The sequence below is a fragment of the Nonomuraea sp. NPDC003727 genome, from assembly GCF_053586935.1.
The window spans coordinates 471,004-525,538 of record NZ_JBSFNE010000004.1 but is presented as its reverse complement, the minus strand read 5'-3'; the positions used below and the strand labels follow the sequence as shown (position 1 = coordinate 525,538).

Here is a 54,535-nt window from a genome sequence, read left to right as displayed (position 1 = left end):
AGCCCGGCGCCGAGCGGGTCACCTGGATCGAGGGCACGGCCGACGTGCTTCCCGAGCGCGCGTTCGACGTCGCGGTCATGACCAGCCACGTGGCGCAGGTCTTCGTCGACGACGAGGAGTGGAAGCGCGTCCTCGCCGCGCTCGAACGGTCGCTGGTGCCAGGTGGCCGGCTGGTGTTCGACTCGCGGGATCCCCGCAATCTCGCCTGGGAACGGTGGAACCCGACCGACTCGCGCCAGCTGGTGCGCCTGCCGGACGGTGCCGAGGCCGAGACCTGGGTGGAGGTGACCGACGTCCAGGACGGCAGGGTCAGTTTTACCTACCACTACGCCTTCTCGAACGGGGAGACGCTGCTCAGCACTTCGACGCTGCGCTTCCGTACCGAGGAGGAACTGCGCGCCTCCCTGGCGGAGGCCGGATTCCGGGTGGAGCGGATTCACGGCGGGTGGCACCGGCAGCCGGTCGGGGAAGGGGACGGAGAGTTCCTCATCATCGCGCGGACCTGAGAGCGGACCTCAGAGCGGACCTCAGAGCGGACCTCAGAGCGGATCTGAGAGCGGGCCCGGCGACGGAATAGGGCGAGGGCGGCGCCGTGTTGCCGCGTCCATGGTTACGTCCATGGTTATCGGACTCATCGGCAGCGGATCCATCGGCGGCACGCTGGCCAGGCTGGCCGTCGCGGCAGGCCACGAAGTGGTCCTCAGCAACTCGCGCGGCCCCGAGACCCTCGCCGACCTCGTCGAGGAGCTCGGGCCACGGGCGCGGGCCGGCACGGCGGAGGAGGCGGCGCGTGCGGGTGACGTGGTCGTGGTGACGATCCCGTTCGGCAGCTATCGCGAGGTGCCGCCCATCGACACCATCGTGATCGACACCAACAACTACTATCCGGCCAGGGACGGCCACGTCGCCGAGCTCGACTCCGGCGAGACGACGAGCAGCGAGCTGCTGGCCGCGCACCTGAAGGACGCCAGGGTGGTGAAGGCGTTCAACAGCATCTACTACCGCGACCTGGCCACGCAGGGCCTGCCTGAGGGCACGCCGGGCAGGCGCGCGCTGCCGATCGCGGGTGACGACGAGGCGGCCAAGCGGGTGGTGGCCGAGCTGACGGACGCGTTCGGGTTCGACGTGGTCGACGCCGGGCCGCTGGCGGAGGGCCGCAGGTTCGAGCCGGACACGCCGCCCTACAACCGGCGGCTCACCCGGGACGAGCTGCGGCAGGCCCTGGGCAGGGACCGCTAGCGTTGCGGCCGATCTCTCCCGCGTCGCTGGTCGAGGAACTGGCCGAGCGCGTAGCACGGCACCCGCGCGGCGCGTGGGTACGGGTGCTGGTCGACGGCGCGCCGTCGGCGCGGCCCGATCTGCTGGCCGACGACCTGGTCGAGCCGCTGCGGGTGCGCGGGCGCGCGGTGCGACGGGTGTCGGCCGGAGACTTCCTGCGGGCGGCCTCCCTGCGCCTGGAGTACGGCAGGACCGACCCCGACGCCTTCTACGACGACTGGCTGGACGAGGGCGGCCTGCGCAGGGAGGTGCTCGACCCGCTCTCCCCCGGCGGCACCGGCCGGATCGTCCCGTCGCTGTGGAACAGCGTGACCGACCGCGCCACCCGCGCGCCGTACGAGACGCTGCCGGAGGGCGGGGTGCTGCTGCTGGACGGCACGCTGCTGCTCGGGCGGGGCCTGCCGGCCGAGCTGACCGTGCACCTGTGGCTGTCGCGGGCGGCCCTGACCCGGCGCACCGAACCCGGAGACGCCTGGCGGCTGCCGGCCTACGAGCGTTACGAGCGCGAGGTGGCCCCCGCGGAGTCGGCCGACGTGGCGGTCAAGACCGACGATCCACGCCATCCCGTGCTGCTCAGGTGAGCCGGCCCCGGCCGCCCGTGCCGTTCAGGCGCGCCGATCACCGCCGTCCCGTGCTGCTGCCCCGGCCGCCCGTCCTGCCCGGGTGAGCCGATCCCCGTCGTCCCCTGGCGCTCAGGTGAGCCGCCACACCCGTAGCGTGTCGTCGCCTCCGGCGCTGACCACGACCGTCCTTCCGCCGACGTCGGCAGTCGCGAGGCCGAAGACGTTGTGGTCGTGGTCCTTGAACGGCCTGCCCGCGTCCTTGCCGGTCGCCAGGTCGTGCACCCTGGCGGAGCCGTCGTTGCCGCCCGAGACGACCAGCGTCCGGCCCGCCACCTCGGCCACGGCGATCGAGTAGACCCATCCCGAGTGCCCCCGGTACGGCAGGCGCCGCTCGCCGCCCGCCGGCTCGTCCACCCACACCTCCTGGTCTCCGCCGCCTGACAGCACGACCGGCCCGCCGTCGAGCGTGGCGGTCGCGATCGCCGAGACGTATCCCGAGTGGGTGGTCACGTTCGCCCCCTCGCCGCCGTCGAGGCTCCAACGTTTGACCTCGCCGTCCTGTCCTCCGGTGTAGAAGGTGCCGTCGTCGGTCGCGGCGAGGGAGAAGACGGCACCGTCATGGGCGCCGCGTCGCGTCTGGCCGACCTGCTTGCGGGTGGCCAGGTCCCACACGCGTACGTTGCCGTCGCCGCCTCCGGTGATCACCACGGTGCGGTCTCCGTGGCGTGCCACCGCCAGGGAGAACACCGGCTCGTTCTGGTCGATGGGCTTGCCGAGCGGTCCGCGACGGGCCAGGTCCCAGACCCTGACGGTGCCGTCGTCGCCGCCGGAGACGGCGATCGGCGTGCCGTCCAGGTCGGTGACGGCGACCTCGCGCACCCCGTTGGTGTGGCCGGTGAACGTGGCCATGAGTTTGCGCCCGGTCAGGTCCCACAGCCGGACGGTGCGGTCCTGGGAGCCGGAGACCGCGACCGGCCTGCCGTCCACGGTGGTGGTGGCGACGGTCTCCACGTCGTCGGTGTGGCCGCGCAGGGTGCCGAGCGCCGTGCCGACCGCCTTCCCGGACCACGGCGACAGGGCCGGAGCCGGGGTCGGCGGGGTGGGTGACGAGGTCCGGGCGGAGGCCGGCGGGGTGTGGGTGGCCGGCGCGGGGGCGCCGGTGGAGGCCAGAGGGCCGACGGTGGGACGGGGCGTGCCGGTGCCCAGCCATGCGGGCACGACGACCGCCGCTCCGGTGACGAGGGCCGCGCAGCCGGCGGCGACCACGCCGTAGGCGACCTTCCTCCTGGTCCTGCCCGGAACCGTGTCCAGCGCACGTCCCTGGAGAGCGCGGGAACCCGGAGCGGGCCCGGTCACCCCGGGCGCGGGCGTCGCGGGTCCGCCGTCAGCCCCGGGCGGGGCGGGCACGGGTCCGAACGGCACAGCTCCGGCGGACACGGGACCGACGGGCGCCGGACCGGTCGGCACAGACCCCGCAGGCACGGGACCGGCAGACACGTGACCGAAAGGCGCAGCCTCAGCAGGCATGGGACCAACGGGCGCCGGACCGGTCGGCACAGACCCCGCAGGCACAGGACTGGGCGAGGGTCCGGTGGACAGCCCCGCAGGCGGCGGGCCGGCGGAAGTGGGACCGGCGGGTGCGGGCGCGGCTGGTGCGGGGCGGTGGGCGATGAGGGACAGCATCGCCTGGGAGGCGGTGGGGCGCGCAGCGGGATCCTTGGCCAGGCACTGCGCCAGCAACCGCCGCAGGTCGGCGGGGATGGCCGACAGGTCAGGCTCGGCCGTCAGGATGCGGTGCAGCACGGCGGGAATGCTGTCGTGGCCGAAGGCGGGCCGTCCGGTGGCGGCGAACACCATGGTCGCCGCCCAGCTGAAGACGTCCGAGGCGGCGCCCACCCGCTGCCCGCCGATCTGCTCGGGCGACATGTAGGTGGGCGTGCCGACGACGCCGCTGGTCGTGGTGCCCACGGTGTCGAGCGCCCTGGAGATGCCGAAGTCGATGACTCGCGGGCCGTCCGGTCCGAGCAGCACGTTGGCCGGTTTGAAGTCGCGGTGGACGATGCCCGCCTGGTGGATGGCGGCCAGCGCGGTCGCGGTGCCGACCGCGATCCGGTGCAGCGCCGCGCCGGAGCGGGGGCCTTCCCGTTCGACGCTCTTCTGCAAGGAGACGCCGTCGATGTACTCGCTCACCACGTAGAGGGAGCCGTCGCTCTCGCCCGCGTCGAGGACCCGCGCGGTGCAGAACTCGGCCACCTGCCTGGCCAGCTCGATCTCGCGCAGGAAGCGGGCCCGCACGTCGGGGCGGTCGGCGTGGCGGGCGTGCAGCAGTTTGACCGCGATCCGCGCCCCGTCGGGTCCTTCGGCGAGGTAGACCGCGCCCTGGCCTCCCTCGCCCAGCCGGTCGAGCAGCCTGTACGGCCCGAGCCGTACGGGATCTCCTGGCTTGAGCATCGTGCCCCTGTCCGTCTGTCGTGCGGGCCTTCCGGGCGAACATCATGCCAAGGCGGCGGCGACGGCGCGTGCGACGGCCGGGTCCGACAGGTATTCCTCCACGTCGTGGGCGCGTTGGAGGGGGTTGTCGACCGCGCGTTCGTCGACCTGTCCCTTCCAGTCGTCGTCCAGGGGGCAGCCGATGCACACCGGGTCGGACGGGCACCAGACGTTGAGCCACGCGCCGATCTTCGGCGGGCGCGCTGGCCCGCCCGCCAGGAGGTGGCGGTGCACGGCGTCGAGGCCCAGCGGGCTGCCCGCGGTCACCAGCAGCGGCACTTCCACGCCTGGCGGCAGCGAGGCCATGAGGTCCATCGCCACAACGCTGCCGAGGCCATGCGCCACCATGACGAGGGCGCCGGAGCGCGGCAGGGTGCGCATGACGGCGTCGAGCACGCGGTGCCGTACCGGGGGGTCGTCGAGGTAGGCGGCGACGTCGCGGAAGACGCGCGCGATGAGGAGCCGGTCGAGGTTGGTGGCGGAGGCGAGCCAGGACAGCGCGCCGTCCAGGCCGGTGAGCAGCCCTTCGCGCCGCGAGTCGGACGGCATGCCCGCCATCATGGCCGCCTCGCCGACGAGTTGCTCGTACAGCAGCCGCGCGGTCGGCGAGGTGGGCGCCGCGCACCCGGCGGAGGGCTCGGGGCCGGCCGGGACGAGCCGGTCGGCGTAGGAGGGCAGCCACACGTCGCCAGGGTCGAGGGTGGGCAGGTCGGCGAGGGTGAGTCCCTTGTTCAGCCCGGCCGTCCACTGCCTGCGCAGCGCCACGGGGCCGGCGTGGTCGCGATGCTCGCCGGGACCGCCGGGCAGGAACAGAAGGCGCCTGCCGCCGCCGAAGGCGGTGGGGCGGGCGGCGAGAGCGGTGGCGGGCGCCCTGAGGGGTTGGACGGCGGGCGGCCGGGCGACCGGTACGGCAGGCGTCCCGAGCCCCGCGGCGGGCCCCATCTCGGCGAGCAGGGCCCGTACCCCCGCGGTGACCTCGCGCCCCGCCAGGTGGGCGAGGATGACACTCACCCGCACCCCCGAGCCCCGCACCCCGGAGCCCCGCACCCCCGAGCCCCGCACCCCCGAGCCCGGCACCCCCGAGCCCCGCAGCCCGGAGCCCGGCACCCCCGAGCCCCGCACCTCCGCATCCGTCTCCGCGCCCGGGCTCGGTGGGTCGTCGGCCGGACCGTGGTGCAGCGCGACGACCTCCCACTGGTCGTTGAACACCGGCGAGCCCGAGCCACCGGGCCCGCCGGTGGTGTAGAGCAGCCGTTGCGCGGTCTGCTCCCGCAGCCGGCTGTGCCGGACGGAGATCTCCGTCGCCCGGCCCGGCGGATGGCCGGGCGGATGGCCGGCCATGTTCACCGGCTCCCCTGCGACGATCTTCCCCTGCCGGGCGACGAGCGGGTTCCAGCCGAGGAGCGCGCCCGCCTCGCTGCCGTCGGCGGCGGCCTTCACCAGGACGAGCGTGTAGCCGAGCCGCTCGTCGGTGAGGAAGCAGCCGTCCGGGTCGAACCTGAACCTGACGGGTGTCCCTGGCCGGTCGCCGGCGCCTTCCTCGCCGAAGAACTCCGCGACCGCGCCGCCCGCCGCGGCGGGCGAGGGCAGGACATGGCTGGTGGTGAGCAGCAGTCTGGGCGAGACCATGAACCCCGTGCCCAGCGGCGTTTCCCTTCCCGGCGGGCCGGCCGAGATCCGGGCCACGGCGGCGACGGCCCGCGCTCCCCTGGACAGGAAGCCCGCGGGCGGGTGGTCGGCGGCGGCGGCGATGATGCGCTCGTACAGCGGCGCGCCTTTGGCCACGCCTTCGCCGACGAGTCTCTCGATGGTCGCGACGGGCACCTGTCCCGTGGCCACTAGACGTTCCGCCCTGGCCGCGAGCTGGTCGACGTCGTCCCTGATACGGGCGATGGGGTTCATGCGCCCACGGTGCGCCGGTGCGGTGGCCTCCGCATGAGTAGGTCCATACTCAGCCGGAATCTCCCGGGCCGGCCCGCGGTTTGCGGGGACATGAGCGACTACGGACGACCTCTCCAGTTCGGCTACTTCCTCGTGCCCGACGCCGGCGACCCGGTGATCGAGCACGCCAGGCTCGCCGACCGGCTGGGCCTCGACCTGATCGGCGTCCAGGACCACCCGTACCAGCGCAGGTATCTCGACACCTGGACGCTGCTCAGCGTGATCGCCGCCGTGACCGAACGGGTGACCGTCTTCCCCGACGTGGCGAACCTGCCGCTGCGGCAGCCGGCCGTGCTGGCCAAGTCGGCCGCCAGCCTCGACCTGCTCAGCGGGGGGCGGGTGGAGCTCGGGCTGGGGGCGGGCGGTTTCTGGGACGCCATCGAGGCGTACGGCGGGCCGCGCCGTACCAAGGGGGCGGCGATCGACGCGCTCGGCGAGGCGATCTCGGTGATCAGGCAGATCTGGAGCGGCGAGCGCAACCGGCGCTTCGAGGGCGAGCACTACCGTCTGCGCGGCGCGCAGGCCGGACCCTCGCCTGCGCACGGGATCGGCATCTGGCTGGGCGTGGGCGGCCCGAAGGGGCTCGCGCTGGCGGGCCGGGCGGCCGACGGCTGGCTGCCGTCCTCGCCGTGGGCGCCGCCCGAGCGGCTGCCCGAGCTGCACGCCAGGATCGACGAGGCGGCGGTCGAGGCGGGCAGGAAGCCGTCCGACCTGCGGCGGGTCTACAACATCAACGGCGCCATCGGGCCGGACAGGCCCGCGAGCCAGTGGGTGGCCGAGCTGACCGACCTGTCCGTCGGGTTCGGCATGGACTCGTTCGTGTTCTGGGCGGAGGGCGACCAGGAGCGGCAGCTCCACCTGTTCGCCGAGGAGGTGGTCCCAGAGGTTCGCAGACAGGTAGCACTGGAACGCGAAGCGTGACGGGTCCAGTATGGAGAGATGATCCCCAGTCACTGGTACAACATCGTTCCCGACCTGCCCGCTCCTCCGCCGCCGCCGCTGCATCCCGGCACGATGCGGCCGGTGGGGCCGGAGGATCTGGCGCCGTTGTTCCCGATGGACCTGATCGCCCAGGAAGTGAGCACCGACAGGTTCGTCGAGATCCCGCAGGAGGTGCTCGACGTCTACCGCCTGTGGCGGCCGACACCGCTGATGCGGGCCCACCGCCTGGAGGAGGCGCTCGGCACGCCCGCCCGCATCTACTACAAGTACGAGGGCGTCTCGCCCGCCGGCTCGCACAAGCCCAACACCGCGGTGCCGCAGGCCTACTACAACGCCAAGCAGGGCGTCCGCCGCCTCACCACCGAGACCGGCGCCGGCCAGTGGGGATCGTCGCTGGCCTTCGCCTGCGCCCAGTTCGGGCTGGAGTGCGAGGTCTGGATGGTGCGTGCGTCCTACGACCAGAAGCCGTACCGCCGCTCGCTGATGCGCGTGTACGGCGCGACCGTCCACGCCAGCCCCTCGCCGCTGACCGGCGCGGGCAGCAAGGTGCTGGCCGACGATCCCGACTCGCCCGGCAGCCTGGGCATCGCGATCAGCGAGGCGGTCGAGGTGGCCGGGGCCGCCGACGACACCCGTTACGCGCTGGGGTCGGTGCTCAACCACGTGCTGCTGCACCAGACCGTGATCGGTGAGGAGGCGCTGAAGCAGCTTCCCGAGATGCCCGACGTCGTCATCGGCTGCACCGGCGGCGGATCCAACTTCGCGGGGCTGATCTTCCCGTTCCTGCGGGAGAAGCTGGCCGGCAACATCTCGCCGGTGCTGCGGGCGGTCGAGCCCGAGGCGTGCCCGTCCTTCACCCGCGGGGTCTACGCCTACGACTTCGGCGACACGGCGGGGTTCACGCCGCTGCTGAAGATGCACACGCTCGGCCACGACTTCGTGCCCGACCCGATCCACGCCGGCGGGCTGCGCTACCACGGCATGTCGCCGCTGCTGTCGCACATGTACGAGCTGGGGCTCTTCGAGGCGGTGCCCGTCTCGCAGACCGACTGCTTCGCGGCCGGGGTGCGGTTCGCCAGGACCGAGGGCATCGTGCCCGCGCCCGAGCCGACGCACGCGCTGGCCGAGACGATCGCCGAGGCGCTGCGCTGCAAGGAGAGCGGGCAGGAGAAGGTCATCCTGACCGCGCTGTGCGGGCACGGCCACTTCGACCTGGCCGCCTACGACCGCTATCTGGCGGGCGAGATGGAGGACTTCGCGCTGCCCGAGGAGCGGATCGCCCGGTCGCTGTCGGGCCTGCCCGTCACGTGACCGGCTTCTCCTTGGCGGAGGGGAAGCGCTGAGCGGTGCGGTGAAGCCGGTCCTGGCCATCGCGTCGTCGCCGGGCGAGCGGCGTAACGTGGGTGGATGGATGTCGATGTGATCGTGCTGGGCCTGGGTCCCGGTGGCGAGGACGCGGCGGAGCGGCTGGCCGACGCCGGCCTGGAGGTCGCCGGTGTCGAGGCGAACCTGGTCGGTGGTGAGTGCCCGTACTGGGGTTGCATCCCCTCCAAGATGATGGTCACCGCGGCCAACGAGGTCGCCCAGGGCGGCCTGGCGCCCGACTGGGCCCCGGTCGCCCGCCGCATCCGCGACGAGGCGACCGACGACTGGAACGACAAGGTCGCCGCCGACCGCTTCACCGGCAAGGGCGGCCTGCTGGTCAGGGGCCACGGCCGCATCACGGGGCCGGACGAGGTCACCGTGGGCGAGCAGGTCATCAGGGCGCGGCGGGGCATCGTGATCGCCACCGGGTCGCGGCCGGCCGTCCCTCCGATCAAGGGTCTGGACGGCACGCCGTACTGGACGAACCACGAGGCGATCGAGACGGAGACGGTGCCGGAGTCGCTCGTCGTGCTGGGCGGCGGCGCCATCGGCGCCGAGCTGGCGCAGGTGTTCTCCAGGTTCGGCGCGGAGGTGACGGTGCTGGAGGGCCTGGACCGGCTGCTGTCCATGGAGGAGCCCGAGGCGAGCGCGCTGGTGGAGAAGGTGTTCACCGACGAGGGCATCGGGGTGCGCACGGGGGTGAAGGTCGACGAGGTCGCCTACGCGGACGGCAGGTTCACGCTGGCGGGGGTGACGGCCGAACGGCTGCTGGTCGCCACGGGCCGCAGGGTCGACCTCGCCGCGCTCGGCGTCGGCGCGATCGGGCTGGACGAGAGCGCGCGGGCGATCCCCGTGGACGAGCGGATGCGCGCCGCCGAGCGGGTGTGGGCGCTGGGCGACGTGGTCGGCAAGGGCGCGTTCACGCACATGTCGATGTACCACGCCGACATCATCGTCAGGCAGATCCTGGGCGAGCCGGTGTACGAGGCGGAGTACCACGCGGTGCCGAGGGTGACGTTCACCGATCCCGAGGTGGGCGCCGTCGGGCTGACCGAGGCCCAGGCCCGGCAGCGGGGGCTGGACGTCAGGGTGTCCCTCACGGACCTGGCGGGCTCGACACGCGGCTGGATCGCGCGGGCGGAGGGGTTCGTCAAGCTGGTCGCCGCCGACGGGGTCCTGGTCGGCGCGACGAGCGCCGGTCCGTGCGGCGGCGAGATGCTGTCCATGCTGACGCTGGCCGTGCACGCCAGGATCCCGGTCGAACGGCTCAGCCAGATGATCTACGCGTACCCGACCTTCCATCGGGCGGTGTCGGCCGCTCTTCCCGCGCTTCTCCGCTGACCAGCGGGATCGCCCAGCGGGTGCCGGGGTCGGCGTCGATGACGAGGGCCCTGGCCAGCGCGGTGAGGGGCACGGCGAGGATGGCGCCGAGCGGGCCGAGCACGACCGACCACACCAGCAGCGACAGCAGCGTGAGCGTGGTCGACAGACCCGCCGACTCCCCCGCGTACTTGGGCTGGATCACCGACTGGATGACGAAGTTGACCACGGTGTAGACGACGATCACCCAGACCATCGTGACCCAGCCCGAGTCGAGCAGGGCCAGCAGCGCGGGCGGAAGCAGCCCGAGGAAGAACCCGACGTTGGGGATGTAGTTGGTGATGAAGGAGAGCATCCCCCACAGCACGGGCAGCGGTACCCCGAGCAGCCACAGCGCGCCCGCGTCGAGCACCGCCACGATGAAGCCGAAGACGGTGCAGACCACCAGGTAGCGGCAGGTGCTCCTGGCGAAGTCGGTCAGCGCGCGCACGAGGTCGGGTTTGGTGCTCTGCAGCCGGCGGACGGCGGCCTGGATGTGGCCCGCGTCCATGCTCATGCCGTACGCCAGCAGGATGATCACGATGAAGGCGGAGGCGACGTCGAGCAGGCCGCTCAGGAAGCCCTGCACCAGCGGGACGAGCTTGCCGGGATCCAGCGCCTTGACGGCGGCGCTGATCTGCTGGGGGGTGATCCCGAGGCCGGCCAACCATTGCGTGACCGAGGCGGCCAGCTGGTGGTACTCGTCGGCGTACTGGGGAAGCAGGCCGGCCAGCCGTGCGATCGAGACGACCAGGGCACCCACGAACGCCAGCAGCACCAGCAGCACGACCGTCAGCGGCACGGTCACCAGCACCCACGAGGACGCGCCGCGCCGCTTCAGCCAGGCGCGCAGCGGGCTGACGGCGATCGTCAGCGTGAGCGCGAGGAAGGCCGGGGCCATGATCGCGCTCGCGCGCCTGAGCCCGGCAAGGATGACCACCGCGGCCGCGAGGCCGATGAGGATCCGCAGTCCACGCGACATCATGGGTCACACTATCGCGACCGTCGGTGACGAAGGCAGGCAACCGCGCCGGTCAGCGCGTTGTACGGGATCGCCGCGGTCGCTGCCCGTGGCGCCAGAGGGGGGACCGGACATCGGGTACGCGGCGTACGCGGCGTACGCGGTGTACCCGATGTCCTGCCTCAGCGAGCGTTGGGACGCTTGCCGTGGTTGGCCGCCTTCTTCTTGCGGGCCTTGGTCTTGCGGGCGCGCTTCGCCATCGCCTACCTCCTCATGTGATGATCCCAACCTCTCGCGAAGGCGGCGGCCCGGACAAGGCCTTCGCCAGATTCCACTCCCCATGTTTCAACATAGATGTGTCATAATTTGGTGGAATCTGTTGGAAGGAGGGCACATGCTCGCACCACAGCGGCAACAGGCGATCCTGGAGCGCGTCCGTCGCAGCGGCGGAGTCCGGGTGGCCGACCTCGTCCGCGAGCTCGGCGTCTCCGACATGACCATTCGCCGGGACCTGGAGGCGCTCGCCGAGCGGGGCCTGCTCGAGAAGGTGCACGGCGGGGCCACGATCAACGGCCCCGGCTCGACGGAAGAGCCGGGCTTCGCCGCCAAGTCGATGCGTCAGCAGCCGGAGAAGGACGCGATCGCCCGCAGGGCGGCCACGCTCGTCCGCCCCGGCACCGCCGTCGCCCTGTCGGCCGGCACCACCACCTGGACGCTGGCCCACCACCTGGTCGACGTGCCGGACCTCACCGTCATCACCAACTCCATCCCCGTCGCCGACGTCTTCCACCGCAGCCCGCGCGCCGACCGCACGGTGGTGCTCACCGGCGGCGTCCGCACGCCGTCCGACGCCCTGGTCGGCCCGGTCGCCGTCGCGGCCATCAGGCGGCTCCACGTCGACACGCTGTTCCTGGGCGTGCACGGCATGAGCACCAAGGCCGGTTTCACCACCCCCAACCTGCTGGAGTCGGAGACCGACAGGGAACTGGTCGCCTCGGCACATCGCCTGGTGGTCCCGGCCGACCACACCAAGTGGGGCACGGTCGGCATCAGCACGATCGCGGAGCTGTCGGAGGCCGACGTCGTCATCAGCGACGCGGCCCTGCCGGACGAGGCGCGCGCGGAGCTGGCCGAGCGGGCGGGAGAACTGATCATCGCGGAGGACATCAAGTGAAGCGCACCATCGCGCACATGGCCGACGGCCGAGAGTTGATCTACTTCGACCGGCGCGACGACGCCGACCGGAGCGCGATCGACGAGCGCGAGCTGCCGCCCAGGCCCGCGGCCTCCGAACTGCGCTACGACCCGCTCACCGAGGAGTGGGTGGCGATGGCGGGTCACCGGCAGACCCGCACCTTCCTGCCGCCGGCCGACGAGTGCCCGCTGTGCCCGACCAGGCCCGGCAAGCCGACCGAGATCCCGGCCGCCGACTACGACGTCGCCGTCTTCGAGAACCGCTTTCCCAGCTTCTCCACCAACCTGGGCACCTACACCGCCCCCGGCGGGCTGAGCGAGGTGCGGCCGGGGGTCGGGCGCTGCGAGGTCGTCTGCTTCACCTCCGACCACGACTCCTCCTTCTCGGCGCTGTCCGACGAGCAGGTGGAGCTGGTGATGGAGGCCTGGGCCGACCGCACGGCCGAGCTGTCGGCGATCCCGGGCGTGGAGCAGGTGTTCTGCTTCGAGAACAGGGGCGCCGAGATCGGCATCACGCTGGCGCACCCGCACGGCCAGATCTACGCCTACCCCTACGTCACCCCGCGCACCCGCCTGCACCTGGCGGCCGCGGCCAAGCGGCCGAACCTGTTCGCCGACGTGCTGGCCGCCGAGCGGGCGGGCGAGCGTGTGGTGGCCGCCAACGAGCTGTGGACCGCGTTCGTGCCGGCCGCCGCCCGCTACCCGTTCGAGGTGCACCTCTACCCGCACCGCCAGGTTCCGGACCTGGCGGCGCTCACCCAGGAGGAGCGCGCCGCCTTCGGCCCCGTCTACACCCGCGTGCTGAAGGCGCTCGACGGGCTGTTCGGGGTGGTCATGCCGTACGTGGCCGCCTGGCACCAGGCCCCCGTACGGCACGGCCGCGACCTGGCCTACCTGCACATGGAGCTGTTCAGCATCCGCAGGGCGCCGGAGAAGCTGAAGTACCTGGCGGGCTCGGAGTCGGCGATGGGCGCCTTCGTCAACGACGTTCTGCCCGAGGACGCGGCGCGGCTGCTTCGATCACAAGTAGATCACTAATTAATGTCCGCTTGAGGTCGCATTACGGGGGATTTACTACTAATATCCCGATTCGTCGGCTTTCACAGCCGTCACATGCCTAATCCTGGGCGCGTTGCCCGGAGCCGGGGACCCATCGAGAACCTGGGGTGAATCCACGCGTGTGGTAGGGCTTCTCCCGCCCGAACCCGTCAGCTAACCCGGCCGGCAGACGGAGAGGATCGTTCGTGGCGTCCCCCACGTCCCGTTTCGCATGCGGTGCTGTCGCCGCGCTGTCCCTCGTGATCGGTTCCGCGACCGCGGTCTCGGCTGCCCCCAAGCCGTCCGAACCGCAGTTGCGGACCGAGCTGAAGAAGCTCAACACCCGGGTCGACAAGCTGATCCGGACCTACAACGCCAAGCGCGTCTCGCTGGCCAAGGCCCAGAAGGACGCGAAAGCGGCCGGGAAACAGCTCGCGGCGGCCGAGCAGACGCTGGTCACGGCCGAGAAGGAGGCCTCGAGGATCACCGAGCTGCGCTACCAGGCCAGCACCCCTGACCTGCCGACGCTGCTGTTCACCCCCGACCTCAACACCGCCGCCCTGCTCGAGCAGATGAGCGCCGAGCAGGACGCGGTCGTCAAGAACGTCGCCGCGGCGCGCGACACCAAGAAGCAGGCCGCCGACGCGGCCACCGCGCTCGCCGACCGGATCAGGACCGAGACCGAGCAGGTCGCCGGCGACCGGAAGGCCGCCGAGGGCATGATCAAGGACATCGAGAAGAAGCTGCAGGCCCTCGTGCCGACCGGTCCTGGCCGCAAGGCCGACGGCAGCTGGGCGCCCGAGCTTCCCGCCGGGTCGGACAACATCACCCCGCGCACCCGGCTCATGCGCGACACCATCAAGAAGACGTTCGCGCTGCCGTTCGAGGTGGGCTGCTACCGGTCGGGCAGCAGCGGGGAACACCCCCTCGGAAGGGCCTGCGACTTCATGATGAGCTCGGGCGGCTCCATGCCCGCGGCCGTCAACCGGACGCTGGGCGACCAGATCGCGGCGTGGGCGGTGAAGAACCAGACCCGCCTGGGCGTCAAGTACGTGATCTGGCGGCAGCGGATCAACAGCGGCAGCGGCTGGCGGCCGATGTCCGACCGCGGCAGCATCACCGAGAACCACTACGACCACGTCCACGTCTCGATGAACTGAAAGCAGGCGATGGCGAGCCGCCTGGACCGATACGCCTCCGCCGCCCCCGCCGCCGTCCTCGGCGGCGGGGGCGTTCACGGGTCAGGCGAGGTCGAACCGGTCGAGTTCCATGACCTTGGTCCAGGCCGCGACGAAGTCGGTCACGAACTTGTCGCGGGCGTCCTGGCTGGCGTAGACCTCCGCGAGGGCCCGTAGCTGGGAGTTGGAGCCGAAGATGAGGTCGACCGCGGTGGCGGTCCACTTCACCTCATCGGTGACCACGTCGCGGATCTCGTACAGATGCTCCTCGGAGTCCGATGCCTTCCACCGGGTGCCCGGGGAGAGCAGGTTGGTGAAGAAGTCGGCGGTGAGCACACCGGGCCGGTCGGTGAGGACGCCGTGCCGGGTACCGCCGACGTTGGCTCCGAGGGAACGCAGGCCGCCGATGAGGACGGTCATCTCGGGCGGAGTCAGGTTGAGCATGTAGGCACGATCGACGAGCAGCACCTCCGGTTGCGTCTTCTCGTCGGAACGCAGGTAGTTGCGGAACCCGTCGGCCCGCGGCTCCAGGACCCGGAAGGACTCGACGTCGGTCTGCTCCTGAGTGGCGTCGGTACGGCCTGGGCGGAACGGCACCGTCACCGCCACGCCGGCCTCGCCCGCTGCCCTCTCGACGGCGGCCGAGCCGGCCAGCACGATCAGGTCGGCGAGCGAGATCTTCGCGCCGCCGGCCTCGTTGAACTCGCGCCGGATGCCCTCGAGGGTGTCCAGGACCGTCGTGAGCTGCTCGGGCTGGTTGACCTCCCAGCTGCGCTGCGGCTCGAGACGGAGCCGGGCGCCGTTTGCGCCGCCGCGCTTGTCGGTGGACCGGAAGCTCGCTGCGGCGGCCCAGGCGGTGGAGACCAGTTGAGCGGTCGTGAGGCCGGACTCCAGGATCTTCGCCTTGAGGGAGGCGACGTCGGCGTCGCCCACGAGTTCGTGGTCGACCGCCGGCACCGGATCCTGCCACAGCTGGGGCTCGGCGACCCACGGTCCGAGGAAGCGGCTGACCGGACCCATGTCGCGGTGCAGCAGCTTGTACCAGGCCTTGGCGAAGGCCGACGCGAGCTCGTCGGGGTTCTCCAGGAAGTGGAGGGAGATCTTCTGGTACGTCGGGTCGACGCGCAGCGACAGGTCGGTCGTGAGCATCGTCGGCTTGTGCTTCCTCGACGGGTCGTGAGCGTCCGGGATGAACGCCTCGGCGTCCTTCGCGACCCACTGCTTCGCGCCGCCGGGGCTCGTGGTGAGCTCCCACTCGTGGCCGAAGAGGATCTCGAAGTAACGGTTGCTCCACTGCGTCGGCCGGTCGGACCACGTCACCTCGAGACCGCTGGTGATCGTGTCACCGCCCTTGCCGGTGCCGTAGCTGCTCAGCCAGCCCAGGCCCTGCGCCTCCAGCGGCGCGCCCTCGGGCTCCGGCCCCACATGGTCGTCCGCGACGCCGGCGCCGTGGGTCTTGCCGAACGTGTGGCCGCCGGCGATGAGAGCGACGGTCTCCTCGTCGTTCATCGCCATCCGTGCGAAGGTCTCGCGGATGAAATGCGCCGCCGCGGCCGGGTCCGCGTTGCCGTGGGGACCCTCCGGGTTGACGTAGATGAGACCCATCTCGGTCGCGCCGAAGATCGGCACCATCTCGGTGTCGGTGGCGTAGCGCTCGTCACCGAGCCAGGCGTCCTCCGGACCCCAGAAGATCTCCTCCGGCTCCCAGACGTCCTCGCGGCCGAAACCGAAGCCGAAGGTCTGGAAACCCATCGACTCCAGGGCGACGTTGCCGGCGAGCACAAGCAGGTCGGCCCACGAGATCTTCTGGCCGTACTTCTGTTTGACCGGCCACAGCAGCCGGCGGGCCTTGTCGAGGTTGGCGTTGTCGGGCCAGCTGTTGAGCGGCGCGAAACGCTGGGCGCCGTCGCCGGCCCCGCCGCGACCGTCGTGGATGCGGTAGGTGCCCGCGGCGTGCCAGCTCATCCGGATCATGAGACCGCCGTAGTGGCCGAAGTCGGCCGGCCACCAGTCCTGCGAGGTGGTGAGCACCTCGATGATGTCCCGCTTGAGGGCCTCGACGTCGAGCTTGCCGAACTCCTTGGCGTAGCTGAAGCCCTCTGCCAGTGGGCTGCTCTTGGACGAGTGCGCGCGCAACACCGAGAGGTCGAGCTGGTTGGGCCACCAGTCCCGGTTCGTGCGCGGACGACCGCCGGTCCTCGGGGTCGGCGAGGGGATCGCCGGATTCTCGCTCTCGCTGCCACGCGCGGTCGCGGAGTCTTGGGCGACCGAGTAGCCGGCCGCCGCCTTCTGGTCCACGCCCTGCGCGCTGGAGGGGGCGTTGTCCTGGGTGTCGCTCATCTGCTTCCTCCGAACTGCCGGATCAGTGGGCAATGCGTCTGGTCGCACAGCCGGGACAGGAGCCCCAGGAGACGACCTCCGCATGGCCGGCCACGAAGCCCTGGTCATCCGAGGCGGTGAGGCAGGGGGCGCGGCCGGGGGCGCAGTCGACGTCCGCGATCGCACCGCAGGAGCGGCGCACGACATGGCGATGGTTGTCCCGCACGCGTGACTCGTGGCGGGCGGTCGTACCGGCGGGTTCGATGTGCCGCACCGAACCGGCTGAAACCACTCGCGACTGCGCCTCGAAGTCAGACGCCATATCGTCAACATAGCCGCCCCCTTCGCAGAGCGGACACGCGGCCGTGCCCTGCCGTCCGTCTCGTGGCTTCGGACGCTCCTTGCCCGGGGTCGGCGGCAGGCGTACGTTTGACTCGATGACCAAAATCATCCGTTCGGTCACGAGAGGCGCTCATGAAGACCGTCAACATGATGGATCCCAACCTGCTGGCCGACCCCTTCGGCGGCTTCGCCGAGCTCAGGGAGGAGGCGCCCGTGCTCCGCGCCTCCTTCCCGTGGCTGGATGACGACACCCCCATCTGGCTGGTCACCCGGTACGACGACGTCAGGACCGTGCTGAGCGACCACCGGTTCGTCAACGACCCGCGCAACGTGCCAGGCGGGGCGGTCGACAACGCGCGCACGAAGATCGCGCAGGCGAGGGGCGTCCCGCCCGAGTACGCCGACTTCCTGGCCAACGGCATGCTCGACCTCGACGGCGACGACCACCTCAGGCTGCGCAGGCTGGTCTCGCGCGCCTTCACGGCCAGGCGCGTGATGGAGCTGCGGCCCCGCGTGGAGGAGATCAGCGCGCGGCTGCTCGACGCGCTGCCGTCCGACCGGGTCGTCGACCTGGTCGAGGAGTACGCCTACCCGCTGCCGATCACCGTCATCTGCGAGCTGGTCGGCATCCCCGAGGCCGACCGCCCGCAGTGGAGGGCCTGGGGCGCCCGCATGGTCAGCATGGAACCCGGCGCGCTCGCCGAGCCGCTCGTCGGCATCATCGAGTACGTCCGCGACCTCATCCCCCGCCGGCGCGCCACCCCCGCCGACGACCTGCTCACCGGGCTCATCAGGGCCCACGACGAGGACGGCGACCGCCTGAGCGACGCCGAGTTGGTCACCATGGTGCTCACGCTCGTCCTGGCGGGTCACGAGACCACCGCCCACCTGATCGGCAACGGCACCGCCGCCCTGCTGACCCACCCCGACCAGCTCGCCAGGCTGCGCGCCGAGCCCGAACTGATGCCGCGCGCCGTCCACGAGCTCATGCGCTGGTGCGGGCCCGTCCACGGCACCCGCCTGCGCTACCCCGTCGAGGACGTCGAGCTCGACGGCGCCGTGCTCAGGCGGGGCGAGCCGGTGATGGCGGTGCTCGTGAGCGCGAACTTCGATCCCCGCAGGTTCGACGACGCCGACCGGCTCGACATCGCCCGCGAGTCCGACAGCAGGCGCGAGGTCCACGTGGGCTTCGGCCACGGGCTGCACTACTGCCTGGGGGCGGCGCTGGCCCGGCAGGAGGGCGAGGTGGCCTTCGGCGGGCTGCTGTCGCGCTTCCCCGGGCTACGCCTGGCCGTCCCGCCCGAGAAGCTGGAGCGGCAGCTCATGCCCGGCTCATGGCGCCTGGCGGCCCTTCCCGTGCTCCTGGACGGCTGACCGGCCGACTCGCCCGGCTCGCCCGCGCGCCCCAGGCCGGTCCCGAGCCCTCCCCGCACCGGCCGCGGGGCCGTCACGCCCCCGGCTCCTCCCGCGCCCCCTGGCGGCGCCATGGCTCCTGGGCGGGTCCATAATCACACGTTATGACCAACCCCCGGATCGATCCCCCGTTCATCGCCGGCGAGCGCGAGATGCTCGACTCCTGGCTCGACTGGCACCGCGAGACGCTGGCGATCAAGTGCGCCGGCCTGACCGACGACCAGCTGCGCGAGCGGTCCGCGGCGCCGTCCACGCTGTCACTGCTGGGCCTGGTACGCCACCTGGCCGACGTGGAGCGCGGCTGGTTCCGCCGGCACCTCATGGGCGAGGACGCCCCGCGCCTGCACTCCACCGACGGCCGCCCTGACGACGTCTTCGACGACATCGCCACGATGACCGGCGAGCAGGCGCTGGCCGCCTGGCGCGCCGAGGTCGCCCATGCCCGCGAGGTGTCGGCCGGACTCCCGCTCGACACGATCGGCAAGGGCCTGCGGCACGGCCAGGAGGTGTCACTCCGGTGGATCATGGTGCACATGATCGAGGAGTACGCCCGCCACAACGGCCACGCCGACCTGCTGCGCGAGCGGATCGACGGGGCGACGGGCGACTGACCTCAGCCGGAGAGCCTGATCGGGTTGACCAGGTCGGCGTAGACGAGCAGCCCCGCCATGACGATCATGACCATGGCGAGCGCGTAGGTCAGCGGCAGCACCTTGGCGATGTCGACGTAGCCGGGCTCCGGCCGCCGCATCACGCGGGCGTAGCCGCGCTTGACGCCCTCCCACAGGCCGCCGGCGATGTGGCCGCCGTCGAGCGGCAGCAGCGGGATCAGGTTGAACATGCCGATCGCCAGGTTGAACCCGGCCAGCAGGTTGACCAGCTGGAAGAGCTTGTCCTTGACCGGCAGCTCCGAGGCGGCGATCTCACCGCCGATGCGTCCGGCGCCGACGACGCCGATGGGCCCGTTGGGGTCGCGCTCCTCGCCAGAGAAGGCCGCCTGCCACACGCCGACCATCCGCTGGGGCAGGTTGACCAGCGACTCGGCCACGTGGCCGGTCAGCGTGGCCATGTAGCCGATCACGGTGCCGACGCTCTGCTGCTCGTAGACCTTGGTGGCCATGACGCCGAGGAAACCCTCGCCCTTGGTCCTGGCCGTGGGGTCGTCGACGGCCGCCCTGGTGATGAGCGTGACGTCGAGGGTCATCGGCTTGCCGTCGCGGACGATGCCGATCGTGACCGGACCGGCGCCGTGCTTCCTGATCTTCTGGGTGGCCTCTTCCCAGGTGCTGACCTTGACGCCGTTGAAGGCGACGATCCTGTCGCCGGCCTTCATGCCCGCCTTGGCGGCGGGCGTCGGCTGGTCGCCCGCCGCGCAGACCGTGCGGGTCTGGCCGTGCGGGATGACGCAGGCGTTGGTGTCGGGCGAGACCACGGGCGACAGACCGGGCAGGCCGATGCCGACGAGCAGGATCGTGAACAGCACGAAGGCCAGCACGAAGTTCATCAGCGGGCCGCCGAACATGATGATGACCTTCTGCCACCACTTCTTGCGGTAGAAGACGCGGTCGTCGTCGCCGGGGCCCACCTCCTCCTGCGCCACGTCCCGCGCGGTGTCGATGAGGCCCTGGAACGGCCCGGTCGAGGATCTGCGCAGCTTGGTGGGGTCGTCGCCGGGGCGGGGCGGCAGCATGCCGATCATGCGGATGTAGCCGCCGAACGGGATCCACTTGATCCCGTACTCCGTCTCGCCCTTTCTCTTCGACCACAACGTGCCGCCGAAGCCCACCATGTACTGCGTCACCCTGACGCCGAACAGCTTGGCGGGAACGAGGTGGCCGATCTCGTGCAGGGCGATGGAGGCCATCAGCCCCAGCACGAAGATGACGATCCCCGCGATGTAGAGCCAGATCATCTACGCGCGCTCCGTGGCTGAGAAGAAGGTCCGACAAGCCCAGAGTAGTCGAACAATCCAATGCTGAACGGCTTGCGCGTCCTTTGCGAAAGCATGACGCCACGTTGACACTGCGCAGCCGTCCGATCACTCTAGGGGATGTGTCGCTTCGGATCCTGGTCGCCGAGCACCGTCCGCTGGTGCGCAGGGGCCTGGTCGCCTCGCTCGAGGCGGAGCCCGACCTGCAGGTCGTGGCCCAGGTCGGCAGCAGTACGGAGATCGTCCCCGCGGCGCTGCGGCACCAGCCTCAGGCCGCCGTCGTCGACCTCGGCCTGCCCGGCCTCGACGGGCTCGGCGCCACCGCGCTGCTGCGCGAGCACGCGCCCGGCTGCCGGGTGCTGATCCTGTCCGCCCAGCCCAACCCTGGCCAGGTACGGCGGGCCTTCGAGGCGCGCGCGACCGGCTTCATGGGCCTCGACGTGGCGCCCGAGGTGCTGGCCGCGGGCCTGCGGGCGATGGCCGAGGGGCGCAGGGCCGTCGACACCGAGCTGGCACTGGCGGCGCTGGAATCGGCCGCCAACCCGCTGACCCCGCGCGAGCGCGAGGTGCTGCGCGTCGCGGCGGGCGGGGCGCGCTCCACGGAGATCGCCGACCAGCTGTTCCTGTCGGTGGGCACGGTCCGCAACCACCTGTCGCGCATCATGTGCAAGACGGGTGCCCGCAACAGGCTCGACGCGGTGCGCATCGCCAGCGACTCCGGCTGGCTGTAACGCGGACCGCCCCCACGCCGTCCCACGCTCCGGCCATGCCGTCGGCGGGCCCGCTTCAGCCGGCCCAGCCCTGTGAACCGCCTACCGCCACCGAGCCCTACGCACCGCCACCGAACCCTGCGAACCGCGGCCGAGCCCCGGCGGAACCGCGCCGCTCCTGCCGGGGCTCGGGGCTCAGGGGCGCTCGGTGGCGCCCCTGCCGGCCGTGACCGCCCCTTGAGGGTCTCAGGCCCGCTCCCTTGCCAGACAGTGACTCAGCTCACGATCTGACCGTGTCATTCGTCACGGCCGCCAGATGAGCACCAGCGCGCAGTCGTCGTTGTGGCCGGAGGCCATCGAGCTGACCAGCGCCCTGGCGCCGTCACCGAAACCCGAGGGCAGCAGCCGCTCGGCCTCGCCCAGCAGCCTGTCGAGGCCCGCGTCGATGTCGCGGCCCGGCTGCTCGATGAGGCCGTCGGTGTAGAGCATGAGGGCGTCGCCCTTGCGCAGCACCCCGCTGTCGGGCTCGCAGTGCAGGTCGGGCACGACTCCGAGGACCACGCCCTTGGCCGCGGCGATCTCCCAGGTGCCGGTGCCGGAGTCGAGCTTGACCACGGGAGGGTGACCGGCCGAGGTGATCGTGTACTCGCCGGTGGCCAGGTCGAGGCGCAGGTGGACGGCGGTGACGAAGCCCTCGTCGCCGCGCTGGCGGTGGAGGTAGCCGTTGCAGGCGGGCAGGAAGTCGTCGACCGAGCCGAGCAGCCCGCCGAACGTGCCCGACAGCAGCAGCGCTCTGGTGCCGGCGTCGACGCCCTTGCCGGACACGTCGACCAGGGCGATGTCGACCTTGTCGCCGTCGCGCGTGGAGACCAGGAAGTCGCCGCCGAAGGAGGAGCCGCCCGCCTGTTTGAGCACCACCTTGGCGCCCCACTCCTTGGGCAGCGCGGGCAGCTCGCTCTGGCTCTTGAGCCGGTCGCGCAGCTCCAGCAGCATGGCGTCGCCGCGCAGCCCCTGCACGCCCAGTTTGCCCCTGGTGCGCGCCATGAGCACGGCCAGGACCGTGGTGAAGCCGATGGTCACCATGAGCCCGAGCCCGATGCTGTTGACGCCCAGGACCGCTCCAATGTAGGCGAGCGAGGCCAGGACGGAGACCAGCAGGATCGCCAGGCTGCGCAGCCGTAGCTGCAGGCCGCCGATGAGCGTGATGAGGATGAACAGGGACGGCGAGAACCACTCCATCGAGACACGGGCGGCCAGCCCGCCGACGGTCAGGGTCAGCACCGACAGCGTGATGAGCAGGTTGCGGTCGCGGGCCAGCGGCCCTCTCCGGAGGAATCTGACGAGGGGCACCAGACCGGGCACCTTGACCAGCACCGCACGCAGCCGAGGCGGGATCTGCGGCACCGGACGTGAATTCATGATGCGCCTGACTGTAGCGTTCTCTCCCTCATTTGGGCAGCCCACTTGACCAAGACCTTGATCATTTACCATGGATATTGGGTGGCCGTCCGGCTTTGCCCGCTCCTACCGTGGACGGATGACCTATCCGATCCGCCCCATCTCGGAAGACGAGTGGCCCCAGTTCAGCGGCGTGCTCGTCGAGGCCTTCAACTGGACGCCCCCTCCCGCCCAGGCCGAACGCTGGAAGGCCAACACCGAGTTCGACCGGACACTGGCCGCCTTCGACGGCGACCTCATCGCGGGCGTCACCGGCGTCCACAGTCTCTCGATGGCCGTGCCGGGCGGCACGCTGCCGGTGGCGGGGGTGACCGCGGTCAGCGTCCTGCCCTCCCACCGCCGCCGCGGCATCCTCTCGCAGCTCATGCGCCGGCAGCTCGCCGACGTACGTGAGCGGGGCGAGGCCGTGGCCGCGCTCTACGCCTCCGAGGCGGTCATCTACGGCCGGTTCGGCTACGGCAGAGCGTCCGACAACCTGGCGATCGGCATCCCCACGCACCGCTCGGCCTTCGTCGCGACCGCCCCGTCCGATCCCTCGCTCAGGATCCGCGTCGTCACGCCCGCCGACGTCAGGCCGGTCCTGGAGGAGCTGTTCGCCTCCGTCGTGGCGGAACGGCCCGGCCGCTACGCGCGCAACGAGCACTTCTGGAACCACATGCTGGCCGACGAGGAGTTCGACCAGAACGGCGCCGGCAGGCTGCGCGCGATTCTGGTGGAGGACGCCGACAAGGCACGCGGCTACGCGCTGTTCCGCGTCAAGGGGGGCTGGGCCGACAACGGCGGACCCGACGGCGAGCTGCAGCTGCGCGAGCTGCACGCCACCGACCCCGCGGCGCACGCGCTGCTGTGGCGCTCGGTGCTCGACCGCGACCTGGTCACCAAGGTCACGGCCGACGTCCCGGTCGACGACCCGATCACCCAGCTGCTGGCCGACGTCCGCCAGCTCAACGCGCGCTGGGGCGACGAGCTCTGGGTCAGGCTGGTCTCGGTGGACGCCGCGCTGGCCGCCCGCGCGTACGCCGCGCCGGTGGACGTGGTGATCGAGGTGGCCGACGACGTCTGCCCGTGGAACGCCGGCCGCTGGCACCTCACCGCGGACACCGGCTCGGCCTCCTGCAAGCCCACCGACGAGGCGCCCGACCTGTCGCTGCCGGTGGCCGCGCTGGGCGGGGCCTACCTGGGGGCCGGCTCGCTCGCGGCCCAGCACGCGGCAGGCCTGCTGACCGAGCACTCGGCGGGCGCGGTCCGGGCGCTGGCCACCGCGCTGTCGTGGTCGCCCGCCCCGTGGGCGGGTCTGGTGTTCTGACCGGCTCAGGAACGCCCGGAGAGCGGGCGGGCGGCCGGGGGCAGATCGGCGGGCGCGGCGCGCCTGCCCCGGCGCCGAGCGGGTCGACGATCCGACCCGCCCGGCACGGGTCGATGGTCCGATCGGCCCGGCCCGGCGCGGGTCGGTCTGATCGGTCCGTCCCGGCGCGGTACGGGTCGGTCTGATCCGTCCGTTCCAGCGCGGTGCCGGTCGGTCCGATCCGTGCGGCGCCGCACGCCGCGGGTCGGGTCGGCTTGATGGGGTACGGCAGGCACGGCCGGCCGCCACCGCGGGCACGGGGCGGGCCTCCCTCCAGGGGCACGCTCCTCGAGCGCGCGGGGCCGGCCGCCGCCACGGACGGGCCGGGGGCGGGTTACAGTCACAGGTATGGCGCTGCAGAGTTTGCAGATCACGGCGATCACCGCGATGCGGGCCAGGGACGTCTCCAGGCCCTCGCAGGAGCAGCAGGAGGCCGCCGACCGGCGACCCTTGCGCGACGAGACCCCCCGGCGCGAACCGCGCCGCAAGCAGTAACCCCCGGCGCACGGCCGCCCCTTTCGCCCGCAAGCCCTTCTTCTGGCGGATGCCGCGAGACCGCGCGAGCGGGCGCGCCCCGGCGTGCCTGCGCTCTTCGGGAGCGAATATGCCTGCGCTCTTCGGGAGCCCACGTGCCTGCGCTCCGGGAGCGAACGTGCCTGCGCATTTCGGTAGAGAACCTATGGCGCGGGATCTGGCGAGCGGATGCCCGACCCGCGCGACGAGGCCACGGCGAGCGGGTGTCCGCTCGCCGTGGAGGCGCGGGCGGTCGGCCCCCGGAGCCTGGCGGGCCGCTACGGCAGCGGCGGCAACTGGCCGATGGTCTCGTAGGAGGCCAGCTGGGCGATGCGGCGGCTGTGGCGCTCGGCGCCGGAGAACGGCGTGTCGAGGAACACCTCGACGAACCCGGTCGCCTCCTCCTCGGAGTGCATGCGGGCGCCGACGCTGATGACGTTGGCGTTGTTGTGCTCGCGGGCGAGCCGCGCCGTCTCCTCGCTCCAGGCCAGCGCGGCACGGATGCCGCGCACCTTGTTGGCCGCGATCTGCTCACCGTTGCCGGAGCCGCCGATCACGATGCCCAGGCTGCCGGGGTCGCCCGCGACCCCCTCGGCGGCGCGCAGCACGAACGCGGGGTAGTCGTCCTCGGCGTCGTAGACGAAAGGACCGCAGTCGGTCACCTCGTGCCCTTGGTCCTTCAACCAGGTCACCAGGTGGTTCTTCAGCTCATAGCCGGCATGGTCGGCACCGATGTAGACACGCACGGGACCAGTTTGGCAGGTTCGCAAGGCGCGCTCCACGCCGGTCCCACGCTAGAGTAAGAGGCTCTTGCCCCACTCAGCCCTTACAGGAGTACAGCGCCCATGCGTGAGATCCGGTACATCGGCGATCCCGTCCTGCGCACCCCGGCCGAACCCGTCGTCGACTTCGACAGGGAGCTGAGGAAGCTGATCGACGAGATGTTCGAGGCGATGTACGCGGCCGAAGGCGTGGGCCTGGCCGGACCCCAGATCGGCGTGTCGCGCCGGCTGTTCGTCTACGACTGCAGCGGGCGCAAGGGGCACCTGATCAACCCCACGCTGACGATCGACGACGCCGAGCCGGTGCTCGACGAGGAGGGCTGCCTGTCGGTTCCCGGGCGCGACACCGGCAGGCCGCTGTACGCCGCCACTCCGCGGGCGGCGGGCGTGAGCATCGAGGGCGTCGACAGGCTCGGCCGCACCGTGCGGCTCAAGGCGCGCGGCCTGCTGGCACGCTGCTTCCAGCACGAGACCGACCACCTGGACGGCACGCTCTACGTCGACCGGCTGCCGAAGAGCGAGGCCCGCAAGATCCTCCAGCGCACACCCTGACGCCGGACCGATCGCCTAGGTTGGCCGCATGGGAGTACTCAGCGGCAAGGGGGCGGTCGTCACCGGAGGGTCCAGGGGCATCGGCAGGGCAATCGTCGAGCGTCTGGCCAGGGACGGCGCTCAGGTGGTCTTCAGCTACCGCAGCCAGGTGGAGGCGGCCGAGCGGGTCGCCGCCGCCACGGGGGCGCATGCCGTACAGGCGGACCTGGCGGGCAAGGCGGATCTGGAGCGGCTGTTCGCCGCGGCCGAGGCGGTCCTGCCGGGGCTGGACATCCTGGTCAACAACGCAGCGACCGGCGGTCCCCGGTCCATCGCCGACACCAGCGACGACGACTACGAGCACGTCATGGCGGTCAACGCCAGGGCGGTGTTCATCGCGATGCGCTGGGCGGCCAGGACGATGCGCGACGGCGGCAGGATCATCAACATCTCCACCCTCAACACGGCGCTGGCGGTGCCCGGCGTCGCCGTGTACGCCGCGAGCAAGGCGGCGGTCGAGCGGTTCGCCATGGTGGCCGCTCGCGAGCTCGGCGGGCGCGGGATCACCGTCAACAGCGTCTCTCCCGGCGCGGTCGACACCGAGCTGCTGCGTTCCACCAACCCGCCGGAGGCGCTGGAGCGCATGCCCGAGCTCACCGCGCTCGGGCGGATCGGCCGGCCGGCCGACATCGCCGACGTGGTGGCCTTCCTCGCCGGGCCGGACGGCAGGTGGCTGACCGGCCAGAACCTGCGCGCGACGGGCGGCCTGCTGCTGTGACGCCGGCTCAGAGCTGGAGCGACTTGATCTCGAAGTACTCCTCGAGCCCGTGCTCGCCCAGCTCCCTGCCGATGCCGGAGTGCTTGTAGCCGCCGAAGGGCGCCTGCGGGTTGAACTGGCCGCCGTTGATCGACACCTGGCCGGTGCGCAGCCGCCTGGCCACCGCGACGGCCCGTTCCTGCGTGCCCGCCCACACGGCGCCGGCCAGGCCGTAGCGGGTGCCGTCGGCGATCTGCACGGCCTGCTCCTCGGTGGTGTAGGGGATGATCGACAGGACCGGACCGAAGATCTCCTCCTGCTCGATCGTCATTCCCGGCTCCACGCCGGCGAAGATGGTCGGCTCGACGTAGTAGCCGCGCTCCAGGGGGCGCTCGGTGCCGCCGATGATGAGGCGGGCGCCCTCCTCCTGCCCCGTGTTGATGTAGCGGACCACGCGGTCGCGCTGGGCGGCCGAGACCAGCGGGCCGATCCTGGTGGCACCGTCGAAGGGGTCGCCGACGGTGTACTTGCGGGCGGCCTCGACGGCCAGGCCCACCGCCTGGTCGTACTGGTCGCGGTGGACGATCATCCGCGACCACGCCGAGCAGGTCTGCCCGGCGTTGACGAAGGCGTTGGCGACGCCCGCCTTGACGGCGACGGCCAGGTCGGCGTCGGGCAGGATCAGGTTGGCCGACTTGCCGCCGAGCTCCAGCGCGACCCGCTTGACGCTCTCGGCCGCCAGCGCGGCCACGCGGCGGCCCGCCTTCGTGGACCCGGTGAAGGAGACCATGTCGACCTCGGGGTGGGTGACCAGCGCCTCGCCGACCACCGGGCCCCTGCCGCTGAGCAGGTTGAACACGCCGCGCGGCAGGCCGATCTCGTCGAAGATCTCGGCCAGCGCGTAGGCGGCCAGCGGGGCCACCTCGCTCGGCTTGAGCACGACCGTGCAGCCGGCCGCCAGCGCGGGCGCGACCTTGCAGATGATCTGGTGGAGCGGGTAGTTCCACGGCGTGATCGCGGCCACCACGCCGGCGGGCTCCTTGACCACGAGCGAGTTGCCGATCCTGCTCTCGCGGGGGTGGCTCTCGGCCAGCTGCGCGTAGGAGGCCAGCACGCCCGCGGGCATCAGCGTCTGCACCTTCAGCGCGAAGCCGTACGGCGCGCCCATGTCGGTGGCGATCGTCCTGGCGACGCTCTCGGCGCGCTCCTGCAGCAGGTCGGCGGCCGCGGCCAGCAGCTTGCCTCGCTCGGCGGGCGCGGTGGCCGACCAGTCGGGGAAGGCGGCGCGGGCGAACAGGACCGCGGCCTCTGCGTCATCCGGTGCGCCGGCCGGAACGGTATCGATCGTCTCCTCTGTCGCGGGGTTGACGACGTCGATTCCTTCTCCCGAGACCGAGGCCGTCCAGGCCCCGTTGATATAGAGATGACGCATGTCCCCCATCCTTGCGTGCCGAAGGTCACAAAGCGAGAACCTTGACTCCCCTGAGAGTACGGCTTAGCGCGCAGGGTTAGGGGGACATGTCGGAGATCTCGTGACTAGTCGAAGACGGGCCGCTTGGTGCGGGTCCGCTTGAGCTCGAAGAAGTCCTCGAAGCCGGCGACGGCGCGGACGCCGTCCCAGAGCCTGCCCGCGTCCTCGCCCCGCAGGATCTTCGTCAGGACGGGCCCGAAGAAGGCCACGCCCTCGACCTGGATGACGGGGGTGCCGACCTCCTGGCCCACCAGGTCCATGCCGCGGAAGTGCGACTCCCTGATGGCCTCGTCGTAGTCACCGGAGTCCATCGCGTCGGCCACCTCCCTGTCGAGGCCCGCGGCCTCCAGGGCGTCGACGAGCGTGTCCCTGATGGTGGGGCCCTCCTTGGGCCGGCCCTCGTTGTGGAAGCGGGTGCCGAGCTCGGTGTACAGCGGACCCACCACGTGCTGGCCGTACTTCTCCGCGGCGGCCGCCACGACCCGGACGGGGCCGATCGCCGCGGCGATCATCTGGCGGTACTCGTCGGGGATGTCCTTGTCCTCGTTGAGGACGTTCAGGCTCATGATGTGCCAGCGGGGTTCGATCGGCCGGACCTTCTCGACTTCCAGCAACCAGCGAGAAGTGATCCAGGCGAAGGGACAGAACGGGTCGAACCAGAGATCTACAGGGGTTCGTTCAGCCATGGTGGGGGTTCCCTCAGTCGTGATGACCTTGCCGTCGGCCATAACCTGAGTGAGAGTCAGGACTATTCCTGACGTGACAGGATTCAGACATAACCCCAAAGATGTGGTGAAGAGGAGCGGATCTTGGCAGGCAACCTGACCCGTGACGAAGCTCGCGAGCGGGCCCGGCTGTTGAAGGTCGAGTCGTACGACGTCAAACTCGACCTGACGGAGGGTGAGGAGCGGTTCGAGAGCGTCACGACCGTTCGCTTCTCCGCCGCGGAACCCGGCGCGACGACGTTCATCGACCTGCACGGCGCCCACCTGCGCTCGGTCGAGCTCAACGGCGTGGCGCTCGACGTGTCCGCCTACGACGCCGACAAGGGACGCTTCCCGCTGTCCGGCTTGGCCGCCGACAACGAGCTGACGATCGACGCCGACTGCGCCTACATGCGTACGGGCGAGGGTCTGCACCGGTTCGTCGACCCCGTGGACCAGAAGGTCTACCTGCACACGCAGTTCGAGACGGCCGACGCGCACCGCATGTACGCCTGCTTCGACCAGCCCGACCTGAAGGCGGCCTTCGAGCTGACCGTGCTGGCCCCGGCCGACTGGGAGGTCGTCTCCAACAGCGCCGCCGACTCCGTCGAGGAGCTGGAGGAGCACAAGGGCCGCCACGGCACGATGCGGGCGGCCAGGCGCCATCACTTCGCGCCCACCGCGCGCATCTCCACCTACATCACCGCACTGGTGGCCGGCGGCTACCACAAGGTGACCTCCGAGCACGACGGCATCCCGCTGGGCATCTACTGCCGCGCCTCGCTGGCCGAGCACCTCGACCCGGACAACATCTTCGAGGTCACCCGTCAGGGCTTCGACTTCTTCCACAAGGTCTTCGGCGTCCGCTACCCGTTCGGCAAGTACGACCAGCTGTTCGTCCCGGAGTTCAACGCGGGCGCGATGGAGAACGCCGGCTGCGTGACCTTCCTGGAGGACTACGTCTTCCGCTCCCGCGTCACCGACGCCATCATCGAGCGCCGCGCGGAGACGATCCTGCACGAGATGGCGCACATGTGGTTCGGCGACCTGGTCACCATGCGCTGGTGGGACGACCTGTGGCTGAACGAGTCGTTCGCCACCTACGCCTCCGTGCTGTGCCAGTCGGAGGCCACCCGCTGGGGCAACGGCGCGTGGACCACGTTCGCGAACGTGGAGAAGGCCTGGGCCTACCGCCAGGACCAGCTGCCCTCCACCCACCCGATCGCCGCCGACATCCCCGACATGCAGGCGGTCGAGGTCAACTTCGACGGCATCACCTACGCCAAGGGCGCCTCGGTGCTCAAGCAGCTGGTGGCCTACGTCGGCCTCGACAACTTCCTGGCCGGCGTCCGCGACTACTTCTCCGAGCACGCCTGGGGCAACACCGAGCTCAAGGACCTGCTCACCGCGCTGGAGCGGACCAGCGGCCGCGACCTGTCGTCGTGGTCGAAGGAGTGGCTGGAGACCTCCTGGGTCAACACGCTGCGCCCCTCGTTCGAGGTGGACGCCGAGGGCCGCTTCACCCGCTTCGAGGTGCTGCAGGAGGCGCCGGCCGAGTACCCGACGCTGCGGTCGCACCGCGTCGCGATCGGCCTGTACTCCCTGGTCGACGGCGAGCTGACCAGGACCAGGCGGGTCGAGCTCGACGTGGTCGGCGCGCGCACGGCCGTCGCCGAGCTGGTCGGCGAGGTCCAGCCCGACCTGGTGCTCGTCAACGACGACGACCTCACCTACGCCAAGGTGCGGCTCGACGAGCGCTCCCTGGCCACGCTGGTCGACGGTGGCATCACGCGCTTCACCGAGTCGCTGCCGCGCGCGCTGTGCTGGTCGGCGGCCTGGGACATGACGCGTGACGCCGAGATGGCCACCCGCGACTACGTCAAGCTGGTCATCTCCGGCATCTCGACCGTCAAGGACATCACGGTCGTGCAGACCGTGCTGCGCCAGGCCCGCCAGGCCGTGCAGCAGTACGCCGACCCGGCCTGGCAGGCCGAGGGCCTGGCCCAGCTCGCCGCGGCGCTGAAGTCGTGGATCGCCTCGGCCGAGGCCGGTTCCGACCACCAGCTCGCCTACGTCAACGCCTTCTGCGCGGTGGCCACCTCGAGCGAGGACCTGGTCTTCGTCAAGGGCATCCTGGACGGCACGTCGGTGCCCGAGGGCCTGGCCGTCGACGCCGACCTGCGCTGGACGCTGACGCACGCGCTGGTCAGCGGCGGCGTGCTCGGCGCGGCCGACATCGAGGCGGAGCTGCAGCGCGACGCCACCGCCTCGGGCGAGCGCTCGGCCGCCCTGTGCAAGGCGGCCATCCCGACCGCCGAGGCCAAGGCGGAGGCGTGGGCGGCGATCACCGGCGGCAAGCTGGCCAACGCGATCTTCAGGACGACGATCGCCGGGTTCCAGGACCCGCACCACGTGGAGTTGCTCGCGCCGTACAAGGAGAAGTACTTCGCCGAGGTCGGGCGGATCTACGACGAGTGGACGTTCGACATGGCGCAGAGCTTCTCCGTGGGGTGCTTCCCCTCGCTGCTGATCGAGCAGGGGACGGTCCAGGCGGCCGACGACTACCTCGCCTCGTCCGGCGCTCCCCAGGCGCTGCGCAGGATGGTCATGGAGGGTGCCGACGGCGTGAGCCGCGCCCTGCGGGCCCGCGCCAAGGACGCCTCCGCGCGCGGCTGACCGGCCGCGCGGCCGCCCCTGCGGGGCGGCTGACATGAGGCACCCGCCGATGTGACGGGCGCCCCTCGGCTCTCGAGGGGCGCCCGGTCGCGTTTCACGGGCGGGGTCAGCGGTAGGAGCCGTCCTGGATGTCGGCGACCGCGCCGGGGCGCTCGGGCGTCCAGCCCAGCGTGTCACGGGCGGCCTGACCGGCGACGGACTGGTCGAGCGCCAGGGCGTCGGCGAACAGCCGGCCGAGCTCCGCACCGGCCTGCTCCAGCGGCCAGCTCTCGGGCGCGGCGGCGAGCCCGGCCGCGCGTCCCGCGGCGGCGGCCAGATCCGTGACGGGCACCGCGTTCTCGGTCACGCCATGCCAGAGCGTCCCGGGGTCCGCCTTCTCGACCACCAGCGCGAACAGGTCGGCGAGGTCGTCGACGTGCACCATCGGCCAGCGCACCGACTCGTCGCCGACGAACCTGGGCGCGCCGTGCTTGGCGGCGAGGCTCACCAGCAGGGCGGGGATGCCGCCGCCGCGGCCGTGCACGATGCCGGGGCGGATCACGCTGGCGCGTACGCCGTCGGCCGCGGCCGCGAGCACCTGGCGCTCGATGTCCGGGCGGTAGCCCACGATCGGCAGCGGGTTGACCGGCGTCCGCTCGTCGGCGGTCTCGGCCCCGGTCGCGCCGAGCACCCACACGCCGCTGGTGTAGACGAAGGCCCGCCCGGTACCGCGCAGCGGCTCGGTCAGGGCGGTGATCGCGGCGGCGTCGACGGCGGCGTCACCGGTGGGTCCGGCCAGGTTGATCACAGCGTCGATGTCGGGCGTCACGGCCGCGGTGAGCGAGGCGGGATCCGTCATGTCGCCGACGCGGCGCTCGTTCCCCCGCCCGGACCCCACGGAGGTGGGGCGGGTGAGCTCGACGATCTCGTGGCCCCGCTCCGCCAGCCGCTCGGAGACGGCCGTGCCCAGGTAGCCGCTCGCACCGATGATCAGAACACGCATGTCAGACCTCCATCAAAAATTTCGATGTCGAAAACTTAAGGCTCGACCCTCGCCACTGTCAAACGCTTCGATGTGGAAATGTTAGGCTGCGGAAACCCCGACAAGGATGTGAGCCATGAGCGAGAGCGCCCCAGAGGACGAGGTGGACGTGATCATCCAGGAGTGGCGGCAGGCCAGGCCCGACCTCGACGCCTCCCCCATAGGCGTCGTGGGGCGGCTGTCACGAGCCTCGCGGCTGCTCGAACGCGGCGTCAAGGACCTCTTCGAGGAGCACGGCCTGCAGCCCTGGGAGTTCGACGTGCTGGCCACGCTGCTGCGCTCCGGCCCGCCGTACCTGCTCTGCGCGGGCGACCTGAGCGCGGCGGCGATGGTGAGCTCCGCGGCCCTCACCAACCGGGTCGACCACCTCGTGGCCAAGGGCCTGGTCCACCGCGAGGTCGACCCCGCGCACCGGCGCCGCGTGCTGATCTCGCTGACCGATCAGGGTTTCGCCGTGGTCAACGAGGTCGTCGAGCACCACATCGCCAACGAGAACCGCCTGCTGTCCGGCCTGACCGCGGCCGACCGCGACCACCTGACTGTGCTGCTGCGCCGCCTGCTCGTCTCCCTCGGCGACACGGGCCGCGCCACCGGCTGACCACTCACGTCGCCCCCACCGGCGACTCCTTCTGACCACCGCCTCTCCGCAGCGGCGCCCTTCCCCTTGGAGGGCGCCGCTCTGGTTCGACGGCATCTGGTGGGGTATGCGGCGTCCGTTCCCGGTGCGACGTCCCACCCCCTCGCTCGTTTCCCAGATGCCGCGGGACCTGCGGTGTTAGCCTCGACTGGTGCTCGAACCCGGGACCAGACTCAGCGGCCGCTACCGTCTGCTGTCCAGGCTGGGTGGTGGCGGCATGGGCGAGGTCTGGCGTGCCGACGACGACGTGCTCGGCCGTACCGTCGCGGTGAAGGTCCTCCTGCCGGCGCTCATGGAGGACCCGCGCTTCGCCCAGCGCTTCCAGAACGAGGCCAGGGCGATGGCCACGCTCACCCACCCCGGCGTGGTCGACGTCTACGACTACGGCACCTGCGAGCTCGGCGACGGGCGCCGGGTGAGCTTCCTGGTGATGGAGTACGTCGACGGCGAGTCGCTCGACCGGCTGCTGCGCCGCTCGGCGCTCACGGCCGACGAGACCATGCGGCTGGTCGCCGAGGTGGCCGACGCCCTGGCCGCGGCCCACGAGCGCGGCATCGTGCACCGCGACGTCAAGCCCGCCAACCTGATGATCAAGGCGGACGGCAGCGTCACCCTCACCGACTTCGGCATCGCCCACTCCGCCTCCGGCGGCCAGCTGACCGCGACCGGCACCGTGATGTGCTCGGCCGGCTACTGCGCTCCCGAGCAGGCCTCGGCGGGCGACATCACCCCCGCCGTCGACGTCTACGCCCTCGGCGTGGTGGCCTACCAGTGCCTGACCGGCAGGCTGCCCTTCGACGGCGAGACCCCCGTCCAGATCATCTTCAAGCACCTCAGGGCCGCCGTGCCGCCGCTGCCCGACGACGTGCCTCCCGCGTCGCGCGCGCTGGTCATGTGGGCGCTGGAGAAGGACCCGGCCATGCGCTGGGCCTGCGCCACCGACATGGCCTCCGCCGCCAGGCACGCCGCCGCCCACCCGATGGACGACCTCAGCCCGGTCAGCGGCCGGGGCCAGGACGCCGAGCCCGCGGCGCCACCCGCGGGCGCGGGGGCGCCGGGAGCCGCCGTCCCCGATGCCGAGCCCGGTGCCGAGCCCGGCGCCGACCTCCGCACGCTCCCCGCCGGCCGGCCGCGCCGTGGTCGCCGGCGGGCGCTGGTGATAACGGGCGCCACCCTGGCCGCCCTCGCCGCCGCGGTGGCGGCCGTCGGGTGGACATGGTTCCGGCAGCCGGTCCCCGCGGGCGGGGTGCGGCAGGAACTGCCCGTGGCCGAGCCGGTCGGGGGACGCACGATCCAGGCCCGGGTGCCGATCAAGCAGGAGCCCGGCCGGGTGCCCCCGGTCGGCGGCAAGGTCAGGCCCACGCCCAGCCCCGACCAGGCGGCCACCGCGCCACCGCCCTCGTCCGTGCCGAGCGTCCCCGTCACACCGCCGGTCACGCCGCCCGCCGAGCCGACCCGCGAGCCGACCGCCGCGCCGACGCAGGAGCCGACGAAGCCCGCCGAGCCGCAGGAGCCCACCACCGAGCCGACCGTCGACCCGCCCACACCGGACCCGCAGACCGGGCCGGGCGGCGACATCCAGTGCATCAAGGCGCCCTGCCCCTGACGGCGTCGCCGCACACCGGCGGCCGGGCCCGGTTTGATGACGGCCACGGCGGTGGTGTTGGGTGGATGGCGTGGGTCCCCGACCCTCGGGATCCTGTCATCCGCCGACCCCATGAGAGAGTGATCACGTGGAAACGACTCGTGATCTGCTCGTCGCGCTGGCCAATCGTTACGCGTTCGCCGACCTCGGCGCGCTGGCCCCGACCGAGGAGATCGCCGAGGTCTGCGAGTTCGGCCAGCGCCTGCTCTCGCTGGATGCCGAGGACTTCGCGGTGGGCGCGCCCGCCGTACCGAGCGATCTGCGCCGCAGGGCGCGCGACTGCCACATGCCGCAGACCCCGCGCGAGCAGCCGAGGGGCGCGCTCGACTCGCTGCGCCCCGCGTACGGCCTGCTGCTGGAGGTCATCGCCATCAGGTGGTTCCGCCGCGAGCTGAGCCCGATGATCGCCGCCGTGCACATCAGCAGCGAGTACCTGCCGCTGCTGGCCTTCGAGTCGCAGCTGGGTCACGCGGGCGACCCCGCGCGCTGGCCGGAGGGGCTGACCGTGCCCGGCAGCAGGTTCGGGGTGATCGGCGACAGGGAGTGCGACCACACCAAGTCGGAGCAGTCGGCCACCAACCGCACGCTGCGGGTGGCGGGCGAACCGCCGGAGGGCTGGCGCGCCTACTTCGACCGGCAGCACAGCCAGGTGGCCGGCGCGCTGGCCGTGTGCGTGGCCACCTGCCGCAACCCGTGCTCGGCGATGGACTGGATCGATCCGAAGGCGAAGGAGGACCTGCACGTGCGGGCCCGCACCGCGCTGGCGTTCGCCGAGACCCCGCTGGTACGGCTGCGCCACGCCGCTCCCGTCGGCCACGGCTTCGGCGTCCCCTCCCCGGAGGAGGTGCTCGACGCGTGGGAGCGCAGCCGCCTGGCCCTGGACAAGAACGAGGTGGGCGCCCGCGCGCTGGTCGACGACGGCTTCCCGATCCCCGGGCTGCCGTCGCTCGTCTCCGCCATCGCGGGAACACCGCTGGAGCCGTCCACGCTCCTGCGCGACGTGAGCGCGCACGTGGCCGGCCTGCTCAGGGCCTGCGACGATCTGGCATGATCCACGATCATGTGGAACTTCTCGTCTGACGCCGCCGAGTACGCCGCGCACGCCGAGGCCTTCCTGAAGGCGGACCCGGCGGCCAACACCGTTCCGCTCACCGTCCTGGCGGGGACGCGCATGGGCATGTGGGGCGATCGGCACCTGTTCGGCTGGTGGAGCGAGGACGGCGAGGTCAGCGGGGCGATGTTCCGTACCGCTCCGCACCCCCTCTACCTGGCGCGCATGCCGCTGGCCGCGGTGCCGCCGCTGGCCCGGGAGCTGCGCGCACGCGGCGTCGAGACGCCGGAGGTGTCCGGGCCCGCCGACCTGGTCGACGCCTTCCTCGACGCCTCCGGAGCCACCGAGCGCGCCCCCCGCCGCAACGAGAGGCTCTACCGGCTCGGCACGCTGGCCGTCCCGGAGGTGACCGGTCACGGGCGCCGCGCCACCCTGGGCGACTTCCCCCTGGTGGTGAACTGGTACGAGGCCTTCGCCGTCGAGGCGGGCCTGCGCGTCGGCGACGACCTGGCCGAGCGCACCCACCGTCGCATCGAGCAGGGCGACATGCTGCTCTGGATCGACGGCGACGTGCCCGTCTCGTTCGCGGGCATCTCGCCGGAGGCGGCGGGAATGTGCAGGATCGGGCCCGTCTACACGCCACCGTCGAGCCGCCGCCGCGGGTACGGCTCCGCCGTCACCGCCTACGCCAGCCAGGTGGCGCTCGCCGAGCGGTGCACGATGACCGTGCTGTTCACCGACCTGAGCAACCCCACCAGCAACGCCATCTACCAGAGCATCGGCTACGAGCCGGTGTCCGACTACGCCTTCGTCGTGCTCGACCCCGTACGCTAGAGCCATGCCGCGTTACGACTTCCGCTGCCGCGCCTGCGGTTCCACGTTCGAGCTCACCCGCCCGATGTCGGCCTCCGGCGACCCCGCGGCCTGCCCCGAGGGCCACACCGACACGGTCAAGCTGCTGTCCACGGTCGCCGTGACCGGCGGCGCCACCGCACCCTCGGGTGGCGGCGGCGGGTGCTGCGGCGGCGGCTGCTGCTCCTGACCGCTCTCGGCCGCCCGCCGGGGCGTGCTATGCGGGCGACTCGACACCCGTGAACGCGCGGACGGCCAGCGTGGCCACCCGCTCGACGGTCTCGACCCCCGTGTCCATGGCGGGGCTGCGCTCCGACAGCACCGCGACGAGCAGGTCGTGGCCGGGCAGCGCGAGCCGGCCGACGCTGTTGACGGTCCACCCGCCGTCGTGCAGGCCGACGGGCAGCCAGCCGTTCTTCAGCGCCACCCGGCCCCGCCCCGCCGCCGCGCCGACACCCCACGCCTGCGCGGGAACGACCGACGACATCAGCTCGAGGGCGTAGCGGCGGTGGCCGGTCGCCAGCGGTCCTGCCGGGCCGGTCAGCCGGTCGAGCACCTTCACCTGGTCGGACGGCCTGCTCAGGGTCATGCCCCAGCTGTAGCCGGGCATCGTGTGGGAGATGCCGAGCCCGTACAGGACTCTGGCCAGGCCGCGCGGCCCGCCGATGGCGGTGTACAGGCGTTCGGCGCTGGCGTTGTCGCTCTGCCTGATCATCCGGTCGGCGTGCCGCCGTTCCCGGGCCGTCAGCTCGCGCGCCTGGCTCTGGGCGCGCAGCAGGAGAGCGAGCAGGATGTCCACCTTCACGACGCTGGCCAGCGGGAACGGCTCGTCCTCGTGGAAGGCGTACCGGATGCCGGTGGTCCGGTCATGGACGGCCACCGCGCACCGGCCGGGGCGGCCGGCGAGGTAGGCGGTGAGCGAGCGGTCCAGCCTGCGCCGCGTCTGCTCGGGCAGCGCCGACCCGGCCGCGTCGCGCTCGGCGGCGTCGCGCTCGGCGGCGTCGCGCTCGGCGGCGTCGCGCTCGGCGGCGGAGGGCGCGGTCTCCGCCGCCCGATGCGCAGGAGCCGACGGCGCGGCGTCGGCGTGCGCGCACCCGCCGGCGAGGATCGCCGGCACGGCGACGAGCACGATGCCCCGTAAACGCATGCAGGGAGCCTGCCAGCCGTCCGGCAAGGCCAGTGGCTGCCGAAGGTCAACGGCCGCCCAAGGTCCCGGACGGCGACGGCGTGGGACCGGAGCGGGTCCCGCCCTCAGGCCGGGGGGTTGTCAGCGGAGGGGCAGGGTCGGGTGCGGGCCGGTGGGGGCATGGCCCGTCATGGTGCTGGTGATGGCCCACCGCTCGTGGTCGCGCCAGGCTCCGTCGATGAACAGCAGGTCGGGCGAGTAGCCCTCCATGCGGAAGCCGAGCCGCCGGACGAGCTTCAGGGAAGCCTGGTTGTCCGGCTGGATGTTGGCCTCCAGCCGGTGGAGTCGCAGGTGCTCGAACGCGTACCGCAGCACCAGGCCGAGCCCGTCGGACATGTATCCCTGGCCGGCGGAGGGAGCGAAGGCCGCGTAGCCGAGGGAGCCGCACTGGAAGCGTCCGCGGATGATGCTGTTGATGTTGACGGTTCCCGCGACGGCGCCGGTGTCCCGCACGCGGACCAGCAGTCCCTCGGCGGCCGACGGGTCGTCGAACCGCCGCAGATAGGTCTGGAACTCCTGCGGCGTGGTGGGCAGTGCCATCCACGGCCGGTGCAGGTCGGCGCTGGCGTGGACCAGGTCGAGGAACTCGCGTTGGTCGTCGCCGGTGATCGGACACAAGGTCACGCGGCAGGAACCCAGCCGCTCATCGGTCAGGAACGTCTCGGCCCCGTCGCTCCGCATCACACGGGGAACGGTATCGCGGTTCGCGGCGAGGACACGAAGCGCGCGGCGGCCCCCGCCCCCCTTCGACACGGGGAAACCGGGCGCCGCGGCCTCCCGCCCCGGGAGGGGCCGGGAGACCGCGGCGGGATGGCGTCCCCCGCCGCCGTGGGACGGGAGACCGCGGCGGGATGGCGTCCCCCGCCGCCGTGGGACGGGAGACCGCGGTGGGACGGCGTCCCCCGCCGCCGTGGGGCGGGGGACAGGGTCAGGCGGCCTTGCGCCGCTGGAACGGCAGGAATCGTTCGGCCAGGTGCGGCCGGGCGGGGGTCAGCGTCGGCTCCACCGCGATGATGCGGTCGAACCGGAACGCCCTGATCCCGCGACGCAGCCGGCACACGCCGACCAGGTACCAGTATTCGCGGTGGACCAGGCAGGTCACCGGGTCGACGTCACGGATCGTGACGTGGCCCCCGGCGTCGCGGTAGTGGATGCGGATGACGAGCCTGCTGGTGATCGCCTCGGCGATCACCCTGGCTCGGGAGGCCACCTCCACGGGCAGCGGATCGGTGAGCGTCGCGAGGGTGGTGGCGATGACGTCGTCGTCGAGCTCCAGGTGCTCGAACGCGTGACGCAGGCCGCGGCGCGCGGTGACGGCCTGCGGGCCCGATCCCAGGTGCGCCAGGGAGAGGGCGAGGGCGGCGATCTCGGCGGTCGTCAGGGGTCGCGTGGAGGACTTCACGACTGTCGTCATACCCCGAGAGTACGGGACGGCACCGACAATTTTCGAAAGAGTGTACGGCTATCGGCATCCGGATGAAGCGTGCACATCGTCGACCTGCCGGATGCCGCCACGGCGCGCGCGTTCGTCTTCGACGAGCCCGACTACCAGGCCGGTGTGTACCGGGACGTGGTGTTGCGCCGCTGACGCAACGTGCTGGGGCGCACCATGTGGGACTTCCCCGGCGGCCGGGACGGCGGCAACCGGTACCTGGTGCTGGGCCTCGGCTCCGGGCACGCTGCCGACCTCGTCCCGCCGCCCGACCGGGACGAGCTGATCGCGTACGGGCCGCCGCTGTCCGACGACGGCACCACCTGGCTGGGTACGGCGCTGCTGGTCCGGGCGCCGGACCCGGATGCGGCACGCGCCGTCCTGGCCGTGGACCGCTACGCCGACATCGCGGTCCACGACTGGGAGTTCGGCGGGCGGCGGTGGCCCACCGCGTTCCCCTCATCCGGAGGTGTCACGACGACCACGAGAAGGCGCGGGCCGCTCGGGAGGCGTGTCAGCGCGACAGCTGGGACAGGTCCCGGGAGGCGCCCGTCGAGGCGGACGTCGTCATCGCGGCGTAGGCCTGCAGCGCCACGCTCACCGGCCGCTGACGCTCGCGCGGACGGTAGCCGCCCAGGTCGGCCAGCAGCCGCTCGCGCCGCTGGGCCAGCTCGGCCTCCGGCACCCGCAGCTCCAGGAGCCGGTTGGGGATGTCGATCTCGATGAGGTCGCCGTCTTCCACCAGCGCGATCGCGCCGCCCTCCGCCGCCTCCGGGGAGGCGTGGCCGATGGACAGGCCCGAGGTGCCGCCGGAGAAACGCCCGTCGGTGACCAGCGCGCACGCCTTGCCGAGCCCCTTGCCCTTGAGGAAGGAGGTCGGGTACAGCATCTCCTGCATGCCGGGGCCGCCCTTCGGGCCCTCGTAGCGGATGACGACCACGTCGCCCTCCTTGACCCTGCCGCCGAGGATGCCTTCGACGGCATCCTCCTGCGACTCGAACACCACGGCCGGTCCGGTGAACCTCCAGATCGACTCGTCGACGCCCGCGGTCTTCACCACGGCGCCGTCGCGGGAGATGTTGCCGTAGAGGACGGCCAGGCCGCCGTCCTTGCTGTAGGCGTGCTCCCGGTCGCGGATGCAGCCCTCGGCGCGGTCGAGGTCGAGGGAGTCCCAGCGGTTGTCCTGGGAGTAGGGCTTGACGGTGCGGACGTTGCCCGGCGCGGCGTGCCACAGCTCGACGGCCTCGGGCAGCACGGTCTCCGAGGCGGGGTCCCAGGCGGCGATGACCTCGCCGAGCGTGCCGCCGTTGACGGTGTGCACGTCGCGGTGGAGCAGGCCCGCCCGGTCGAGCTGCCCCAGGATGCCGGGGATGCCGCCGGCCCGGTGGACGTCCTCGATGTGGTACTTGTTCGTGGCCGGGGCGACCTTGCACAGGCACGGCACCCGCAGGGAGATCTCGTTGATCTCCTTGAGCCCGAAGTCGACCTGGGCCTCGCGGGCGGCCGCCAGGATGTGCAGGATCGTGTTGGTGGAGCCGCCCATGGCCACGTCGAGAGCCATGGCGTTCTCGAAGGAGTCCTTGGTGGCGATCGCGCGCGGCAGCACCGTCTCGTCGTCGCCGTCGTAGTAGCGCTTGGCGAGTTCGACCACGCGGCGACCGGCGTCCTCGAAGAGCCTCTTGCGCGCCTTGTGCGTGGCCAGGATGGTGCCGTTGCCGGGGAGCGCCAGGCCCATCGCCTCGGCCAGGCAGTTCATGGAGTTGGCGGTGAACATGCCCGAGCAGGAGCCGCAGGTCGGGCAGGCGTTCTCCTCCATCTCCAGGAGCTCCTCGTCGGAGACGGACGCGTCGGCCGCGGCGATCATCGGGTCGACCAGGTCGAGCTTGCGGCCGGGCGTCTTGCCCGCCTCCATCGGCCCGCCGGAGACGAAGATCGTCGGAATGTTCAGCCTGAAGGCGGCCAGCAGCATGCCGGGCGTGATCTTGTCGCAGTTGGAGACGCAGATCAGGGCGTCGGCGCAGTGCGCGTTCACCATGTACTCCACGGCGTCGGCGATCAGCTCCCGGCTGGGCAGGGAGTAGAGCATGCCGCCGTGGCCCATGGCGATGCCGTCGTCGACGGCGATCGTGTTGAACTCGCGCGGGATCGCCCCCGCCTCCCTGATCGCGCCGGCGACGACCTCGCCGACCTCGCGCAGGTGCACGTGACCCGGCACGAACTGGGTGAAGCTGTTGGCCACCGCGATGATGGGCTTGCCGAAGTCGCTGCCGGCTACACCGGTCGCCCGGAGCAGGGCCCGGGCGCCGACCATGTTCCTGCCGTGCGTGACCGTACGAGACCTGAGGGCGGGCATGTGCGCTTCTCCCATCGACTAGCGAGTCTTCACATGGTACGACCCTCGCTCGGTGACTGAGACGCGCGTCCACGGGCCGGACAGCCACCCGCCCATGCGAAAGCCGCCGCACGGCGTGCGGCGGCTTTGCTCCAGCCGGCCCCGCTAGCCCTCGCCGTAGCGGGGCGGCAGCACCTGGGCGGCGATCTGGTACAGCCGCTCGATCTCCTCGTCGGTGAGGGCGCGCTCCCGCTTGGTGATCCACTTGCGCGCCCGGCCGCCCTCGTAGACGTCCACGTCGCGGATCGTCATGATCTTCCAGGGGACGGGCGGGCCGTAGATCGCCAGCGACGCCACGACCGTGACCTCACGGCCGTAGGACTTGCTGATCAGCTCGCTGGCCTGCGTCGCCTCCCACTTGGCCTCGGTGAGGCGCGGCTTCATGTCGAAGGGCCCGTGGAAGAGCTTCTTGCCCATCTGCACGCGCACCGGCAGGCGCTTGTCCCACTTCTCCGAGTCGACCGCGTAGACGCCCGTCGGGCCGATGACCAGATGGTCGATCTGCGCCTCGCTGCCGGGGATCGCCCTGGCGTGGAGGGTGCGGTAGCCGCTGCGCTCCAGCCGCTTCAGCTGCGCCTCGGTCCTGCGCTCGGCGACCGAGGAGCGCCGCCACGCGGGCACCGTGGAGTGCGACCTGGCGCGGTAGACCGTGTCGGCGATCGCGGCGAGGACGGCCGCGGTGATGCCCACGCGCACGTCGGCGGCGAGGAAGCCCACCACCACGCCGGCGGCCACGGCGATCAGGACGCGGACGCCCAGATGCCGGAATCGGGGCTGCTGGAGCAGGCTGAGCAGGGAAGCGCGCTCGACCGGCGCGTACGTTGAGGTGGGTGTGGAGTGGTCGGCGGCGGTGCCCTCGTCGTCGGCAGGCCTGTCACTCACCCAGATCGGTGACGTAGTGTTACCGTCTTCGCGCTGCTTAGCGGAGTCCACGCTACAAACGGTAGCCGAGGGCCCGGCCGGTGCCTACTGCTGGCGCGTCCATAGTTTTATGGCCCACGTCACCGCGTTTACCACCGGAATTCGGGGTATCTACCTCTTTTCTTCTCTAGACAACTCAGCCTACTCTGCGGTTCGTGGCGCACATACATGATCTCACCGCTCGTGAGCAGGCGGAAGCCGTCAGGCGCCGGGAAATCTCACCAGTTGAGATCGTTGAACACTACCTCGAGCGCATCGAGCGGATCGACCCGCAGGTCGGCGCCTATGTCACGGTGACGGCCGAGCGCGCGCTCGCCCAGGCGCGCGCGCTCACCGAGCCGCACGGCCCCCTGTACGGCGTGCCGATCCCGATCAAGGATCTCAACCTGGTCAAGGACGTGCCGATCAGGTTCGGTTCGGCGACCTACGAGGACTTCGTCGCGCCCGTCGACGACACGGTCGTGGAGCGGCTGCGCGACGCCGGCACCGTCATGCTGGGCAAGACCGCGACGCCCGAGTTCGGCCTGCCGTGCTACACCGAGACCGCCGTGTCGCCGCCCAGCCGTACCCCGTGGGACCTGTCACGCTCGGCGGGCGGGTCGAGCGGCGGCGCGGCGGCCGCGGTGGCGGCGGGGCTGGCGCCCGCCGCGCACGGCAGCGACGGCGCGGGGTCGATCAGGATCCCCTCGTCGGTCTGCGGCCTGTTCGGCATCAAGCCGACGCGGGGCCGCATCAGCTTCGCCCCGATCATCCCGGACCTGGCGGGGCTGTCGACCAACGGGCCGATCGCCAGGACCGTGGCCGACGCCGCGGCGCTGCTGGACGTGATGGCGCACAACAACCCAGGTGACCTCTACCTCGCCCCGCCGCACGAGGGCACCTTCCTCGAGTGCGCGGCCATGGAGCCCGGCCGCCTGCGGATCGCGCGCTACGCGACTCCCGTCGTGGAGGGGGCCGAGGTGCACCCCGACGTGCTGGCCGCCTACGAGGCGGCGAGCAAGACCCTGGAGGGTCTCGGGCACGAGATCGTCGACATCGCCTCGCCGTTCGGGCCCGACCTGGTACCGCAGTTCGTCACGATGTGGTTCACCTTCGCCTGCATGCACCCGGTCGCGCTCGACCGGCAGGACCTGCTGCGCCCGCTGACGGCGTGGCTGCGCGAGCGCGGCTTCGCCGTACCGGCGCCCGCGTTCCTGCAGGCGCAGTCGTCGCTGCAGCTGGCCACGCGCATGGCGCTGATGGCGACCGACCCCTACGACGCGGTGCTCACGCCCACGGTCACGCAGCCGCCCGTCCCCGTCGGCTGGTTCGAGGACGGCGGCGACCCGGAGGAGACCTTCGAGCGGATGAAGCGCTTCGCCCCCTTCCCGCCGGTCTACAACGTGAGCGGGCAGCCCGCCGTCAACCTCCCGCTGCACTGGAACGCCGACGGCCTGCCGATCGGCGTCATGCTGGCGGGACGGGTGGGCGGCGAGGGCACGCTGATCTCGCTGTCGGCGCAGGTCGAGGCGGCCCGGGGCGGCTTCTGGGGCAGGCGGAGACCGCCCGTCTGGTGACGGGGCTGGTCCGCGCGTCGCGGCGGGTTTACCGTCGAGGTGTGGACAGCGCGCTGGAGATCTTCGGTTTCCTCGTCGGAACCTCGCTCGGGCTGTTTCTGCTGATCAGCCTGGTGGTCATGCTGCCGTCCAGGACGGCCAAGGAGGAGTCCCCCGGCGTCGTGTGGCTGGGCGGCCCCGGGCACAGCGAGCACGGGGTCAGCACCTCGGGGCTGGTGCTCGCCGACCGCAGGGCCCACTGGGCCCCCGCGCCCGAGGTCGACTGGGTGGGCGAGGCCGAGACCGCCGAGCCGGCCAGAGGCGTCGGCGGCGCCTCGGCGGGGTGGTGACGGCGATGCGCACGCTCACCCCCGCCCAGGCCGACGACGTCCGCACGGCTTTGCAGCACGCCGAACGGCGCAGCGGGCTGCGCTTCAGCGCCTTCCTCGGCGCCTCCGCGGACGGCAGGCGCCACTTCGCCGAGCGCCTGCACGCCGCGATGGGTGAGGAGTCGCCTGACGCTGTGCTAATCCTCGTCGACCCCGAGGGCCGCGGCCTGGAGATCGTCACGGGCGAGAACGCCAGGCGGCGGCTGTCCGACGGGGCGTGCAGGCTGGCCGCCATGTCGATGGCCACCGCCTTCAGCGCCGGCGACCTCGCCGGTGGCCTGCTCTACGGGATCAACACCCTGGCCGAGCAGGCCACGCGACGCTGAGCCGGCGGCGCGCCGCCGCTAGGCCGCCGTCTCGGACAGGTAGGGCGCCCATTGGGGATCGCCGACGAGCTGGGCGCCGATGAGCCGCCAGTGGGCGCCCCTTGGCACCGCGGGGGCGACGCGCAGCGTCCACCCCAGCTCCTCCAGGAACTTGTCGGCCTTCCTGTGGTTGCACGGCATGCACGAGGCGACGCAGTTCTCCCACGTGTGGGTGCCGCCCCGCGAACGGGGGATGACGTGGTCGATGGTCTCGGCCCGCTGCCCGCAGTAGGCGCAGCGGAAGTCGTCACGACGCATGAGCGCCGCCCGCGTCAGGGGGATGCGAGACCGGTAGGGAATACGGACATATCTTCGGAGCCTGATCACCGACGGGACGTCCACCGTACAGGTGGCGGAGCGCAGCACCGCTCCCCTGCCGTCACGGTGGACGACGTCGGCCTTCTCCCTCAGCACCAGCACGACTGCTCGGTGCAGCGACAGCGTGGTCAGTGGCTCGTAGGTGGCGTTGAGCAGGAGTACTTGGCGCATCAGGGGGCCACCCCCCGACGCAGGGGTATCAGAGGGGCCATGACCCCTGTTGGCGGTCCCTCCTGGGACCCGGTCGCTTCCGTCACGTGGACCTCCGCCGGACGGTCCAACGGATGGTCACCACGGCACCGTCCTTCACCAAGTCTGGCGTTTACGGCATGCCCCCGCCACCCATTACTGATGACCAAAGGGACGCGCGATGTCATATATGCCCGGTCTACTCGGGCTTTACGCGTCACAGGTAGGGTTCAGACATGTACCCAGCAGCTCGCCGAGACGACGTCGTCGAGAACCTGCACGGCACGCCCGTGCCCGACCCCTACCGATGGCTCGAGGACTCCGACGATCCGGAGGTGAAGGGCTGGCTGCTGGCGCAGGAGGAACTGTTCCGGTCGCAGGTCCAGCCGCAGCGGTTCAAGGAGCGCATCGCCGAGCTGCTCCGGTCCGGCTCGGTGGGCGTGCCCGTGTGGCGGGGCGAGCGCCACTTCTTCTCCCGGCGCACACCTGACCAGGAGCACGCCGTCTACTACGCCGTCGACGCCGACGGCACCGAGCGCGCGCTCATCGACCCGATGGCCATCGACTCCTCGGGGCTGACCACGCTCGACGCGGTGCAGCCCGACAAGGAGGGGCGCCTGCTGGCGTACCAGATCTCGGTCGGCGGCGACGAGGAGTCCTCGCTCTACATCGTCGACGTGGCGACGGGCCGGCGGGTCGAGGGCCCGATCGACCGGTGCCGCTACTCCCCCGTCGCCTGGCTGCCCGGCGGCGAGGCGTTCTACTACGTGCGCCGCCTGCCGAGCACCGAGGTGCCCGAGGGCGAGTCGCAGTTCCACCGCCGCGTCTACCTGCACCGCGTCGGCACCTCCACGGAGGACGACGTGATGATCTTCGGCGACGGCATGAAGATGACCAACTACTACGGCGTGTCGGTCTCCCGCGACGGCCGCTGGCTGCAGATCTCCGCCGCCGAGGGCACGGCGCCGCGCAACGACCTGTGGGTGGCCGACCTGACCGCCTCCCCCGCCGAGCGGCCCCAGCTGACCGTGGTCCAGGAGGGCGTCGACGCCCAGACCGGGCTGGTCTTCGGCCGCGACGGGCGCCTGTACGTCCACACCGACCGCGACGCGCCGCGCGCGCGGGTCTGCGTCGCCGACCCGGCCGCCCCGTCGGTCTGGACCGACCTCATCCCCGAGGACCCCGAGGCGGTGCTGACCGACTTCGCCATCCTCGACGACCTCGAGCGGCCGGTCATGCTGGTCGGCTGGACCCGTCACGCGATCAGCGAGATCACCGTGCACGACCTGGCGAGCGGCGAGCGGATCGGCGAGGTGCCCACCCCCGGCCTCGGCACGATCGGCGGGATCTCCGAGCGGCCCGAGGGCGGCCACGAGGCGTGGTTCGGCTACACCGACAACACCACGCCGCCGACCATCCAGCGCTACGACGCCCGCACCGGCGAGACCACGTTGTGGGCCGCCTCCCCCGGCGCGGTCGAGGTGCCGCCGGTCAAGACCTCGCAGGTGGTCTACCGGTCCAAGGACGGCACCGAGGTCCACATGCTGGTGATCGAGCCGGTCGACCGCGAGGGGCCGCGCCCGACGATCCTGAACGGCTACGGCGGCTTCGGCATCTCGATGACGCCCGGCTACTCCGCCTCCATCCTGACCTGGGTCGAGGCGGGCGGCGTCTACGCGATCGCGGGTCTGCGCGGCGGCGGTGAGGAGGGCGAGGACTGGCACCGCGCCGGCATGCTCGCCAACAAGCAGAACGTCTTCGACGACTTCCACGCCGCCGCCGAGCACCTGATCGCCACGGGCGTCACCACCTCCGCGCAGCTGGCCATCTCGGGCGGGTCCAACGGCGGCCTGCTGGTCGGCGCCGCCCTCACCCAGCGGCCCGACCTCTACGCGGCCGTGGCGTGCTCGGCGCCGCTGCTCGACATGATCCGCTACGAGCTGTTCGGGCTCGGCGCGACGTGGAACGTCGAGTACGGCTCGGCCGAGGATCCGGCGGAGTTCCCCTGGCTGTGGGCCTACTCGCCCTACCACCACGTGCGCGAGGGCGTCACCTACCCGGCGACGCTGTTCACCGTCTTCCAGTCCGACACCAGGGTGCACCCGCTGCACGCGTGGAAGATGTGCGCGGCGCTGCAGCAGGCCCAGGCGGGTGACGCGCCGATCCTGCTGCGCAACGAGACCGAGGTGGGGCACGGCGCCCGGTCGGTGAGCAGGACCGTCGACCTGGCCGCCGACCAGCTGACCTTCCTGGCCCGCCACACCGGCCTCTGACGGTCTCTTCCCCCGGGGGCCCCGCGCCTCCGGGGGAAGGGCGAACGCCGGGACGGCCGGGTATGGTCGGGGCATGGACGGGACGGCGGCCGGCCGCGCCCCGGCGGTGCCGGGTCTCACCGCGATCGAGCGCACACCCGGCCCCGCCCTGCGCCCCTACGTCACGCGGATGTGGGCCTACAGCGAACGCTACGACCATCCGGTGACCCGCACCGAGGTGGCGACGCCCGGCGTGGTGCTGATCCTCGCCTTCGGCGCCGCCATGGAGGTCGACGGCGCGCGCCTCACCTCGTTCGTGGGCGGCCTCGGCGACCGCTACACCGTGACCAGGATGACCGCGCCGACGGAGGGCGTGGAGGTCCTGCTCACCCCGTTCGGGGCGCGCCGCCTGTTCGGCGTGCCGATGAGCGGGCTGGCGAACCTCGTGGTGCCGATCGACGACCTGCTGCCCGCGTGGGGTCCCGCGGCGGTCGAAAGGCTCGGCGAGCTCGCCTCGTGGCCCGGCCGTCTCGCGGCCGCCGAGGCGCTGCTGCGGGCCCGCATCCTGGCCGCCCCGCCGCCCGACCCCCGCGTGGTGTGGGCGTGGGATCGCCTGGTCGAGTCGTCGGGAACGGCCGGCGTCACAGGGCTGGCGGGATCGCTCGGCTGGAGCCACCGCCACCTCGTGGCCCGCTTCCGCGACCACGTGGGCCTGACCCCGAAGGCGGCGGCCAGGGTGATCCGCTTCGAGCGGGCGATGAGCCTGCTCCGCTCGGGAGCCGACCTCGCCCGCGTGGCGGCGGCGTGCGGCTTCTACGACCAGCCCCACATGAACCGGGAGTTCCGCGCGATGGCCGGCGCCACGCCCGGTCAGATTCGTCCAAGACACCCGGCGGGCGCGGGCACAGACTCGTTCTCATGACGAGAACCGTTTTCGCGCTCGCCCGCTACCAGGACGTCCAGGCCGCCGTCGGCTTCCTGACCGCGGCCTTCGGGTTCGAGCCGCACGAGGTGATGAAGGACCACGCCGAGATCCTGGTCGGCGACGACATCATCATGCTCGGGCGGGGCACGCCCGGCGGTCCGGGCGTCTACGTCGCCGTCGACGACCCCGACGCGCACCACGACAAGGCGGTGGCCGCGGGCGCCGTCGTCACCATGGAGCTGACGGACCAGCCCTACGGGTCCAGGGAGTACGCGTGCAAGGACCCCGAGGGCAACCTCTGGTTCTTCGGCACCTATCGGCCCTGACCTCGCCTCGTCCGCACGGCCCGCCGGAGTCCCGCTGGAGCACGCGTGACGGACGGGCGGCCACCGGTGAGGGACGGTGGCCGTGGCCCGGCCTGCCGTACGGGAGGGATCAGCGGGGGAAGACGATGGTCTTGTGGCCGTCGAGCAGCACCCGCTGCTCGGCGTGCCACCGGACGGCGCGCGCCAGCGCGACGCACTCGACGTCCCGGCCCATGGCGACCAGGTCGTCCGGCGTGTGGCTGTGGTTGACGCGCGCCACCTCCTGCTCGATGATCGGCCCCTCGTCCAGGTCGGACGTGACGTAGTGGGCGGTCGCGCCGATCAGCTTCACCCCGCGGTCGTGCGCCTGGTGGTACGGCTTGGCGCCCTTGAACGACGGCAGGAACGAGTGGTGGATGTTGATCGCCCGGCCGGCCAGCTTCTCGCACAGGTCGGCCGACAGCACCTGCATGTAGCGGGCGAGCACCACCAGCTCCACCTGGTAGTGCTCGACCAGCGCGAGGATCTCCGCCTCCTGCTTCGGCTTGGTCTCCGGGGTGACCGGCAGGTGGTGGTAGTCGATCCCGTACGACTGGGTGAGCGGCCGCAGGTCGGGATGGTTGGAGGCGACGGCGACGATCTCGATGTCGAGCAGCCCCGAGCGGACCCGGTAGAGCAGGTCGTTCAGGCAGTGGCCGAACCTGCTGACCAGGATGAGCACCCGCGGCTTCACCGAGAGGTCGCGCAGCTTGAACTCCATGCCCCACTCGGGCGCCAGCGTGGCGAAGGCGGCGCTCAGCTCGTCGTGCGGCAGGCCCGCCCTGAACTGCACCCGCATGAAGAACCGCGCGGCGGCCTGGTCGCCGAACTGCTGGCTCTCGGTGATGTTGCAGCCGCTTCTGGCCAGCAGACCAGACACGGCGGCGACCACCCCGGGGCGGTCGGGGCAGGACAACGTCAGGACGTACTCGGCGTTCATACCTTGACTCTCGCGGAGGTGGGATCGTAGGGCGCCTTGCGGCTGATCTGGGCAGGGTACCTCTCTCCCGCGCAGTCCACCTCGGCCATGGCCGGTGTGCCGGTCACGAAGCCGAGCGCCACGGTCCTGCCGATGGTGGGACCGTGGGCGGCGGAGGTGACGTAGCCGACCGGCTCGCCGTCCACGAGCAGGGATTCACCTCCCCACAGGTGCGCCTCCGTGGTGATCGACACGATCGTCCCGCGCGCGTCGTGGATCCGGTCCATGCCCCGAAGGGGGCGCTCTTCTTGCAGGTGAACAGCAGGCCCGCCGCGGCCGGGGTGACGTCGGGGCCGAGCTCGCGGCCCCACGCCCGGTAGCCCTTCTCCAGGCGCATGGCCTCGATCGCGTAGTGGCCTGCCTGCCTGACGCCCGTCGCGAGCAGCCTCTCGTAGACGGTGACCGCGAACTCGGCCGGCACGTAGAGCTCCCAGCCCAGCTCGCCGACGTAGGTGACGCGGCTGGCCCGGACGGTGGCGTGGCCGAGGTCGATCAGCCGCGAGGTGCCGAACTCCCCCAGTTCCGCCTTCGACACCGTGCGCAGGATGTTCCTGGACTCGGGCCCCATGAGGCCGAAGACGGCGTAGGCGCTGGTGACGTCCACCAGGACCGCCCGGCGCTCGCCGATGCCCCTGGAGATGTGGTCGAAGTCGCGCGTGGCCTGCGCCGACCCCGTGACGATGAGGTACTCGTCGGCCGACACCCTGGTCACCGTCAGGTCGCTCTCGTAGCCGCCCCTGTCGTTGAGCATGCCCGTGTAGACGACCCGGCCGACCTCCACGTCGACGTCCGCCGTGCACAGCCACTGCAGCGCCGCGGTGGCCTCTGGACCCTTCAGCGTGAACTTGGCGAACGACGTCTGGTCGAACAGCGCCGCCTCGCTCCTGCAGGCGCCGACCTCCGCGTCGACCGTCTCCTGCCATCCCGGCCTGCCGAAGGTGTACGGCGCGGCCGGCCCGAAGTAGTTGACCCGCTCCCAGCCCATCTTGGCGCCGAAGCAGGCGCCCGACGCGGCCAGCAGGTGGTGTGGCGGTCTCCACGCCGCGCACCCGCCCGTCCCTGACGGCGGTGCCGGTGACCCTGGCGCGTTCGACGACCTCCACGCCGCGCCGCTGGGCTCCGCGGGCCAGGGCCTGGGTGAGGTCGGAGGGGTTCGCCTTGCCGTCGCCCGGCAGCCACACGCCGCCGACCAGGTCGTCGGTGCGCATGACCGGCCACAGCTCGCCCGCCTCCCTGGCGGTGACGACCTCGGCGGCGATGCCGTAGGCGCGGGCCTGCGCCGCCGTCCTTCTGAGCTGGGTCATCCGCTCGGGGGTGCGGGCGACGCTGACGCTGCCGCAGCGCTTCCAGCCGGTGCCGAACCCCGTCTCCCTCTCCAGGCGGGCGTACAGGTCGGTGCTGTACCTGATCAGCCTGGTCATGCTCTCGGTACTGCGCAGCTGCCCGACCAGGCCGGCCGCGTGCCAGGTGGTGCCGCACGACAGCTGACCCTGCTCCAGCACGACGACGTCGCTCCAGCCGAGCTCGGCCAGATGGTAGGCCACGCTGCAGCCGACGATGCCACCGCCGACGATGACGACCTGCGCCCGGCTCCTCAAGAAACGCTCCTCAACCTGGGCCATGTGCGCACCGAGCGCAGCATGGCGATGAAAGCCTGTTCGGCGGGGCCCAGCAGCCGGTCGCGGCGGTGGGCCAGCACGATCGGGCGGGGCCTGGGCGCGGGAGTGACCTCCACCGCGGCCAGCCGCCCGTCGGCGAGCTCCTGCTCCACGCAGTGCTCCGACACCAGCGAGACGCCGAGCCCCGCGGCGACCGCCTGCTTGATCGTCTCGGGGCCCCAGATCTCTGTCCGCTTGTCGAGGCCCCACGTTTCCATCGCCTGTTCCTGCAGCTCACGCGTGGACGAGCCGGGCTCGCGGATGAGGAAGAGCTCCTCGGCCAACGCGGCCGGCTCCGCCGTACCGCTCCTGGACAGGTGGTGGCCCGGTTCGGTGATCACGACGAGCCTGTCCTCCAGGATCGGCTCGCTGACCAGCTGCGGCGCCGAAGGCTGGCCGGCCAGGACGGCGACGCCGATCTCGCCGTCCACCAGCCCGCGCTCGACCTGCTGGCCGTTGCCGACCCGGATGCCGATCTCGATGCCCGGATGGCGGTCGCGGAAGGCGGCCAGCAGCGGCGGCAGCAGGTAGGTGCCGACCGTGGTGGTGCCGCCGGCGACCAGCTTGCCGGCCTGCAGCCCCGACACCTGCCGGATGGCGGCCACCGCCTCGTCGGCGAGCAGGAAGACGCGCCTGGCGTACTCCAGCATGACCTCGCCCTCGGGCGTGAGCCTGATCCGCGCGCCGCTGCGGTCGATCAGCGTGACGCGCAACGCCTGCTCAAGCTGCCTGACCTGGTGCGACACCGACGGCTGGCTCAGGTAGAGCTTCTGCGCCGCGGCCGAGAAACCACCGCACTCCACCACCGTCATGAAGATCCACAGCCGGTGCAGGTTGAGCTGCATGCCTTGTTAACCCCTTGCTGCCTCGATCGACTCGCCGAGCGCCGTTTCGAGCTGCTCGAGCCGGTGCCAGGGGATCTCCCCCATCGTGCAGATGCGGAAGAAATCGTCCGACAGTCGCCCCTGACCTGCGTAGACAACGTAGCCGCGCTTCTTGAGCTCGTCGTGAAGCGCCTGGTACGTCACACCGTCCGGCAGGTGAAGCATCGTCACGGTGTTGGACCTGAAACGTTCATCGACGAGGATCTTCAGGCCCAGCCGTTCGAACTGCCCGCGCACCAGCGCCGCCCGCTCGCGGTACAGCTTGGTCCGCGCCGCGAACCCGCCCTGCGCCTCGTACTCCTCGATCGCCTCGTCCAGGGCGTAGCAGACCTGGACGGCAGGCGTGAACGGCACGTCGTTCTTCAGATAGCCGGCCGCGTCGAGGTAGAGGCTGCGCTCGGGAACCTCGTGGATCCTGGCGACCGAGGCCGGGCTGCACAGGATGAACGCCATGCCCGGCAGGCCGTGCAGACCCTTGTTGGCGGTGCCGCAGACCACGTCGACGCGCACGTCCGCGAGGTCCTGGTCCTCGATCGCGGTGCCGGAGATCGCGTCGATCACGAACAGCGCTCCCGAACCCGCGACGACCTCGCCGATCTCCCTGATCGGGTTGATGAGGCCGGTCGTGGTCTCGTGGTGGACGCAGACCACCGCGTCGATGTCGTCGTGCGCGGCGAGCGCGCGCCGCACCGCCTCCGGGTCGGCCGGGACCGTCCAGTCGCTCCTGACCTCGTGGACGGCGATGCCGTGCGCGCGGGCGATCTTGATCATGCGGTCGCCGTACACGCCGTTGTTGACGACGAGCACCGCGCGGTCCTCCCGCACGGAGCTGATCACCGCCATCTCCATGGCGGCCGTCCCCGAACCGGTGACCAGGACGGCCTCGTGGGTGCCGCCGAGGTTCAGGCAGCGGGGCAGCGCCTCGCGGATCCTGAACAGCAGCTCGGTGAACTCCGGCTCGCGGTGGCACAGGTCTCCGCGCAGCAGGGCGTCCTTGACCCGCTGGGACGTACAGGCTGGTCCGGGATTCAGCAGAATGAGCTCTTCGTCCATCATCCACTCGATCTTCTGGAGATATCGGGCGTAATGGACGCTAGCCGGGTGCCCAGCCTGCGACCAGGCAGGATTTCGCTATGACCCTCATAGGCGGACGACGCCGGGCGGCCCCCTCGCCACCCCGCGCCCAGGTGTTCCGCGCGTCGGTGATCTGGGGAGCCTTCGACTCGCCGGCGACACGACCATGACCCGTGACAGCGTCTATATCGGACATCATGAATGACGGGCTTGTGATCCCTTCGCCCGTCGGATTGGGTGAAGCGCATGCCCCTGGAGGTCGTGGTCGCCGGCCTGTTCGCCGTCGTGTCGGGGATGAACGACGGCGGCGCGCTGCTGGCCACCGGGCTCAAGCTCCCCGCCGTCCGGCCCGTCGTCGGCGTCCTCACCCTGGTCCTGCTGACCGGCGCGGTGCCGCTGGTGTCCCAGCACGTGGCGCAGACCTTCGCCACCCGGCTCGCCTCCTTCGAAGGCCCGGACGCCTCCCGCGCCATGATCGTCGCCGTGCTGTCGGCCATCGCGGTCGTCCTGGCGCTCAGCCACTACGGGCAGCCCACCAGCCTGACCCTCGCCATCGTCGGCGGCCTCACCGGCGCCGGCCTCGGTGCCGGGCTCCAGGTGTCGGCGGCTTCCGTGGCGCTCGTGCTCGCCGTCGGGATGCTGGCGCCCTTCGCCGGAGCGCTGGCCGGCTGGGTCGTGATCCGGCTGCTCGTCCTCCTGACCGACGCCCGGGGCCTGCGCCGGTGGCACTGGGCGGGCTTCCTCCTGCAGTGCGTCGCCTACGCGGCCAACGACGGGCAGAAGATGCTGGCCGTCTTCCTGATCGCCCTGGGCACCTCGGGGCCGTCCGTCTCGTTCACCGCCGCGCTGCTGTTCGGCCTCGGGACCGTGTACGGCATGCCCAAGGCGGGCCGTACGCTCAGCCGGGAGATCATCGTGTCCCGGCCGTTGCACGGGGTGACGGCCGAACTGGCGTCCGGCGCGACGGTGATCGGGTGCGCGGCGGCCGGGATGCCGGTGAGCATGACCCAGGCCATCGCGGGCGGACTCATCGGCGCGGGCGTCGCCCAGGGCAGCGGCAGGGTGCGGTGGTACGCGGCCGTCAAGATCGTGCTCGCCTGGATCCTCACCTTGCCGGCGGCTGGACTGCTGGCGGCTCTGACGGCCCTCGCCCTGCGGGAGCTCGGATGAGGCGCGAAGAGGAGGCCGGCCAGGAACGGGCCCGCGCAACCGCACAGAAGGCACGA

53 protein-coding genes, 1 pseudogene and 1 riboswitch (1 of these 55 cut by a window edge) are annotated in these 54,535 nt (G+C 71.8%); of the genes and pseudogenes, 30 read left to right on the top strand and 24 right to left on the bottom strand.

The genetic code is table 11. The annotated features are described in order from the left end of the window. From ACWDLG_RS14115 to ACWDLG_RS14105, 3 genes are all read left to right on the top strand, one after another. On the top strand, positions 1-506 hold the 3' portion of the coding sequence (locus ACWDLG_RS14115) for a class I SAM-dependent methyltransferase (RefSeq protein WP_449919681.1). Its footprint begins 229 nt before the window's first position; the window shows 506 of its 735 coding nt (coding positions 230-735); its start codon lies off the left edge, out of view; it ends in the stop codon at positions 504-506. Between the two features lie 112 nt (positions 507-618). Next, positions 619-1,239, top strand: coding sequence for an NADPH-dependent F420 reductase (locus ACWDLG_RS14110; RefSeq protein WP_449919679.1), 621 nt, complete (start codon positions 619-621; stop codon positions 1,237-1,239). Between the two features lie 2 nt (positions 1,240-1,241). Continuing rightward, the gene (locus ACWDLG_RS14105) at positions 1,242-1,859 is read left to right on the top strand and encodes a uridine kinase (RefSeq protein WP_449919677.1); all 618 of its coding nucleotides are present in this window, start codon (positions 1,242-1,244) and stop codon (positions 1,857-1,859) included. Between the two features lie 111 nt (positions 1,860-1,970). Here the strand turns inward: ACWDLG_RS14105 and ACWDLG_RS14100 are convergent, their stop codons facing one another. Together ACWDLG_RS14100 and ACWDLG_RS14095 are read right to left on the bottom strand one after the other, a co-directional pair. Beyond that, complete coding sequence (locus ACWDLG_RS14100) at positions 1,971-4,292, bottom strand: protein kinase domain-containing protein (protein ID WP_449919674.1); 2,322 nt, start codon at positions 4,290-4,292, stop codon at positions 1,971-1,973. A 42-nt stretch (positions 4,293-4,334) separates the two neighbouring features. Beyond that, on the bottom strand, positions 4,335-6,233 hold the full coding sequence (locus ACWDLG_RS14095; protein WP_449919671.1) for a trypsin-like peptidase domain-containing protein: 1,899 nt from the start codon (positions 6,231-6,233) through the stop codon (positions 4,335-4,337). Between the two features lie 90 nt (positions 6,234-6,323). On the opposite strand from ACWDLG_RS14095, the gene ACWDLG_RS14090 reads away from it, so the two are divergent. The 3 genes from ACWDLG_RS14090 (at position 6,324) to ACWDLG_RS14080 (ending at position 9,920) form a co-directional block, all read left to right on the top strand. Continuing rightward, on the top strand, positions 6,324-7,193 hold the full coding sequence (locus ACWDLG_RS14090; protein WP_449919668.1) for an LLM class flavin-dependent oxidoreductase: 870 nt from the start codon (positions 6,324-6,326) through the stop codon (positions 7,191-7,193). Between the two features lie 18 nt (positions 7,194-7,211). Continuing rightward, entirely contained in the window at positions 7,212-8,525 is a 1,314-nt protein-coding gene (locus ACWDLG_RS14085) for a TrpB-like pyridoxal phosphate-dependent enzyme (RefSeq protein ID WP_449919667.1), read from the top strand. 96 nt (positions 8,526-8,621) lie between these two features. Next, positions 8,622-9,920 (top strand): dihydrolipoyl dehydrogenase family protein, encoded by a 1,299-nt coding sequence (locus ACWDLG_RS14080; RefSeq protein WP_449919666.1) that lies wholly within the window; start codon positions 8,622-8,624, stop codon positions 9,918-9,920. Here the strand turns inward: ACWDLG_RS14080 and ACWDLG_RS14075 are convergent. Then, a complete protein-coding gene (locus ACWDLG_RS14075) occupies positions 9,847-10,923 on the bottom strand; it encodes an AI-2E family transporter (protein WP_449919664.1) in 1,077 nt (358 codons plus the stop codon). The two genes, ACWDLG_RS14080 and ACWDLG_RS14075, sit on opposite strands and share 74 nt — an antisense overlap. A 158-nt stretch (positions 10,924-11,081) precedes the next feature. Then, entirely contained in the window at positions 11,082-11,159 is a 78-nt protein-coding gene (locus ACWDLG_RS14070) for a 50S ribosomal protein bL37 (RefSeq protein WP_376773285.1), read from the bottom strand. A gap of 134 nt (positions 11,160-11,293) precedes the next feature. Between ACWDLG_RS14070 and ACWDLG_RS14065 the strand changes: the two genes are divergently transcribed. The 3 genes from ACWDLG_RS14065 to ACWDLG_RS14055 all read left to right on the top strand — a co-directional run bounded on the left by ACWDLG_RS14065 (position 11,294) and on the right by ACWDLG_RS14055 (position 14,291). Beyond that, positions 11,294-12,073, top strand: a complete 780-nt coding sequence (locus ACWDLG_RS14065) for a DeoR/GlpR family DNA-binding transcription regulator (RefSeq protein WP_354914866.1) — start codon at positions 11,294-11,296, stop codon at positions 12,071-12,073. Beyond that, positions 12,070-13,131 carry a galactose-1-phosphate uridylyltransferase gene (galT, locus tag ACWDLG_RS14060; RefSeq protein WP_449919661.1) on the top strand — a complete coding sequence of 354 codons (1,062 nt, stop codon included), beginning with the start codon at positions 12,070-12,072 and terminating at the stop codon, positions 13,129-13,131. Before ACWDLG_RS14065 ends, galT begins: the two co-directional genes overlap by 4 nt. Before the next feature lie 66 nt (positions 13,132-13,197). Then, positions 13,198-13,334, top strand: a riboswitch (cyclic di-AMP (ydaO/yuaA leader). 3 nt (positions 13,335-13,337) lie between these two features. Then, positions 13,338-14,291 (top strand): coiled-coil domain-containing protein, encoded by a 954-nt coding sequence (locus tag ACWDLG_RS14055; RefSeq protein ID WP_354914868.1) that lies wholly within the window; start codon positions 13,338-13,340, stop codon positions 14,289-14,291. An 81-nt stretch (positions 14,292-14,372) separates the two neighbouring features. Here the strand turns inward: ACWDLG_RS14055 and katG are convergent, their stop codons facing one another. Together katG and ACWDLG_RS14045 are read right to left on the bottom strand one after the other, a co-directional pair. Beyond that, positions 14,373-16,649 carry a catalase/peroxidase HPI gene (gene katG, locus ACWDLG_RS14050; protein ID WP_449919658.1) on the bottom strand — a complete coding sequence of 759 codons (2,277 nt, stop codon included), beginning with the start codon at positions 16,647-16,649 and terminating at the stop codon, positions 14,373-14,375. 22 nt (positions 16,650-16,671) lie between these two features. After that, positions 16,672-16,950 (bottom strand): hypothetical protein, encoded by a 279-nt coding sequence (locus ACWDLG_RS14045; RefSeq protein ID WP_449919655.1) that lies wholly within the window; start codon positions 16,948-16,950, stop codon positions 16,672-16,674. A gap of 152 nt (positions 16,951-17,102) precedes the next feature. On the opposite strand from ACWDLG_RS14045, the gene ACWDLG_RS14040 reads away from it, so the two are divergent. After that, complete coding sequence (locus tag ACWDLG_RS14040) at positions 17,103-18,344, top strand: cytochrome P450 family protein (RefSeq protein WP_449919653.1); 1,242 nt, start codon at positions 17,103-17,105, stop codon at positions 18,342-18,344. 143 nt (positions 18,345-18,487) lie between these two features. Then, a complete protein-coding gene (locus ACWDLG_RS14035; RefSeq protein WP_449919650.1) occupies positions 18,488-18,994 on the top strand; it encodes a DinB family protein in 507 nt (168 codons plus the stop codon). A 2-nt stretch (positions 18,995-18,996) separates the two neighbouring features. Here the strand turns inward: ACWDLG_RS14035 and ACWDLG_RS14030 are convergent, their stop codons facing one another. Then, positions 18,997-20,295, bottom strand: coding sequence for a M50 family metallopeptidase (locus ACWDLG_RS14030; protein WP_449919649.1), 1,299 nt, complete (start codon positions 20,293-20,295; stop codon positions 18,997-18,999). Positions 20,296-20,435: 140 nt separating this feature from the next. Here ACWDLG_RS14030 and ACWDLG_RS14025 point away from each other — a divergent pair, with 140 nt between their 5' ends. Continuing rightward, a complete protein-coding gene (locus tag ACWDLG_RS14025; protein ID WP_449919647.1) occupies positions 20,436-21,044 on the top strand; it encodes a response regulator transcription factor in 609 nt (202 codons plus the stop codon). Between the two features lie 282 nt (positions 21,045-21,326). Here ACWDLG_RS14025 and ACWDLG_RS14020 read toward each other — a convergent pair whose 3' ends face one another. Further along, positions 21,327-22,442, bottom strand: a complete 1,116-nt coding sequence (locus ACWDLG_RS14020) for a PP2C family protein-serine/threonine phosphatase (protein ID WP_354914878.1) — start codon at positions 22,440-22,442, stop codon at positions 21,327-21,329. 118 nt (positions 22,443-22,560) lie between these two features. Between ACWDLG_RS14020 and ACWDLG_RS14015 the strand changes: the two genes are divergently transcribed. Both ACWDLG_RS14015 and ACWDLG_RS14010 read left to right on the top strand, forming a co-directional pair. Beyond that, positions 22,561-23,787 carry a GNAT family N-acetyltransferase gene (locus tag ACWDLG_RS14015; RefSeq protein ID WP_449919644.1) on the top strand — a complete coding sequence of 409 codons (1,227 nt, stop codon included), beginning with the start codon at positions 22,561-22,563 and terminating at the stop codon, positions 23,785-23,787. A gap of 387 nt (positions 23,788-24,174) precedes the next feature. Beyond that, a complete protein-coding gene (locus ACWDLG_RS14010; RefSeq protein ID WP_354914882.1) occupies positions 24,175-24,321 on the top strand; it encodes a hypothetical protein in 147 nt (48 codons plus the stop codon). A 296-nt stretch (positions 24,322-24,617) separates the two neighbouring features. Here ACWDLG_RS14010 and ACWDLG_RS14005 read toward each other — a convergent pair whose 3' ends face one another. Next, positions 24,618-25,085: a ribose-5-phosphate isomerase gene (locus ACWDLG_RS14005; protein WP_354914884.1), complete on the bottom strand. Its 468-nt coding sequence runs from the start codon at positions 25,083-25,085 to the stop codon at positions 24,618-24,620. Positions 25,086-25,184: 99 nt separating this feature from the next. Between ACWDLG_RS14005 and def the strand changes: the two genes are divergently transcribed. Together def and ACWDLG_RS13995 are read left to right on the top strand one after the other, a co-directional pair. Beyond that, positions 25,185-25,673, top strand: a complete 489-nt coding sequence (def, locus tag ACWDLG_RS14000) for a peptide deformylase (protein ID WP_449919639.1) — start codon at positions 25,185-25,187, stop codon at positions 25,671-25,673. Between the two features lie 28 nt (positions 25,674-25,701). Continuing rightward, complete coding sequence (locus ACWDLG_RS13995) at positions 25,702-26,430, top strand: SDR family oxidoreductase (protein ID WP_449919637.1); 729 nt, start codon at positions 25,702-25,704, stop codon at positions 26,428-26,430. A gap of 7 nt (positions 26,431-26,437) precedes the next feature. Here the strand turns inward: ACWDLG_RS13995 and ACWDLG_RS13990 are convergent, their stop codons facing one another. Together ACWDLG_RS13990 and ACWDLG_RS13985 are read right to left on the bottom strand one after the other, a co-directional pair. Then, the gene (locus tag ACWDLG_RS13990) at positions 26,438-27,841 is read right to left on the bottom strand and encodes an aldehyde dehydrogenase family protein (RefSeq protein ID WP_449919634.1); all 1,404 of its coding nucleotides are present in this window, start codon (positions 27,839-27,841) and stop codon (positions 26,438-26,440) included. A gap of 104 nt (positions 27,842-27,945) precedes the next feature. After that, positions 27,946-28,566: a mycothiol-dependent nitroreductase Rv2466c family protein gene (locus tag ACWDLG_RS13985; RefSeq protein WP_449919631.1), complete on the bottom strand. Its 621-nt coding sequence runs from the start codon at positions 28,564-28,566 to the stop codon at positions 27,946-27,948. Between the two features lie 123 nt (positions 28,567-28,689). Here ACWDLG_RS13985 and pepN point away from each other — a divergent pair, with 123 nt between their 5' ends. Then, positions 28,690-31,260, top strand: coding sequence for an aminopeptidase N (gene pepN / locus ACWDLG_RS13980; RefSeq protein WP_449919628.1), 2,571 nt, complete (start codon positions 28,690-28,692; stop codon positions 31,258-31,260). Positions 31,261-31,366: 106 nt separating this feature from the next. On the opposite strand, the gene ACWDLG_RS13975 is transcribed toward pepN, so the two are convergent. Beyond that, positions 31,367-32,242 (bottom strand): NAD-dependent epimerase/dehydratase family protein, encoded by an 876-nt coding sequence (locus ACWDLG_RS13975; protein ID WP_449919625.1) that lies wholly within the window; start codon positions 32,240-32,242, stop codon positions 31,367-31,369. 115 nt (positions 32,243-32,357) lie between these two features. Here ACWDLG_RS13975 and ACWDLG_RS13970 point away from each other — a divergent pair, with 115 nt between their 5' ends. From ACWDLG_RS13970 to ACWDLG_RS13950, 5 genes are all read left to right on the top strand, one after another. Next, positions 32,358-32,879: a MarR family winged helix-turn-helix transcriptional regulator gene (locus tag ACWDLG_RS13970; RefSeq protein WP_449919622.1), complete on the top strand. Its 522-nt coding sequence runs from the start codon at positions 32,358-32,360 to the stop codon at positions 32,877-32,879. Positions 32,880-33,069: 190 nt separating this feature from the next. Further along, entirely contained in the window at positions 33,070-34,524 is a 1,455-nt protein-coding gene (locus tag ACWDLG_RS13965) for a serine/threonine-protein kinase (RefSeq protein WP_449919619.1), read from the top strand. Between the two features lie 127 nt (positions 34,525-34,651). Further along, positions 34,652-35,614 (top strand): hypothetical protein, encoded by a 963-nt coding sequence (locus ACWDLG_RS13960; RefSeq protein WP_449919617.1) that lies wholly within the window; start codon positions 34,652-34,654, stop codon positions 35,612-35,614. A gap of 9 nt (positions 35,615-35,623) precedes the next feature. After that, on the top strand, positions 35,624-36,448 hold the full coding sequence (locus tag ACWDLG_RS13955) for a GNAT family N-acetyltransferase (RefSeq protein ID WP_449919614.1): 825 nt from the start codon (positions 35,624-35,626) through the stop codon (positions 36,446-36,448). Between the two features lie 4 nt (positions 36,449-36,452). After that, the gene (locus ACWDLG_RS13950; protein ID WP_354914905.1) at positions 36,453-36,656 is read left to right on the top strand and encodes an FmdB family zinc ribbon protein; all 204 of its coding nucleotides are present in this window, start codon (positions 36,453-36,455) and stop codon (positions 36,654-36,656) included. A gap of 27 nt (positions 36,657-36,683) precedes the next feature. Here ACWDLG_RS13950 and ACWDLG_RS13945 read toward each other — a convergent pair whose 3' ends face one another. The 3 genes from ACWDLG_RS13945 to ACWDLG_RS13935 all read right to left on the bottom strand — a co-directional run bounded on the left by ACWDLG_RS13945 (position 36,684) and on the right by ACWDLG_RS13935 (position 39,066). Further along, positions 36,684-37,613 (bottom strand): serine hydrolase, encoded by a 930-nt coding sequence (locus ACWDLG_RS13945; RefSeq protein WP_449919611.1) that lies wholly within the window; start codon positions 37,611-37,613, stop codon positions 36,684-36,686. Positions 37,614-37,733: 120 nt separating this feature from the next. Further along, positions 37,734-38,333, bottom strand: coding sequence for a GNAT family N-acetyltransferase (locus ACWDLG_RS13940; protein WP_449919736.1), 600 nt, complete (start codon positions 38,331-38,333; stop codon positions 37,734-37,736). 247 nt (positions 38,334-38,580) lie between these two features. Then, positions 38,581-39,066: a helix-turn-helix transcriptional regulator gene (locus tag ACWDLG_RS13935; RefSeq protein ID WP_354914909.1), complete on the bottom strand. Its 486-nt coding sequence runs from the start codon at positions 39,064-39,066 to the stop codon at positions 38,581-38,583. A 69-nt stretch (positions 39,067-39,135) separates the two neighbouring features. On the opposite strand from ACWDLG_RS13935, the gene ACWDLG_RS13930 reads away from it, so the two are divergent. Further along, entirely contained in the window at positions 39,136-39,240 is a 105-nt protein-coding gene (locus tag ACWDLG_RS13930; RefSeq protein WP_449919608.1) for a hypothetical protein, read from the top strand. A 358-nt stretch (positions 39,241-39,598) separates the two neighbouring features. Here ACWDLG_RS13930 and ilvD read toward each other — a convergent pair whose 3' ends face one another. Together ilvD and ACWDLG_RS13920 are read right to left on the bottom strand one after the other, a co-directional pair. Further along, complete coding sequence (ilvD, locus tag ACWDLG_RS13925; RefSeq protein ID WP_449919605.1) at positions 39,599-41,437, bottom strand: dihydroxy-acid dehydratase; 1,839 nt, start codon at positions 41,435-41,437, stop codon at positions 39,599-39,601. A 144-nt stretch (positions 41,438-41,581) separates the two neighbouring features. Further along, complete coding sequence (locus tag ACWDLG_RS13920; protein WP_449919602.1) at positions 41,582-42,358, bottom strand: nuclease-related domain-containing protein; 777 nt, start codon at positions 42,356-42,358, stop codon at positions 41,582-41,584. Positions 42,359-42,552: 194 nt separating this feature from the next. On the opposite strand from ACWDLG_RS13920, the gene ACWDLG_RS13915 reads away from it, so the two are divergent. The 3 genes from ACWDLG_RS13915 to ACWDLG_RS13905 are packed head-to-tail and all read left to right on the top strand — an operon-like array spanning position 42,553 to position 44,647. Next, positions 42,553-43,953, top strand: coding sequence for an amidase (locus tag ACWDLG_RS13915; RefSeq protein ID WP_449919599.1), 1,401 nt, complete (start codon positions 42,553-42,555; stop codon positions 43,951-43,953). Between the two features lie 41 nt (positions 43,954-43,994). Further along, a complete protein-coding gene (locus ACWDLG_RS13910) occupies positions 43,995-44,282 on the top strand; it encodes a hypothetical protein (protein ID WP_449919596.1) in 288 nt (95 codons plus the stop codon). Positions 44,283-44,287: 5 nt separating this feature from the next. Further along, complete coding sequence (locus tag ACWDLG_RS13905) at positions 44,288-44,647, top strand: DUF5130 family protein (protein WP_449919593.1); 360 nt, start codon at positions 44,288-44,290, stop codon at positions 44,645-44,647. A gap of 18 nt (positions 44,648-44,665) precedes the next feature. Here the strand turns inward: ACWDLG_RS13905 and ACWDLG_RS13900 are convergent, their stop codons facing one another. Continuing rightward, positions 44,666-45,175, bottom strand: a complete 510-nt coding sequence (locus ACWDLG_RS13900) for an HNH endonuclease (RefSeq protein WP_354914927.1) — start codon at positions 45,173-45,175, stop codon at positions 44,666-44,668. Between the two features lie 254 nt (positions 45,176-45,429). On the opposite strand from ACWDLG_RS13900, the gene ACWDLG_RS13895 reads away from it, so the two are divergent. The 3 genes from ACWDLG_RS13895 to ACWDLG_RS13885 all read left to right on the top strand — a co-directional run bounded on the left by ACWDLG_RS13895 (position 45,430) and on the right by ACWDLG_RS13885 (position 48,696). Further along, the gene (locus tag ACWDLG_RS13895; protein ID WP_449919590.1) at positions 45,430-47,466 is read left to right on the top strand and encodes a prolyl oligopeptidase family serine peptidase; all 2,037 of its coding nucleotides are present in this window, start codon (positions 45,430-45,432) and stop codon (positions 47,464-47,466) included. A gap of 73 nt (positions 47,467-47,539) precedes the next feature. After that, on the top strand, positions 47,540-48,367 hold the full coding sequence (locus ACWDLG_RS13890; RefSeq protein WP_449919588.1) for a helix-turn-helix domain-containing protein: 828 nt from the start codon (positions 47,540-47,542) through the stop codon (positions 48,365-48,367). Next, positions 48,364-48,696 carry a VOC family protein gene (locus ACWDLG_RS13885; protein ID WP_449919586.1) on the top strand — a complete coding sequence of 111 codons (333 nt, stop codon included), beginning with the start codon at positions 48,364-48,366 and terminating at the stop codon, positions 48,694-48,696. The genes ACWDLG_RS13890 and ACWDLG_RS13885 overlap by 4 nt, the downstream gene beginning before the upstream one ends. A 109-nt stretch (positions 48,697-48,805) precedes the next feature. Here ACWDLG_RS13885 and purU read toward each other — a convergent pair whose 3' ends face one another. The 6 genes and pseudogenes from purU to ACWDLG_RS13855 all read right to left on the bottom strand — a co-directional run bounded on the left by purU (position 48,806) and on the right by ACWDLG_RS13855 (position 53,291). Continuing rightward, a complete protein-coding gene (gene purU, locus ACWDLG_RS13880) occupies positions 48,806-49,654 on the bottom strand; it encodes a formyltetrahydrofolate deformylase (RefSeq protein WP_449919584.1) in 849 nt (282 codons plus the stop codon). Then, complete coding sequence (locus tag ACWDLG_RS13875; protein WP_449919735.1) at positions 49,651-49,839, bottom strand: glycine cleavage T C-terminal barrel domain-containing protein; 189 nt, start codon at positions 49,837-49,839, stop codon at positions 49,651-49,653. Before ACWDLG_RS13875 ends, purU begins: the two co-directional genes overlap by 4 nt. Continuing rightward, the gene (locus ACWDLG_RS13870; RefSeq protein ID WP_449919583.1) at positions 49,758-50,678 is read right to left on the bottom strand and encodes a hypothetical protein; all 921 of its coding nucleotides are present in this window, start codon (positions 50,676-50,678) and stop codon (positions 49,758-49,760) included. Before ACWDLG_RS13870 ends, ACWDLG_RS13875 begins: the two co-directional genes overlap by 82 nt. 82 nt (positions 50,679-50,760) lie before the next feature. Continuing rightward, positions 50,761-51,315 (bottom strand): annotated as a pseudogene (locus ACWDLG_RS13865) (NAD(P)/FAD-dependent oxidoreductase); the annotation flags it as partial. After that, the gene (locus tag ACWDLG_RS13860) at positions 51,288-52,196 is read right to left on the bottom strand and encodes a LysR family transcriptional regulator (protein ID WP_449919580.1); all 909 of its coding nucleotides are present in this window, start codon (positions 52,194-52,196) and stop codon (positions 51,288-51,290) included. The pseudogene ACWDLG_RS13865 and the gene ACWDLG_RS13860, both read right to left, overlap by 28 nt. Positions 52,197-52,202: 6 nt before the next feature. Beyond that, positions 52,203-53,291 (bottom strand): pyridoxal-phosphate-dependent aminotransferase family protein, encoded by a 1,089-nt coding sequence (locus tag ACWDLG_RS13855; RefSeq protein ID WP_449919577.1) that lies wholly within the window; start codon positions 53,289-53,291, stop codon positions 52,203-52,205. A gap of 264 nt (positions 53,292-53,555) precedes the next feature. On the opposite strand from ACWDLG_RS13855, the gene ACWDLG_RS13850 reads away from it, so the two are divergent. Then, positions 53,556-54,479, top strand: coding sequence for an anion permease (locus ACWDLG_RS13850; RefSeq protein ID WP_449919574.1), 924 nt, complete (start codon positions 53,556-53,558; stop codon positions 54,477-54,479). Positions 54,480-54,535 lie beyond the last annotated feature (56 nt).

Bases quoted from the DNA above. Each gene is read 5' to 3' on its own strand.
- ACWDLG_RS13890 (WP_449919588.1), top strand. From the start codon at position 47,540: ATGGACGGGACGGCGGCCGGCCGCGCCCCGGCGGTGCCGGGTCTCACC.
- ACWDLG_RS13950 (WP_354914905.1), top strand. From the start codon at position 36,453: ATGCCGCGTTACGACTTCCGCTGCCGCGCCTGCGGTTCCACGTTCGAG.
- ACWDLG_RS14100 (WP_449919674.1), bottom strand. From the start codon at position 4,292: ATGCTCAAGCCAGGAGATCCCGTACGGCTCGGGCCGTACAGGCTGCTC.
- ACWDLG_RS14070 (WP_376773285.1), bottom strand. From the start codon at position 11,159: ATGGCGAAGCGCGCCCGCAAGACCAAGGCCCGCAAGAAGAAGGCGGCC.
- ACWDLG_RS14015 (WP_449919644.1), top strand. From the start codon at position 22,561: ATGACCTATCCGATCCGCCCCATCTCGGAAGACGAGTGGCCCCAGTTC.
- ACWDLG_RS14110 (WP_449919679.1), top strand. From the start codon at position 619: ATGGTTATCGGACTCATCGGCAGCGGATCCATCGGCGGCACGCTGGCC.
- ACWDLG_RS13970 (WP_449919622.1), top strand. From the start codon at position 32,358: ATGAGCGAGAGCGCCCCAGAGGACGAGGTGGACGTGATCATCCAGGAG.
- ACWDLG_RS14075 (WP_449919664.1), bottom strand. From the start codon at position 10,923: ATGATGTCGCGTGGACTGCGGATCCTCATCGGCCTCGCGGCCGCGGTG.
- ACWDLG_RS14010 (WP_354914882.1), top strand. From the start codon at position 24,175: ATGGCGCTGCAGAGTTTGCAGATCACGGCGATCACCGCGATGCGGGCC.
- ACWDLG_RS14040 (WP_449919653.1), top strand. From the start codon at position 17,103: ATGAAGACCGTCAACATGATGGATCCCAACCTGCTGGCCGACCCCTTC.
- ACWDLG_RS14095 (WP_449919671.1), bottom strand. From the start codon at position 6,233: ATGAACCCCATCGCCCGTATCAGGGACGACGTCGACCAGCTCGCGGCC.
- ACWDLG_RS13975 (WP_449919625.1), bottom strand. From the start codon at position 32,242: ATGCGTGTTCTGATCATCGGTGCGAGCGGCTACCTGGGCACGGCCGTC.
- ACWDLG_RS14080 (WP_449919666.1), top strand. From the start codon at position 8,622: ATGGATGTCGATGTGATCGTGCTGGGCCTGGGTCCCGGTGGCGAGGAC.
- ACWDLG_RS14090 (WP_449919668.1), top strand. From the start codon at position 6,324: ATGAGCGACTACGGACGACCTCTCCAGTTCGGCTACTTCCTCGTGCCC.
- ACWDLG_RS14020 (WP_354914878.1), bottom strand. From the start codon at position 22,442: ATGAATTCACGTCCGGTGCCGCAGATCCCGCCTCGGCTGCGTGCGGTG.
- katG (WP_449919658.1), bottom strand. From the start codon at position 16,649: ATGAGCGACACCCAGGACAACGCCCCCTCCAGCGCGCAGGGCGTGGAC.
- ACWDLG_RS13940 (WP_449919736.1), bottom strand. From the start codon at position 38,333: ATGCGGAGCGACGGGGCCGAGACGTTCCTGACCGATGAGCGGCTGGGT.
- ACWDLG_RS13850 (WP_449919574.1), top strand. From the start codon at position 53,556: ATGCCCCTGGAGGTCGTGGTCGCCGGCCTGTTCGCCGTCGTGTCGGGG.
- ACWDLG_RS14045 (WP_449919655.1), bottom strand. From the start codon at position 16,950: ATGGCGTCTGACTTCGAGGCGCAGTCGCGAGTGGTTTCAGCCGGTTCG.
- purU (WP_449919584.1), bottom strand. From the start codon at position 49,654: ATGAACGCCGAGTACGTCCTGACGTTGTCCTGCCCCGACCGCCCCGGG.
- ACWDLG_RS13900 (WP_354914927.1), bottom strand. From the start codon at position 45,175: ATGCGCCAAGTACTCCTGCTCAACGCCACCTACGAGCCACTGACCACG.
- ACWDLG_RS13870 (WP_449919583.1), bottom strand. From the start codon at position 50,678: ATGGGCTGGGAGCGGGTCAACTACTTCGGGCCGGCCGCGCCGTACACC.
- ACWDLG_RS13860 (WP_449919580.1), bottom strand. From the start codon at position 52,196: ATGCAGCTCAACCTGCACCGGCTGTGGATCTTCATGACGGTGGTGGAG.
- def (WP_449919639.1), top strand. From the start codon at position 25,185: ATGCGTGAGATCCGGTACATCGGCGATCCCGTCCTGCGCACCCCGGCC.
- ACWDLG_RS13955 (WP_449919614.1), top strand. From the start codon at position 35,624: ATGTGGAACTTCTCGTCTGACGCCGCCGAGTACGCCGCGCACGCCGAG.
- ACWDLG_RS14085 (WP_449919667.1), top strand. From the start codon at position 7,212: ATGATCCCCAGTCACTGGTACAACATCGTTCCCGACCTGCCCGCTCCT.
- ACWDLG_RS13905 (WP_449919593.1), top strand. From the start codon at position 44,288: ATGCGCACGCTCACCCCCGCCCAGGCCGACGACGTCCGCACGGCTTTG.
- ACWDLG_RS14030 (WP_449919649.1), bottom strand. From the start codon at position 20,295: ATGATCTGGCTCTACATCGCGGGGATCGTCATCTTCGTGCTGGGGCTG.
- ACWDLG_RS13945 (WP_449919611.1), bottom strand. From the start codon at position 37,613: ATGCGTTTACGGGGCATCGTGCTCGTCGCCGTGCCGGCGATCCTCGCC.
- ACWDLG_RS13935 (WP_354914909.1), bottom strand. From the start codon at position 39,066: ATGACGACAGTCGTGAAGTCCTCCACGCGACCCCTGACGACCGCCGAG.
- ACWDLG_RS13995 (WP_449919637.1), top strand. From the start codon at position 25,702: ATGGGAGTACTCAGCGGCAAGGGGGCGGTCGTCACCGGAGGGTCCAGG.
- ilvD (WP_449919605.1), bottom strand. From the start codon at position 41,437: ATGCCCGCCCTCAGGTCTCGTACGGTCACGCACGGCAGGAACATGGTC.
- ACWDLG_RS13985 (WP_449919631.1), bottom strand. From the start codon at position 28,566: ATGGCTGAACGAACCCCTGTAGATCTCTGGTTCGACCCGTTCTGTCCC.
- ACWDLG_RS13895 (WP_449919590.1), top strand. From the start codon at position 45,430: ATGTACCCAGCAGCTCGCCGAGACGACGTCGTCGAGAACCTGCACGGC.
- ACWDLG_RS14035 (WP_449919650.1), top strand. From the start codon at position 18,488: ATGACCAACCCCCGGATCGATCCCCCGTTCATCGCCGGCGAGCGCGAG.
- ACWDLG_RS14065 (WP_354914866.1), top strand. From the start codon at position 11,294: ATGCTCGCACCACAGCGGCAACAGGCGATCCTGGAGCGCGTCCGTCGC.
- ACWDLG_RS13990 (WP_449919634.1), bottom strand. From the start codon at position 27,841: ATGCGTCATCTCTATATCAACGGGGCCTGGACGGCCTCGGTCTCGGGA.
- ACWDLG_RS13885 (WP_449919586.1), top strand. From the start codon at position 48,364: ATGACGAGAACCGTTTTCGCGCTCGCCCGCTACCAGGACGTCCAGGCC.
- ACWDLG_RS13855 (WP_449919577.1), bottom strand. From the start codon at position 53,291: ATGATGGACGAAGAGCTCATTCTGCTGAATCCCGGACCAGCCTGTACG.